This is a genomic window from Caloramator sp. mosi_1 (genome assembly GCF_028622835.1).
Classification (GTDB): domain Bacteria; phylum Bacillota; class Clostridia; order Clostridiales; family Caloramatoraceae; genus Thermobrachium.
The window spans coordinates 2,097,917-2,155,587 of record NZ_CP117677.1; the positions used below are offsets into that span (position 1 = coordinate 2,097,917).

The 57,671-nt window shown below is 29.7% G+C and carries 67 protein-coding genes and 23 pseudogenes (2 of these 90 running past the window's edge); 85 read left to right on the top strand and 5 right to left on the bottom strand.

Features of this window, described 5'->3' with window-relative positions:
• The 62 genes and pseudogenes from PL321_RS14785 to PL321_RS15070 all read left to right on the top strand — a co-directional run.
• Positions 1 to 11, top strand: partial view of a hypothetical protein gene (locus PL321_RS14785; protein WP_273962525.1) — the 3' portion only. 154 nt of this gene lie to the left of the window's left edge; 11 of the gene's 165 nt are visible here — the last part of the coding sequence; its start codon lies beyond the left edge, outside the window; it ends in the stop codon at positions 9 to 11.
• 19 nt (positions 12 to 30) lie between these two features.
• A pseudogene (locus tag PL321_RS21665) lies at positions 31 to 78 on the top strand (prepilin-type N-terminal cleavage/methylation domain-containing protein); the annotation flags it as partial.
• 43 nt (positions 79 to 121) lie between these two features.
• A complete protein-coding gene (locus PL321_RS14790) occupies positions 122 to 448 on the top strand; it encodes a hypothetical protein (protein ID WP_273962526.1) in 327 nt (108 codons plus the stop codon).
• Positions 438 to 797, top strand: a complete 360-nt coding sequence (locus tag PL321_RS14795) for a hypothetical protein (protein ID WP_273962527.1) — start codon at positions 438 to 440, stop codon at positions 795 to 797. The genes PL321_RS14790 and PL321_RS14795 overlap by 11 nt, the downstream gene beginning before the upstream one ends.
• A gap of 65 nt (positions 798 to 862) precedes the next feature.
• Positions 863 to 967, top strand: a complete 105-nt coding sequence (locus tag PL321_RS14800) for an AAA family ATPase (protein WP_273962528.1) — start codon at positions 863 to 865, stop codon at positions 965 to 967.
• Between the two features lie 170 nt (positions 968 to 1,137).
• Entirely contained in the window at positions 1,138 to 1,347 is a 210-nt protein-coding gene (locus tag PL321_RS14805) for a shikimate kinase (protein ID WP_273962529.1), read from the top strand.
• Between the two features lie 22 nt (positions 1,348 to 1,369).
• Positions 1,370 to 1,942, top strand: coding sequence for a TIM barrel protein (locus PL321_RS14810; RefSeq protein WP_337960861.1), 573 nt, complete (start codon positions 1,370 to 1,372; stop codon positions 1,940 to 1,942).
• A gap of 354 nt (positions 1,943 to 2,296) precedes the next feature.
• Positions 2,297 to 2,749 (top strand): type II 3-dehydroquinate dehydratase, encoded by a 453-nt coding sequence (gene aroQ / locus PL321_RS14815; protein ID WP_273964600.1) that lies wholly within the window; start codon positions 2,297 to 2,299, stop codon positions 2,747 to 2,749.
• Between the two features lie 32 nt (positions 2,750 to 2,781).
• Positions 2,782 to 3,801, top strand: a complete 1,020-nt coding sequence (locus PL321_RS14820; RefSeq protein ID WP_273964601.1) for a M24 family metallopeptidase — start codon at positions 2,782 to 2,784, stop codon at positions 3,799 to 3,801.
• A 48-nt stretch (positions 3,802 to 3,849) separates the two neighbouring features.
• Entirely contained in the window at positions 3,850 to 4,407 is a 558-nt protein-coding gene (gene efp, locus PL321_RS14825) for an elongation factor P (protein WP_273962530.1), read from the top strand.
• A 64-nt stretch (positions 4,408 to 4,471) separates the two neighbouring features.
• Entirely contained in the window at positions 4,472 to 4,927 is a 456-nt protein-coding gene (locus PL321_RS14830; RefSeq protein WP_273962531.1) for a CD1247 N-terminal domain-containing protein, read from the top strand.
• A gap of 76 nt (positions 4,928 to 5,003) precedes the next feature.
• A complete protein-coding gene (locus PL321_RS14835; protein WP_273962532.1) occupies positions 5,004 to 5,189 on the top strand; it encodes a hypothetical protein in 186 nt (61 codons plus the stop codon).
• A gap of 53 nt (positions 5,190 to 5,242) precedes the next feature.
• Positions 5,243 to 5,893 (top strand): stage III sporulation protein AA, encoded by a 651-nt coding sequence (gene spoIIIAA / locus PL321_RS14840; protein ID WP_273964602.1) that lies wholly within the window; start codon positions 5,243 to 5,245, stop codon positions 5,891 to 5,893.
• An 80-nt stretch (positions 5,894 to 5,973) separates the two neighbouring features.
• Positions 5,974 to 6,225 carry a hypothetical protein gene (locus PL321_RS21670; RefSeq protein WP_273962533.1) on the top strand — a complete coding sequence of 84 codons (252 nt, stop codon included), beginning with the start codon at positions 5,974 to 5,976 and terminating at the stop codon, positions 6,223 to 6,225.
• A gap of 23 nt (positions 6,226 to 6,248) precedes the next feature.
• Positions 6,249 to 6,491 carry a hypothetical protein gene (locus tag PL321_RS21675; protein ID WP_273962534.1) on the top strand — a complete coding sequence of 81 codons (243 nt, stop codon included), beginning with the start codon at positions 6,249 to 6,251 and terminating at the stop codon, positions 6,489 to 6,491.
• 140 nt (positions 6,492 to 6,631) lie between these two features.
• Entirely contained in the window at positions 6,632 to 6,703 is a 72-nt protein-coding gene (locus PL321_RS21680; RefSeq protein ID WP_443110801.1) for a hypothetical protein, read from the top strand.
• A gap of 11 nt (positions 6,704 to 6,714) precedes the next feature.
• Positions 6,715 to 6,849 carry a hypothetical protein gene (locus PL321_RS20350; protein ID WP_337960862.1) on the top strand — a complete coding sequence of 45 codons (135 nt, stop codon included), beginning with the start codon at positions 6,715 to 6,717 and terminating at the stop codon, positions 6,847 to 6,849.
• Complete coding sequence (gene spoIIIAD / locus PL321_RS14855; protein WP_337961188.1) at positions 6,827 to 7,099, top strand: stage III sporulation protein AD; 273 nt, start codon at positions 6,827 to 6,829, stop codon at positions 7,097 to 7,099. The genes PL321_RS20350 and spoIIIAD overlap by 23 nt, the downstream gene beginning before the upstream one ends.
• Before the next feature lie 311 nt (positions 7,100 to 7,410).
• The gene (spoIIIAE, locus tag PL321_RS14860; RefSeq protein ID WP_273964603.1) at positions 7,411 to 8,256 is read left to right on the top strand and encodes a stage III sporulation protein AE; all 846 of its coding nucleotides are present in this window, start codon (positions 7,411 to 7,413) and stop codon (positions 8,254 to 8,256) included.
• Positions 8,257 to 8,272: 16 nt separating this feature from the next.
• Complete coding sequence (gene spoIIIAF, locus PL321_RS14865; protein ID WP_273962535.1) at positions 8,273 to 8,488, top strand: stage III sporulation protein AF; 216 nt, start codon at positions 8,273 to 8,275, stop codon at positions 8,486 to 8,488.
• Positions 8,489 to 8,845: 357 nt separating this feature from the next.
• Positions 8,846 to 9,076: a hypothetical protein gene (locus PL321_RS14870; protein ID WP_273962536.1), complete on the top strand. Its 231-nt coding sequence runs from the start codon at positions 8,846 to 8,848 to the stop codon at positions 9,074 to 9,076.
• 41 nt (positions 9,077 to 9,117) lie between these two features.
• Positions 9,118 to 9,438, top strand: coding sequence for a hypothetical protein (locus tag PL321_RS14875; RefSeq protein WP_273962537.1), 321 nt, complete (start codon positions 9,118 to 9,120; stop codon positions 9,436 to 9,438).
• Positions 9,439 to 9,499: 61 nt separating this feature from the next.
• Positions 9,500 to 9,661, top strand: coding sequence for a hypothetical protein (locus PL321_RS14880; protein WP_273962538.1), 162 nt, complete (start codon positions 9,500 to 9,502; stop codon positions 9,659 to 9,661).
• Positions 9,613 to 9,996, top strand: coding sequence for a SpoIIIAH-like family protein (locus PL321_RS21685; protein WP_443110802.1), 384 nt, complete (start codon positions 9,613 to 9,615; stop codon positions 9,994 to 9,996). The genes PL321_RS14880 and PL321_RS21685 overlap by 49 nt, the downstream gene beginning before the upstream one ends.
• Positions 9,997 to 10,139: 143 nt before the next feature.
• Positions 10,140 to 10,433: an Asp23/Gls24 family envelope stress response protein gene (locus PL321_RS14885; RefSeq protein ID WP_443110667.1), complete on the top strand. Its 294-nt coding sequence runs from the start codon at positions 10,140 to 10,142 to the stop codon at positions 10,431 to 10,433.
• A gap of 704 nt (positions 10,434 to 11,137) precedes the next feature.
• A pseudogene (locus PL321_RS14890) lies at positions 11,138 to 11,244 on the top strand (DUF2273 domain-containing protein); the annotation flags it as partial.
• Positions 11,245 to 11,250: 6 nt separating this feature from the next.
• Positions 11,251 to 11,361, top strand: coding sequence for a DUF2273 domain-containing protein (locus PL321_RS21690; RefSeq protein WP_443110844.1), 111 nt, complete (start codon positions 11,251 to 11,253; stop codon positions 11,359 to 11,361).
• Positions 11,362 to 11,374: 13 nt separating this feature from the next.
• Complete coding sequence (gene nusB, locus PL321_RS14895; protein ID WP_273962539.1) at positions 11,375 to 11,788, top strand: transcription antitermination factor NusB; 414 nt, start codon at positions 11,375 to 11,377, stop codon at positions 11,786 to 11,788.
• Positions 11,781 to 12,218: a hypothetical protein gene (locus PL321_RS14900; RefSeq protein ID WP_273962540.1), complete on the top strand. Its 438-nt coding sequence runs from the start codon at positions 11,781 to 11,783 to the stop codon at positions 12,216 to 12,218. The genes nusB and PL321_RS14900 overlap by 8 nt, the downstream gene beginning before the upstream one ends.
• Before the next feature lie 256 nt (positions 12,219 to 12,474).
• Positions 12,475 to 12,684 (top strand): hypothetical protein, encoded by a 210-nt coding sequence (locus tag PL321_RS14905; RefSeq protein WP_273962541.1) that lies wholly within the window; start codon positions 12,475 to 12,477, stop codon positions 12,682 to 12,684.
• Between the two features lie 21 nt (positions 12,685 to 12,705).
• Positions 12,706 to 13,919: pseudogene (xseA, locus tag PL321_RS14910) on the top strand (exodeoxyribonuclease VII large subunit).
• A complete protein-coding gene (gene xseB / locus PL321_RS14915; RefSeq protein WP_273962542.1) occupies positions 13,907 to 14,164 on the top strand; it encodes an exodeoxyribonuclease VII small subunit in 258 nt (85 codons plus the stop codon). Before xseA ends, xseB begins: the two are co-directional and overlap by 13 nt.
• 91 nt (positions 14,165 to 14,255) lie before the next feature.
• A pseudogene (locus PL321_RS14920) lies at positions 14,256 to 14,962 on the top strand (polyprenyl synthetase family protein).
• An 882-nt stretch (positions 14,963 to 15,844) separates the two neighbouring features.
• Positions 15,845 to 16,150 (top strand): hypothetical protein, encoded by a 306-nt coding sequence (locus PL321_RS14925; RefSeq protein WP_273962543.1) that lies wholly within the window; start codon positions 15,845 to 15,847, stop codon positions 16,148 to 16,150.
• 136 nt (positions 16,151 to 16,286) lie between these two features.
• A pseudogene (dxs, locus tag PL321_RS14930) lies at positions 16,287 to 18,140 on the top strand (1-deoxy-D-xylulose-5-phosphate synthase).
• A 12-nt stretch (positions 18,141 to 18,152) separates the two neighbouring features.
• Positions 18,153 to 18,961 (top strand): annotated as a pseudogene (locus tag PL321_RS14935) (TlyA family RNA methyltransferase).
• Between the two features lie 48 nt (positions 18,962 to 19,009).
• Positions 19,010 to 19,861, top strand: a complete 852-nt coding sequence (locus tag PL321_RS14940; protein WP_273962544.1) for an NAD(+)/NADH kinase — start codon at positions 19,010 to 19,012, stop codon at positions 19,859 to 19,861.
• A gap of 19 nt (positions 19,862 to 19,880) precedes the next feature.
• The gene (locus tag PL321_RS14945; RefSeq protein ID WP_273962545.1) at positions 19,881 to 20,333 is read left to right on the top strand and encodes an arginine repressor; all 453 of its coding nucleotides are present in this window, start codon (positions 19,881 to 19,883) and stop codon (positions 20,331 to 20,333) included.
• 11 nt (positions 20,334 to 20,344) lie between these two features.
• Complete coding sequence (locus PL321_RS14950; protein ID WP_273962546.1) at positions 20,345 to 20,653, top strand: AAA family ATPase; 309 nt, start codon at positions 20,345 to 20,347, stop codon at positions 20,651 to 20,653.
• A 175-nt stretch (positions 20,654 to 20,828) separates the two neighbouring features.
• Positions 20,829 to 21,086 (top strand): hypothetical protein, encoded by a 258-nt coding sequence (locus tag PL321_RS14955; RefSeq protein ID WP_273962547.1) that lies wholly within the window; start codon positions 20,829 to 20,831, stop codon positions 21,084 to 21,086.
• Positions 21,087 to 21,094: 8 nt separating this feature from the next.
• A complete protein-coding gene (locus PL321_RS14960) occupies positions 21,095 to 21,811 on the top strand; it encodes a hypothetical protein (RefSeq protein WP_273962548.1) in 717 nt (238 codons plus the stop codon).
• A gap of 23 nt (positions 21,812 to 21,834) precedes the next feature.
• Entirely contained in the window at positions 21,835 to 22,035 is a 201-nt protein-coding gene (locus PL321_RS14965) for a hypothetical protein (protein ID WP_273962549.1), read from the top strand.
• Between the two features lie 210 nt (positions 22,036 to 22,245).
• The gene (locus PL321_RS14970; RefSeq protein WP_273962550.1) at positions 22,246 to 22,479 is read left to right on the top strand and encodes a hypothetical protein; all 234 of its coding nucleotides are present in this window, start codon (positions 22,246 to 22,248) and stop codon (positions 22,477 to 22,479) included.
• 346 nt (positions 22,480 to 22,825) lie between these two features.
• A pseudogene (locus PL321_RS14975) lies at positions 22,826 to 23,457 on the top strand (SpoIVB peptidase S55 domain-containing protein).
• Between the two features lie 127 nt (positions 23,458 to 23,584).
• Positions 23,585 to 24,389, top strand: a pseudogene (gene spo0A, locus PL321_RS14980) (sporulation transcription factor Spo0A).
• Between the two features lie 44 nt (positions 24,390 to 24,433).
• Positions 24,434 to 24,964 (top strand): NUDIX hydrolase, encoded by a 531-nt coding sequence (locus PL321_RS14985; protein ID WP_273962551.1) that lies wholly within the window; start codon positions 24,434 to 24,436, stop codon positions 24,962 to 24,964.
• Between the two features lie 77 nt (positions 24,965 to 25,041).
• Positions 25,042 to 25,548 (top strand): stage II sporulation protein M, encoded by a 507-nt coding sequence (spoIIM, locus tag PL321_RS14990; RefSeq protein ID WP_273964604.1) that lies wholly within the window; start codon positions 25,042 to 25,044, stop codon positions 25,546 to 25,548.
• Positions 25,549 to 25,944: 396 nt separating this feature from the next.
• A pseudogene (xerD, locus tag PL321_RS14995) lies at positions 25,945 to 26,821 on the top strand (site-specific tyrosine recombinase XerD).
• A 184-nt stretch (positions 26,822 to 27,005) separates the two neighbouring features.
• A pseudogene (locus PL321_RS15000) lies at positions 27,006 to 28,176 on the top strand (phosphopentomutase).
• 14 nt (positions 28,177 to 28,190) lie between these two features.
• A pseudogene (locus tag PL321_RS15005) lies at positions 28,191 to 29,009 on the top strand (purine-nucleoside phosphorylase).
• Positions 29,010 to 29,023: 14 nt separating this feature from the next.
• A pseudogene (locus PL321_RS15010) lies at positions 29,024 to 30,346 on the top strand (pyrimidine-nucleoside phosphorylase).
• 111 nt (positions 30,347 to 30,457) lie between these two features.
• Positions 30,458 to 31,601: pseudogene (locus tag PL321_RS15015) on the top strand (D-alanyl-D-alanine carboxypeptidase family protein).
• Between the two features lie 87 nt (positions 31,602 to 31,688).
• Positions 31,689 to 32,180 (top strand): hypothetical protein, encoded by a 492-nt coding sequence (locus PL321_RS15025; RefSeq protein ID WP_273962552.1) that lies wholly within the window; start codon positions 31,689 to 31,691, stop codon positions 32,178 to 32,180.
• 50 nt (positions 32,181 to 32,230) lie between these two features.
• Positions 32,231 to 32,392: a hypothetical protein gene (locus PL321_RS15030; RefSeq protein WP_273962553.1), complete on the top strand. Its 162-nt coding sequence runs from the start codon at positions 32,231 to 32,233 to the stop codon at positions 32,390 to 32,392.
• 140 nt (positions 32,393 to 32,532) lie between these two features.
• Positions 32,533 to 32,787 (top strand): hypothetical protein, encoded by a 255-nt coding sequence (locus tag PL321_RS15035; protein WP_273962554.1) that lies wholly within the window; start codon positions 32,533 to 32,535, stop codon positions 32,785 to 32,787.
• On the top strand, positions 32,780 to 33,097 hold the full coding sequence (locus PL321_RS15040) for a site-2 protease family protein (RefSeq protein ID WP_273962555.1): 318 nt from the start codon (positions 32,780 to 32,782) through the stop codon (positions 33,095 to 33,097). The genes PL321_RS15035 and PL321_RS15040 overlap by 8 nt, the downstream gene beginning before the upstream one ends.
• Before the next feature lie 32 nt (positions 33,098 to 33,129).
• Positions 33,130 to 33,399 (top strand): site-2 protease family protein, encoded by a 270-nt coding sequence (locus PL321_RS15045; protein ID WP_337961189.1) that lies wholly within the window; start codon positions 33,130 to 33,132, stop codon positions 33,397 to 33,399.
• 11 nt (positions 33,400 to 33,410) lie between these two features.
• Positions 33,411 to 34,177: pseudogene (locus tag PL321_RS15050) on the top strand (segregation/condensation protein A).
• Positions 34,146 to 34,709 (top strand): SMC-Scp complex subunit ScpB, encoded by a 564-nt coding sequence (scpB, locus tag PL321_RS15055; RefSeq protein WP_337961190.1) that lies wholly within the window; start codon positions 34,146 to 34,148, stop codon positions 34,707 to 34,709. Before PL321_RS15050 ends, scpB begins: the two are co-directional and overlap by 32 nt.
• Positions 34,710 to 35,013: 304 nt before the next feature.
• Positions 35,014 to 35,316 carry a DUF2953 domain-containing protein gene (locus PL321_RS15060; RefSeq protein WP_273964608.1) on the top strand — a complete coding sequence of 101 codons (303 nt, stop codon included), beginning with the start codon at positions 35,014 to 35,016 and terminating at the stop codon, positions 35,314 to 35,316.
• Positions 35,270 to 35,678 (top strand): annotated as a pseudogene (gene ytfJ, locus PL321_RS15065) (GerW family sporulation protein). The gene PL321_RS15060 and the pseudogene ytfJ overlap by 47 nt, the downstream one beginning before the upstream one ends.
• Positions 35,679 to 35,860: 182 nt before the next feature.
• On the top strand, positions 35,861 to 36,850 hold the full coding sequence (locus PL321_RS15070) for a D-alanyl-D-alanine carboxypeptidase family protein (RefSeq protein WP_273962556.1): 990 nt from the start codon (positions 35,861 to 35,863) through the stop codon (positions 36,848 to 36,850).
• Between the two features lie 469 nt (positions 36,851 to 37,319).
• Here PL321_RS15070 and PL321_RS15075 read toward each other — a convergent pair whose 3' ends face one another.
• Positions 37,320 to 38,393, bottom strand: coding sequence for an ISL3 family transposase (locus PL321_RS15075; RefSeq protein ID WP_273964333.1), 1,074 nt, complete (start codon positions 38,391 to 38,393; stop codon positions 37,320 to 37,322).
• 396 nt (positions 38,394 to 38,789) lie between these two features.
• On the opposite strand from PL321_RS15075, the gene PL321_RS15080 reads away from it, so the two are divergent.
• The 3 genes and pseudogenes from PL321_RS15080 to PL321_RS15090 all read left to right on the top strand — a co-directional run bounded on the left by PL321_RS15080 (position 38,790) and on the right by PL321_RS15090 (position 40,976).
• Positions 38,790 to 39,143, top strand: a complete 354-nt coding sequence (locus PL321_RS15080; RefSeq protein ID WP_273962557.1) for a hypothetical protein — start codon at positions 38,790 to 38,792, stop codon at positions 39,141 to 39,143.
• Positions 39,144 to 39,163: 20 nt separating this feature from the next.
• Complete coding sequence (locus tag PL321_RS15085; protein WP_273962558.1) at positions 39,164 to 39,442, top strand: hypothetical protein; 279 nt, start codon at positions 39,164 to 39,166, stop codon at positions 39,440 to 39,442.
• Between the two features lie 259 nt (positions 39,443 to 39,701).
• Positions 39,702 to 40,976 (top strand): annotated as a pseudogene (locus tag PL321_RS15090) (FAD-dependent oxidoreductase).
• Here PL321_RS15090 and PL321_RS15095 read toward each other — a convergent pair.
• Positions 40,941 to 41,474 (bottom strand): 3'-5' exonuclease, encoded by a 534-nt coding sequence (locus PL321_RS15095; RefSeq protein ID WP_273964609.1) that lies wholly within the window; start codon positions 41,472 to 41,474, stop codon positions 40,941 to 40,943. The pseudogene PL321_RS15090 and the gene PL321_RS15095 sit on opposite strands and share 36 nt — an antisense overlap.
• 228 nt (positions 41,475 to 41,702) lie before the next feature.
• On the opposite strand from PL321_RS15095, the pseudogene PL321_RS15100 reads away from it, so the two are divergent.
• The 7 genes and pseudogenes from PL321_RS15100 (at position 41,703) to PL321_RS21695 (ending at position 44,432) form a co-directional block, all read left to right on the top strand.
• Positions 41,703 to 42,408: pseudogene (locus PL321_RS15100) on the top strand (pseudouridine synthase).
• A 255-nt stretch (positions 42,409 to 42,663) separates the two neighbouring features.
• Positions 42,664 to 43,062 (top strand): LytS/YhcK type 5TM receptor domain-containing protein, encoded by a 399-nt coding sequence (locus PL321_RS15105; RefSeq protein WP_273964611.1) that lies wholly within the window; start codon positions 42,664 to 42,666, stop codon positions 43,060 to 43,062.
• Between the two features lie 158 nt (positions 43,063 to 43,220).
• A complete protein-coding gene (locus PL321_RS15110) occupies positions 43,221 to 43,454 on the top strand; it encodes a hypothetical protein (RefSeq protein ID WP_273962559.1) in 234 nt (77 codons plus the stop codon).
• Positions 43,455 to 43,497: 43 nt separating this feature from the next.
• Positions 43,498 to 43,728 (top strand): histidine kinase, encoded by a 231-nt coding sequence (locus PL321_RS15115; protein ID WP_273964612.1) that lies wholly within the window; start codon positions 43,498 to 43,500, stop codon positions 43,726 to 43,728.
• A 76-nt stretch (positions 43,729 to 43,804) separates the two neighbouring features.
• Positions 43,805 to 44,023 (top strand): sensor histidine kinase, encoded by a 219-nt coding sequence (locus PL321_RS15120; RefSeq protein WP_273962560.1) that lies wholly within the window; start codon positions 43,805 to 43,807, stop codon positions 44,021 to 44,023.
• A gap of 1 nt (position 44,024) precedes the next feature.
• On the top strand, positions 44,025 to 44,195 hold the full coding sequence (locus PL321_RS15125) for a hypothetical protein (protein WP_273962561.1): 171 nt from the start codon (positions 44,025 to 44,027) through the stop codon (positions 44,193 to 44,195).
• A gap of 18 nt (positions 44,196 to 44,213) precedes the next feature.
• Positions 44,214 to 44,432 carry a response regulator gene (locus PL321_RS21695; protein WP_443110803.1) on the top strand — a complete coding sequence of 73 codons (219 nt, stop codon included), beginning with the start codon at positions 44,214 to 44,216 and terminating at the stop codon, positions 44,430 to 44,432.
• A 135-nt stretch (positions 44,433 to 44,567) separates the two neighbouring features.
• Here PL321_RS21695 and PL321_RS15130 read toward each other — a convergent pair whose 3' ends face one another.
• A complete protein-coding gene (locus PL321_RS15130) occupies positions 44,568 to 45,692 on the bottom strand; it encodes an ISL3 family transposase (RefSeq protein WP_337961191.1) in 1,125 nt (374 codons plus the stop codon).
• Positions 45,693 to 45,924: 232 nt separating this feature from the next.
• Here PL321_RS15130 and PL321_RS21700 point away from each other — a divergent pair.
• From PL321_RS21700 to PL321_RS15145, 3 genes and pseudogenes are all read left to right on the top strand, one after another.
• Positions 45,925 to 46,271, top strand: a pseudogene (locus PL321_RS21700) (LytTR family DNA-binding domain-containing protein).
• Between the two features lie 149 nt (positions 46,272 to 46,420).
• Positions 46,421 to 47,863 (top strand): carbon starvation CstA family protein, encoded by a 1,443-nt coding sequence (locus tag PL321_RS15140; protein WP_273962563.1) that lies wholly within the window; start codon positions 46,421 to 46,423, stop codon positions 47,861 to 47,863.
• Between the two features lie 202 nt (positions 47,864 to 48,065).
• Positions 48,066 to 48,461, top strand: a complete 396-nt coding sequence (locus PL321_RS15145) for a tRNA (mnm(5)s(2)U34)-methyltransferase (protein ID WP_273964614.1) — start codon at positions 48,066 to 48,068, stop codon at positions 48,459 to 48,461.
• A gap of 469 nt (positions 48,462 to 48,930) precedes the next feature.
• Here PL321_RS15145 and PL321_RS15150 read toward each other — a convergent pair whose 3' ends face one another.
• On the bottom strand, positions 48,931 to 49,110 hold the full coding sequence (locus tag PL321_RS15150) for a hypothetical protein (RefSeq protein ID WP_273962564.1): 180 nt from the start codon (positions 49,108 to 49,110) through the stop codon (positions 48,931 to 48,933).
• Between the two features lie 76 nt (positions 49,111 to 49,186).
• Here PL321_RS15150 and surE point away from each other — a divergent pair, with 76 nt between their 5' ends.
• The 9 genes and pseudogenes from surE (at position 49,187) to PL321_RS15195 (ending at position 55,835) form a co-directional block, all read left to right on the top strand.
• Entirely contained in the window at positions 49,187 to 49,960 is a 774-nt protein-coding gene (surE, locus tag PL321_RS15155; protein ID WP_273962565.1) for a 5'/3'-nucleotidase SurE, read from the top strand.
• A gap of 117 nt (positions 49,961 to 50,077) precedes the next feature.
• On the top strand, positions 50,078 to 50,959 hold the full coding sequence (locus PL321_RS15160; RefSeq protein WP_273962566.1) for a MurR/RpiR family transcriptional regulator: 882 nt from the start codon (positions 50,078 to 50,080) through the stop codon (positions 50,957 to 50,959).
• Positions 50,960 to 51,062: 103 nt separating this feature from the next.
• Positions 51,063 to 52,283 (top strand): annotated as a pseudogene (locus PL321_RS15165) (NAD(P)/FAD-dependent oxidoreductase).
• Between the two features lie 10 nt (positions 52,284 to 52,293).
• Positions 52,294 to 52,635: a chorismate mutase gene (gene aroH / locus PL321_RS15170; RefSeq protein WP_273962567.1), complete on the top strand. Its 342-nt coding sequence runs from the start codon at positions 52,294 to 52,296 to the stop codon at positions 52,633 to 52,635.
• Between the two features lie 57 nt (positions 52,636 to 52,692).
• Positions 52,693 to 53,353: pseudogene (gene cmk / locus PL321_RS15175) on the top strand ((d)CMP kinase).
• Positions 53,350 to 53,720, top strand: a pseudogene (locus PL321_RS15180) (lysophospholipid acyltransferase family protein); the annotation flags it as partial. The pseudogenes cmk and PL321_RS15180, both read left to right, overlap by 4 nt.
• Positions 53,721 to 53,735: 15 nt before the next feature.
• Positions 53,736 to 53,864, top strand: a complete 129-nt coding sequence (locus PL321_RS15185) for a hypothetical protein (protein ID WP_273962569.1) — start codon at positions 53,736 to 53,738, stop codon at positions 53,862 to 53,864.
• A gap of 71 nt (positions 53,865 to 53,935) precedes the next feature.
• A complete protein-coding gene (gene ispH, locus PL321_RS15190; RefSeq protein ID WP_273962570.1) occupies positions 53,936 to 54,898 on the top strand; it encodes a 4-hydroxy-3-methylbut-2-enyl diphosphate reductase in 963 nt (320 codons plus the stop codon).
• A gap of 457 nt (positions 54,899 to 55,355) precedes the next feature.
• A complete protein-coding gene (locus PL321_RS15195) occupies positions 55,356 to 55,835 on the top strand; it encodes a S1 RNA-binding domain-containing protein (RefSeq protein ID WP_273962571.1) in 480 nt (159 codons plus the stop codon).
• Between the two features lie 45 nt (positions 55,836 to 55,880).
• Here PL321_RS15195 and PL321_RS15200 read toward each other — a convergent pair.
• Positions 55,881 to 57,510 (bottom strand): annotated as a pseudogene (locus tag PL321_RS15200) (putative manganese-dependent inorganic diphosphatase).
• Positions 57,511 to 57,670: 160 nt separating this feature from the next.
• Between PL321_RS15200 and PL321_RS15205 the strand changes: the two are divergent.
• Position 57,671, top strand: a pseudogene (locus PL321_RS15205) (calcium-translocating P-type ATPase, SERCA-type); it runs 2,610 nt beyond the window's last position.

The window sequence follows — 57,671 nt, forward strand, 5'->3', positions numbered from 1 at the left end:
GCTATAAATAGGTGATTGTATAATGAATAAAAAGGATTTACATTGATAGAATCAGTTGTAGCTCTTTTTATTTTTTAATAATAGTACTTATATCATTAGACTTTTTAGTTTTTCCTTAGGTGTGAACAAAGAACTAAATAAAAGTAATTCAGATGTAATAAATGTTAATATTGCCCTTGATTTTATATCAGATAAAATAAGAACCGATAGGATACAATTAATAAATTCTTATAAAAATAATAGGATAGAGATTTTTAAGACTTCTGATGGAAGTGTTTTATATATTAAAAATGGGATATTAAGATTTAAAGTAGATTCACAACAGATTGTTCCAGATATAGAGTATGCTTATATTGAGAAAATTACGGATAGATTATATAAAGTAACAATAAAATCAAATATTGATAACATATATACTTGTTTTGTTGGTGAAGGTTATGAAAAGTAAAGGAAATATAGTAATATATTATATTTTAATTGCATTTTTACTAATTACATTAATATTTATGACGACATCTATATTGATAAGTTCTAATAGGATACAATATAGCACACTTTTATCAGAGCAGGCCCATAATAATGCTGAAGCGGGCTTAATTTATGCGTATAGAAATATTATTGAAATGGAAGGCGAAAAAGCAATAGATAGATATTTGGTATTAAATTTTGATAATAACAACAGTGTCGAACTTATTTTTAAAAATAAAAAATATGAAAAGAAGTATACTATATCTGTTAAGGGCAAATGCGGTACATATATAAAATCAATATATAGAGAGATAAGTTATAAAAATTAATTAGCAGTTATAAATATAGAAAACTTTTGTGTTAAAAATATAAATTAAAATAAAGGAGATGAAGTATGAATATTGTTCTAATTGGTATGCCAGGATGTGGTAAAACAACTTTAGGCAGAATATTGGCTCAAAAACTTGGTATACCTTTTTTGATACGGATAATATTTTAATTGAAACCTATGGAGAAACTATAGAGGAAATGTTTAAAAAGGTGAACAATACTTTAGGGACAAAGAATCAAAGGTTATTGAAAATATATCAAAAAAGAAAGATGTATTATTTCAACTGGAGGAGGCGTTGTTTTAAACTATAACAATATATTAAATTTAAGAAAAAAGGTGTGATAATATTTATAAATAGAAATTTAGATGATATAAGTAAAACCTTAAATATTGAAGGTAGACCTCTTTTAACAAATAAAGATAAATTATATGAACTTTATAGCCAAAGAATCGATTTATATAAAAAATACTGTGATTATGAAGTAGAAAACAAGGTATTAGAAGAAACGATTGATAAAATAATAGAAATATGCAAACCATATATTTAAACACATATAGAGGGAGGATAATATGACAGCAAAATTTGGACCATCAGGTAATTCAAAAAGTTTCTACGATGAGGGGTATAAATCTTCTGTAGATATGCCAAAGTGGTTAAAACAAAAGGGACTTGATGCGTATGAGTATTCCTTTGGAAGAGGTATAAACATAAGCTTTGAAACTGCTGAAAAGATAGGTAAAGAAGCTTTAGAAAATGGTATACTTCTTTCTATTCATAGCCCATACTATATAAATTTTGGTAGTTCTGATATAGAAATACAAGCTAAATCACAGGAATACTTAAGAAAAACATTAATACTTGCAGATAAAATGAAGGCAGACCGTGTAGTTTTGCATCCAGGTTCTGTTGGCAAAAATACAAGAAGAGAAGCCTTTAATAATTTTGCATCAGCAATAAAAATATCTATAGGTGTATTAAAGGAGTTAAATCTTTACGGAAAGATATTTATTTGTCCTGAAACAATGGGTAAAAGGAATCAATTAGGTACACTTGATGAAATTTTAGAAATATGCCAATTAGATGAAACATTAATACCGACAGTTGATTTTGGACACATACACGCACTTGAAGAGGTGCAATAAATTCAATAGAAGATTATGAATTTATATTTGACAGAATAGAAAAAGCATTAGGAAGCTATAGATTAGATAATTTACACTGCCACTTTAGTAGAATAGAATTTACAGAGGCCGGTGAAAAAAGCACTGGACTTTTAAGGATACTCAATATGGACCAGAATTTGACCCTTTAGCTAAAGTACTTATTAAAAGAAAAATATCACCAAGGATAATATGCGAATCCAGAGAAAATATGGCTGAAGACTCACTGGAAATGAAAAAATTTATATAGAATATCTTACTAAATTAAACTATAGTTTGCATTCTGAGCAATAATCTGCTAAAATACTATTGTTATTGTATATTAAGGGTGATATTATGAAGGTTTTAGTTGTAAATGGTCCTAATTTAAATTTATTAGGTATTAGGGAAAAGGATATTTACGGCAGTTTAAGTTATAATGATCTGTGTTCCTACATTAAAAAATGTGCAGAACAATTTAATATTGAGGTTGATATTTATCAGAGTAATGTAGAAGGGGAACTAATTAATTACATACAGGATAATTATAAACAGGCAGATGGATTGATAATAAATCCAGGTGCATATACCCACTATAGCTATGCATTGTATGACTGTATAAGATCAATAGATAAACCGACAATTGAGGTACATCTTACAAACATTTATGCAAGAGAAGAGTTTAGACAAAAATCAGTTACTGCTCCTGCTTGTATTGGAGTAATAACAGGTTTAAAAGAAGTAGGTTATAAAATAGCCTTATTGGCAATAAAAGATATAGGGGTAGCAAAAATGACTGAAAAAGATTAAAACTATTTTTAAACAAATTTGATGAATTAAATATTGATGCAGCTTTAGTTTATAAGGATGAAAATAGAAATTATTTAAGTGGCTTTACAGGAGATGATAGTTTCCTATTCATTACAAAGGAAAAGTCATACTTCATAACTGATTCAAGATATACAGAACAAGCTCAAAACGAAGTTAATTGTTTTGAAGTTTTAGAGTATAAGCCACCAATTCACGATTTTATAAAAACATTAGCTGATAAACATAATATTAAAAGACTTGGTGTAGAAGAAGACAGAATGTCTTTTTCAGATTATATTACATATAAGGAAAAACTTGAAGGAGTAGAAATAGTAAAACTTGAACAAACTATAGAAAAGATAAGAATGATAAAGGATGAAGAAGAAATAAAATTAATAGAAAAGGCGGCTAATATAGCAGATAAAGCCTTTGAACACATTTTAAATTTTATAAAACCTGGAATGACTGAAATTGAAGTTGCTTTAGAATTAGAATTTTTTATGAAAAAGATGGGTGCATCAGCTTTATCATTCCCAACTATAGTTGCATCAGGAACAAGGTCTTCATTGCCTCACGGTACAGCTTCAGAGAAAGTAATAAAAGAAGGAGAATTTATTACTCTTGATTTTGGATGCGTGTACAAAGGTTACTGTTCAGATATGACAAGAACTATAGTGCTTGGAAAAGCTAATGAAAAACAAAAAGAAATATATAACATTGTCTTAGAGGCAAATGAAGCTGCACTTAAGGCTGTAAAACCTGGAATTAGTTGTTTTGACCTTGACAAAATTGCCAGAGATATTATAGTAGAAAGAGGATATGGCGAAAGATTTGGTCACGGTTTGGGCCACGGTGTAGGAAGAGAAGTACACGAGTTACCTTTTGTTAACTATAGAAGTAAGTTTAATTTAGAAGCTGGAATGGTTATAACCGATGAACCAGGCATATATATACCTGGCTTTGGTGGAGTAAGAATAGAAGAATTAGTTCTTGTTACTGAAGATGGATATAGAGTTCTCTCAAAATCACCAAAGCATCTAATAGAACTATAGTTTATAATATAATTTAACTATAAATTTACTATGGAGGGATAATATACAATGATTACAGCAGGAGATTTCAAAAAAGGTTCAACTTTTGAGATGGATGGACAAGTTTATACTGTTATTGAATTTATGCACGTAAAACCAGGAAAGGGTGCTGCTTTTGTTAGAACAAAGCTTAAGAATGTTGTTACAGGAGCAGTTATAGAAAAATCCTTCAGCCCAACAGAAAAGTTCCCAGAAGCAGTTATAGAAAGAAAAGAAATGCAATACCTATATAACGATGGTACTCTTTACTACTTTATGGATACTCAAACTTATGATCAAGTTCCACTTAACTATGAAAAGGTTGAGGATGCAATTAAGTATTTAAAGGAAAATATGAATGCTATAATCAAGTTCTATAAGGGTGAAGCATTCTCAGTTGAACCACCAACATTTGTTGAACTTGAAGTTGTTGAAACAGAACCAGGAGTTAGAGGAGATACAGCAACTAATGCAATGAAACCTGCAACTGTAGAAACAGGTGCAACATTTATGGTTCCTCTATTCATAAATCAAGGTGATGTTATTAGAATAGATACAAGAACTGGTGAATATATGTCAAGAGTATAATGCATAATAATAATATAACAGTGGCTTCGGCCACTGTTAATTAATATATGAAGGAGGAAAAAATATGCAAAATATTAAGGAGAGGGTGGCATATCTCAAAGGATTGTCAGATGGCTTAGGTATAACTCACGAAACTAAAGAAGGAAGATTACTTATTGCTATTATTGATGTTTTAGATGATATAGCAGAATCTATCGAAATGCTTGAGGAAAATCAAAATGAGTTGGATGAGTATGTAGACGCAATTGATCAGGATTTAGCTGATGTTGAAGATGAAATTTTTGAAGACTATGATGAAGAGGACTATGATGAAGATTTTGAAGATTATGACGAATTTGATGAAAATGGCTTTGTAGAGGTAGAATGTCCAAATTGCCACGAAAAGGTTTATTTAGATAAGGATATGTTTGAAGAGGAAGATGAAGATGGAGAAATAGTGTGTCCAAACTGTGATAAACCAATATATTTTGTTGAACACTGTCATTGTGATTCTGATGAATGTGATTGTCATAAAGAATGAGGGCTATAGCCCTCTTTTTTGTGTAATAAATTCGATTATAGAAAAATATAATTTTTATTAAGAAAGGGGAGGGTAAATGAATACATATGAAAAAGAAAAAGTTGTACAGGCGTTTAAAAAAGATATATTACCAATACTAACAGAAAGAATTAGAGATGCAATATTAAAAATCAAAAACTTTGGTTATTGGGAGATTGAGGAAATAAGGCTAAGAGCAAATAAACCATTAATGATATATAAAAACAATCAGGGATATTTTTAGATGAAAATGGAGAAATAAAAGGTGAAAGAGGTCTTATAGTTACTAAGGAGGAGATAGATAAAATTTATCTGTTAATGTGTGACTATTCACTCTATACAATGGAGGAGGATATAAAACAAGGGTTTTTGACTATAAAGGGAGGACATAGAGTAGGAATTGCAGGTAAAGTTGTAAATGAAGGTGGTAAGATTAAAACTTTAAAAAATATATCCTGCCTAAATATTAGAATCGCAAAGGAAGTCAAGGGTTGTGCTATGAATTTAGCAAAATCGATTTATAGAGATGGTATTAAACATACACTTATTATTTCCCCACCTGGATGTGGTAAAACAACGATTCTAAGGGATTTAATTAGACTTTTGAGTAACGGTATAAACGAAATAGATTTATCTGGTAAAAAGGTTACAGTTATTGATGAAAGAAGTGAAATTGCATCCTGTTATTTAGGAATACCTCAAAATGATGTAGGAGTAAGAACAGATGTGCTTGATGGATGTCCTAAGGTTGAAGGACTTATGATGGCGGTTAGAACTATGTCCCCAGATGTCATTGCAGTTGATGAAATAGGAAGCATAAAGGATGCAGAAGCTATTATGGATGCAATAAATACAGGTGTGAAGGTTGTTGCAACTGCACACGGCAAAGATTTAGATGAGGTATTAAAACGTAGGGGTATCAAACTTCTTTTGAAAATGAATGTGTAGACATAGTTGTTTTTTAAGTAATAGAAATGGACCAGGTACTATAGAAAACATAATAAAAATAAACTAAGGGGGATGATAAGATGCTCAAGATTTTAGGTGGTTTAATGATTATTCTTTCAACATCAGCTATGGGATATCTGTATTCCTTTGGCTATAAGGAAAGGGTGCGACAGCTTAGGGAACTTCAATTTTGTATAAATAGTCTATCAAGTGAAATATTGTATTCTTCTAATCCCTTGTGGGTTGCACTTAATAATGTATCTAAAAATAACTCTTCGCCTTTTAAAGAGCTATTTGGTAAGATGTCTTATTATTTAAAGGAAAAAAGTTAGAGTCTATAGGTGAATGTTTTAATTTGGCCTTAAATGAGTGCAAGCATAATTTATATTTTGAAAAGGAGGATTTGGAAATATTAAATACATTTATACAAGGGCTTGGAAATAGTGACTTTGAAGGGCATAAAAAGAACTTCAATATTGTATTGAAGAAGCTTGAAGGTATTGAAAAAGAGGCAGAAGATATAAGAGAAAAGAATGAAAAGTTATATAGATATTTAGGTGTTTTAGGAGGTCTTTTGATTGTTATTATTTTAGTTTAGGAGGTGTAGAGTATGCAGATAGATTTAATTGGTATTTTAAAGATAGCTGTATTTGGAATAATATTAGCTATATTAGATAAGGTCTTAGAAAGTGTCAATAAAAAGAAATTGCAACTTTAGTTTCTATAATTGGTTTGATTATGATTTTATTAATGACAGTTACTTATATGTCCAACTTATTTAAAAGCTTGGTTGCAATGTTTCATTTATAGAGGGTGGTTAAATGGAGATCGTTCAAATTGTGCTTATGGCTTTAATAGTAGCAGTAATACTTACACTTCTTAGTAAAGAAAAAAGAAATTGCAATACAGGTAAGTATTTTATTTGGCATTGTAATCTTCTTTATGATGCTTACTAAATTTACTGTTGTAATTCAAGCAATGCAGGAAATAGCCTTAAAGGCAAATATAGATTATACCTATATAAATATAGTATTAAAAATTATAGCCATTTCTTATATTGCCTCCTTTGGAATCGAGATATGTAAAGACATTGGACAATCTTCCTTAGCATCTAAAATTGAGTTTGCTGGTAAGGTTTTGATATTAATTATGGCGATACCTATTATAATGGCGGTTATGGAAATGGTACTAAAATTATTACCGTAGGTGATTAAAATGAAATATAAATACATATTATTTTTTTAATTATATTAATGTGTATACCTATAAAAACATTGGCAATTAGTAAAGGATTTGATACTCCTGTTGTTGATTTTAAACATCTGGAGGAAACATCAAAAAATACAGCAGAGAAGCGACTATATACCTAACTTCAGTTTTAGTGAACTTGTAGAGGAATACAAAAATACGCATTCGTTAAAAGGGGTTATAAAAAGTCTTCTGGATGGATCAAAGAAATACATATTTAAAGAGATTTTAGCAAATTCAAGGCTTATGATTGAGCTTCTTTTTTAGGTATATTTTGTGCCCTCTTGAAAAATCTACAGTCATCTTTTTCAAACTCTTCAGTTTCAAAAATAGCTTTTTATGTATGTTATTTGCTTATAGTTGTTATTATAATAAAATCTTTTACACTAATTGTTGCATTGAGTAGGGACACTATAGAACAGATGATAAATTTTGTGAACTCCCTTATTCCTTCACTGATGATATTAGTTGCATCGGTAGGTGGATTTGCAACAGCTACAATGCTTGATCCAGTTATAATGCTTGTAAGTAAATTGTTTAGTGACGTAATTAAAGATTTTATACTACCATTGACTATTTTGATTGTAGCATTAAATATAGTTAACAATTTAAGTGATGACATAAAAATATCGAAACTTGTAAGGTTGCTTGAACAGACAACCCTTTGGGTACTGGGTTTTATAATGACAATTTTTGTAGCGTTTATAACAATTAGAAGTAGTACATCTGCATCAATTGATCAAGTTACTTTAAAAACAACAAAATTTATGGTGGATAGTTTTATACCTATAGTAGGCAAATCTTTATCTGATGCTGTAACCACAGTAGCAGGTTATTCTATGATTTTAAAGGATGCTATAAGTGTTGTAGGGCTTGTTGTTATGCTCAGCATATGTATCTTTCCTCTTATAAAACTAATTATATTGGCTTTTATATTTAAATTTGTTGGTGCAATAATGGGACCAATAGTAGATGGAAAGATTGTTGATTGCTTATCTTCAGTTGGAGGTGCAATAACTATATTATTCTCAAGTATATTATCTGTTGCGATTATGTTTTTTATAATTATAACAATAATCGCTTCAACTGGTAGACTTTTAATTACGGTAGGGTGATGCAGATGATTAATTTTTGAAGAGCTGGATAACTACGATTGCTACTTTAGTAATATTTCTAACAATTGTAGAATTGATACTTCCTGAGAATTCAATGAAAAAATATTCAAAGTTTGTAATAGGAGTAATTGTGATATTAAATATACTTATACCTGTGTTTAAATTGTTTGATAAAGGTTTTAATTTAGAAGCAAATATTTCTACATTTGAAAAAAGTATGAACCAATTTTAAACAATAAAGAAAATTCTTTTAAATTACAGAATGAAATGCAGCAAGCAACTATAAATGAATTTAAAGAAAAGCTTAAAGATAATATTGAAAAAGATGTATATAAAAATACTGGCAAAAAATATTAGTAGTAAGGCTTGATGTCAATATCAACTTTGGTTCAAATGAATTTGGAAATATACAATATATCGAACTAAGAAAGGAATATACTTCAGAAATAAAACCTGTTGAAAAGGTTGTTATAGGAAACAATAACAGTAATACTCGTTATGATAATAAGGATAAGGAAATTGTAAGTTACATTACGAAGTCCTATAAAATTTCTGAAGAAAATATAGTTTTGTAAAGTGAGGGATGGATATGGGTTTTAAGTTTGATTTCAAATTGAATGGAGAAAATGTTAAAAAATATATGATAAATTGTTTGATAGTTTGTTTAATAGGAATATTAATCATATTGGCAGCAAATATTTTTTCATCGGGCTATAGAAGAAATAAAAATGAAGATATAGATGCAAAACAGACTAACGGAAGTAATGTAGAGGTAACATTAGCTTCAAGTTATGAAGATAAAATAAAAGAGAGCTTATAGATATACTATCGCAGATAAAAGGTGTAGGAAGAGTAAATGTTATGGTATATTTTGAAGGGAGTACAGAATCACAACCAGCCTATAACATAAATGAAAATATTAAAACTATACAAGAGAAGGACAGTCAAGGTGGAACAAGAACGACAAACGAAACTAACAAGAGTATAAATGTTGTTATGATGAATGAAGGAAGTAGTCAAAAACCTTTTATATTAAAACAAATAAATCCATCTATTGGAGGAGTTATTGTTGTAGCAGAGAGAGCAAATGATCCAATAATTAAAGAAACTATTAAAAATGCTGTAAAAACAGTTTTGAATTTACCAGCTAATAAAGTAACAGTTGAACCAATGAAAAAATAGAGAATATAAGTGCCAGTTATTACATATAAATTATTTAGAAATAATAATTTGGGGGAGTTGAATGGAACAATTTAGAAAACAAACTGCAATAATTGCTGTGTTAGTTGTACTTATTGCCTGCTCTGCTTGGTATGCTAAAAAGTTTAATGATCAATCAAAGGGTGTTTCAAACTTATCAGAAAAACAACTCAAACTTCAAAAAGTAATTCAAATTACTTTGTAGAAGCAAGAACTGGAAGAGATAATCAATTAAGTATTCATAAGCAGGAGTTAGAAAGCATTATAAATAATAAGAATTCTTCCAAGGAAGCAATACAACAGGCTCAAGCAAAATTAATATTACTTGCTGATTGGGCAGATAAGCAAGCAAGAGTAGAACAATTAGCAAAGCAGAGAGGTTTTGAGGATGCTGTTTGTTTTATTAATGAAAATGGTGTTGAACTTTGTGTAAAGAGTGCAGAAGATTTAACAAGTGAACAGGCAGCACAGCTAATGGATGATGTTGTAAGAACAACAAGTATATCACCAACAAAAATAATAATTAAAAATCAAAAATAATAAGATTTACTAATAAAACTATTGATTTTATTTTATATTAGTTGTACACTAATATTTGAGGTAATTTGTAAATATTTAGTTTTTATATATTCGGGCTTTTAGCCCGAAAATTATTACTTTTGAAATAAACGGAGGTGGATTTAATGGGTGAAAACACAATTTATACAAATGGTATAGGAGAAGTTGTTATAGCACCTGAAGTGGTAAGTATTATAGCATCAATTGCAGCAACAGAGGTTAAGGGTGTTGTTGGAATGTATGGTGGTTTTACAGAGGAGTTTGTTGAAAAATTTGGAGTTAAGTCATCAAATAAAGGGATTAAAGTTCAAATAAATGAAGAAGGAGAAGTAGTAATTGATTTAAATTTAATAATAGAATATGGCGTGAGAATACCAGATATTGCGTTTGAAGTACAACAAAATGTAAAAGGTCAGTAGAGACTATGACAGGTCTAAAGGTTTTAGATGTTAATATTCATATACAGGCAATTAATATGCCAAAAGAAAATAAAGAAGATGAAAAGAGAAAATAAATAATACGATTGGGGGCTCATATAAATGCAATATTTTCAGCATTGTATGAGCTTCAAGTATGAAATAGGGGTGAGCAAATGAATAAATTAATAGGGAGTATTTATATATTAGTTGTTACAGCTGTTTTGTTTTTCTTATCTCAATTTCAATTGGAGTATATGATTACAACCATTTTATAAACATATTGGACAAAAATTATAATTCTGTATATACTATACTTGTACTTAGTATATTAATTTTAGTAAATTTATTTATACTATTTGAATTACTAAAATCAAATAAAAATGGCCTTCATTTAATTAAATATACTCAGAAGGAGAGATTACAATTACCTTTGAAACTATAAAATCAATTGTTTATAAAGCCGTATATCAAGTTAGGGGATTTAAGGAAATAAAAGTATTTATTAAACCGCAGGGAGAAAAAGTAAGTATACTTATTAAGGGAGTTATACTTCCAGAATTGAATATACCTCAAACGGTAGTAGAAGTTCAAAAATTGTCAAGGAGAAGGTAGAAGCTTTTGTAGAAATACCTGTTGAGGAAGTTAAGGTGGTTGTTGAGAATTTATCAACAACTGCGAGGCTTCGCTAAAGGAGCGATTAAATTATGAACAAAGAACAAATAATTAAATATATATTAGAAAACAAGGGTAAGATAATTGGTGTGTCTATAGGTTTGGTATTTTCTATACTTGTTCTATTGATAGGTTTTTTAAAACAGTGTTTATTGTATTTTGTGTACTTTTAGGTTATTATATTGGAAATAAGGTAGATAGAAAAGAAGATATTATAGAAACAATTGAAAAAATAATACCAAACGAATGGAAGTAATGGAGGAGTGTATATGAGCAGAAAAGCAGCAAGAGAACTGGCTATGAAATTGTTATTTCAGATGGAATTAACTAAGGAGTCAGCAGTAGAAACAATAAATAAAATCAATGAATTAGATGAGTATAAAAATCTACAGGATCAATTAGAATATATTGAAGATTGTGTTAAAGGAATAGAAAATAATAGAGAAAAAATAGATGAGTACATAGAAAAATATTCAAAGGGCTGGAAAATAAACAGAATTGCAAAGGTAGACTTGGCTATTATGAGACTTGCGGTATATGAAATGCTTCATAGACAAGATGTACCTAATCCATCTGCAATAGATGAGGCAGTTGAATTAGCTAAGAAATATGGTGGTGACAATTCGCCAGCCTTTGTAAACGGTATTTTAGGAAGCGTTATTAAGGAGCTTAGAGATGAGTAGAGTGCTTGGAATAGATACCAGTAATTATACTACTTCAATATGTGTGGTTGAAAATAATAAAGTTGTTTTTGATAAACGAAAAATTTTATATGTAGAAAAGGGAAAAAGGGGCTTAAGACAATCAGAAGCCCTTTTTCAACACATAAAAAATATTCCAGATTTACTTGATGAAGGATATGTTTCAAATATTGATGCAATATGTGTAAGTACAAGGCCAAGACCCTATGAGAGTTCATATATGCCTGTATTTAAGGCTGGTGAATCAATTGCAAAATCAATATCAAATGTATTAAAAATTCCTTGTTATGAAACAACACATCAAGAAGGGCATATTGAAGCTGCAAAATATTCAATAGGGTTTGATGAAGATGAGTTCATTGCAATTCATATTTCAGGGGAACGTCTGAAATATTATTATGTGATAGTATAAAAACTCCTTCAATTAAACTAATTGGAGGGACAAAGGATATTAGCATTGGGCAATTTATAGATAGAGTAGGTGTAGCCCTCGGTTTTGATTTTCCAGCAGGTAAATATATCGATGATTTGGCTGTTAGTACAGAATATAGCGATTTAATTATTCCTTCAAAGGTAGAAGGTTTTTGTTTTAACCTCTCAGGACAGGAAACTAAGGCATTAGGCTTTATAGAGAAAGGCTATTCAAAAATGAGATAGCATTGGCTGCAATGAAATGTGCTCTTAAAACATTGGAGAAGGTTATAAATAATATCATTAAATCTTATAATAGAAAAATATTACTATTTGGAGGAGTTGCCTCCAGTAAATTTATAAGCAAATTTTTAATGGAAAAGTATAAGGGATTGGTTTATATATCTAAACCTGAATATGCGTTAGACAATGCTATTGGTGTGGCTTTAATAGGACAAAAAGGTTAAATTTCAATAGGAGAGATAAGGATGAGTAATAATACCTTAACTGTAACAGAATTAAATTTATATATAAAGGATATTATTGAAAACAATATCCAGCTTTCTAACATAGTGGTTAAAGGTGAAATATCAAATTTTAAACACCATAGTTCAGGACATATGTACTTTACCTTAAAGGACAACGATAGCAAAATAAAATGTGTAATGTTTAAGGGGTATAATTCATACTTAAAAATAAAATTAGAAGATGGTATGAAGGTTTTAGCTAAGGGATACGTGTCTGTCTATGAAAGGGATGGAGTATATCAGTTGTATTGTACAGACATAAAAAGGATGGATTAGGTGATTTGTATTTAGCCTACGAAGAACTTAAGAAGAAATTAGAAAAAGAGGGTCTGTTTGATGAGGAACACAAAAACCTCTTCCATTATTACCAAAAAGAATAGGAGTAGCAACTTCCAGTACGGGAGCTGTTATAAGAGATATTATTAATGTTGCAACCCGTAGATTTTGTAATGTCGATATACTTTTGTATCCTGTAAAGGTTCAGGGGAAGGAGCTGCTAGAACAATCGTAGAAGCAATTGAATATTTTAACATAAGAGATGATGTAGATGTTATAATAATTGGAAGAGGCGGAGGTTCTATTGAGGAGCTTTGGGCATTTAATGAAGAGGTTGTTGCAAGAGCTATTTATAATAGTAAAATACCGATAGTTTCGGCTGTAGGTCACGAAACAGATTTTACAATAGCGGATTTTGTTGCAGACATAAGGGCATCAACTCCCTCTCACGCAGCAGAAATTGTGGTTCCTTCCTATTCAGAATTAGTGTATAAAATAACAAGTTTAAAAACAAATTTATATAATTGTGTAAATAGTAGAATAAAAAAGAAAAGATATTATTAGAAAATCTTACATCTAAAATAAAATTAAATTCACCACAAAATAAAATAAATATTAACTATCAATATTTAGACAATTTAAGAGATAAATTAATTAATACTACAGGTACGAATATATTAAAGAAAAAACATAAACTGATGCTTACTGTTCAAAAATTAGATGGTTTAAGCCCTTTAAAGTCAATCAGTAGAGGTTTTGCTGCTGTTGTTAAAGAAGAAAAGTTAATAAAAAGTATAGAGCAGGTTAAAAAAGATGATATAATAGAAGTATATTTAGAGGATGGAAAATTAGATTGTATAATTAAGGAAAAGTCGGAGGTTAGACTATGGCAAGAGTAAAGAAGGATGAGTTAACTTTTGAAGAAGCAATAAAGAGGCTTGAAGAAATTGTTTATGAAATTGAGGATAAAGATTTAAGTTTAGAAGATACGATTGTAAAATTTAAGGAAGGAATGGAGTTAGCAAATTTGTGTAATAAAAAATTAGATGAAGCAGAAAGAAAAATTAATGTTCTTCTAAAGGGTGAAAATCAGGAACTTATAGAACAGAACTTTACCGTTGAGGTGGAAAATGATGCATTTTAAAGAGCAGTTAAAAGCAAAACAGCAATTGATTAATGCAAGATTGACTGAGTTATTAGATAGTTCAAACATACCTAAAGTAATTTATGAACCAATGAAATATAGTGTTGATGCTGGTGGAAAAAGGATAAGGCCCATTTTAACAATGGTAATTACAGAGGCTTTAGGTGGAAACGTAAAGGATGCTATAGATTTTGGATGTGCAATTGAGTTTATACATACTTATTCCTTAATACACGATGATTTACCAGCGATGGATAATGATGATTACAGGCGGGAAAACCAACAAATCACAGAGTTTTTGGTGATGCTATTGCTATACTTGCAGGAGATGCTCTGTTAAATTTTGCATTTGAAGTACTTTCGCAAAAGTTACAAGAAAATAATAATATGTTATATATAAAGGCTGTTAATGAAATAGTTAAAGCTTCGGGATCAAGAGGAATGGTTGCAGGGCAAGCGATTGATATAAAAAGTGAAAATAAGCAGTTAAATCTTGAAGAACTCTATACTATGCATAAATTAAAAACTGGTGCTTTAATAGAGGCAGCGTGTGTAGCTGCAACGTATATTTCAAATAGAGAAGACAGAATTTTAGATATAAGAGAATTTAGCAAACATTTAGGTGTAGCATTTCAAATTGTTGATGACATTTTGGATTTTATAGGAGATGAAAAGAAACTTGGTAAAACTGTAGGAAAAGATAAAGAAGCAAATAAGGCTACATATGTAACAATATTAGGCCTTGAGGAAGCAAAAAAGAGCACAAGAGCATACACAAAAGGCAATAGCATTAGCTAATAATATAGATAAAAGCGGTTTTTAACAAAGTTAACAGAATACCTATTAATAAGAGAAAATTAACCTGTTTAACTTAATTCCAAACTTGTATAAAAATTATATTGTATGTATGATATAATTATGATACAATAACATTCTGCTTAGGGTGGTGCAGTATTCTAGTCAGCTTAGTCCATTCTGAAGGCGGGGCTAAAAATCCGCCAAAGGGCACATCGATGAAGTTCCTTGTGCTGGCTCGCTACGCCCAGTAGTGGGTTGGTACTGGGAGTAAGGGGGATGGGGCGACCGCAATGGCATGCGTAATCGACCCTACCTCCGCGGAGACCCTAACTTGTGGAATCCTGAGGTTCTATGATTAGGGATTAAACCTGCATCGTGGTTGAAGCTGCGTGCAGTGTAGCCTGCCTTGAGCGAGTGTGGTGGAGGGTAGATCAGACTTAATGGTGAAGGGCCCTCACTATTAAGTTATTGCTACAGGAAACCACATTTGCAAAAGAGGCTAGGAATGGATGATGCTGTTGAGGAAAACTCCTAGACTGTTCCATTGGAGGCAATTGTGGGATTGCAGTGTGGACTAAGTGGTAATCCAGCCCCATATACGGCAACGATATGGGTTTTTGGTTAAAGGGAAACCGCCAAAATGGCGACGTTTTGGCCCAAAAACGGGAAATCCTGCTGGACCTAAGCCGCAAACTTAACCTCAATTGCTACCACCCTAATACATAAAAGGTGGTAATTATGGGTAAAAAAATAAACAAATTAAATTGCATAAAAAGAAAACGAGCGACAAAAATGCAAATATTAAATGGATAGTTTTAATCATTATTTGGACATTTGTTATATCAGCAAGTATAAGCTTTGTATCAAATTCTCTACTTAGCGGTGTGGGAATTTTTTTGCTTTTTCGTATTAATATCAATCATATTTGTAGGTATTATTTTTGATATAATAGGTGTTGCAGTAACTGCAGCAGAAGAAGCTCCATTTCACTCACTTGCGTCAAGGAAGGTAAAAGGAGCTAAGACAGCAGTGAAACTTATAAGAAATGCGGATAAAGTATCAAACTTTTGTAACGATGTTATAGGTGATATCTGTGGAGTTGTTAGCGGTGCTGCAGGTGCAATTATTATATCAAAATTAATATCTAAGGGCTTTTTAATAATCAAACAATTTTGGGACTGCTTGTGAGTGCATCAATTGCTTCGCTGACTGTCGGAGGAAAGGCTTTAGGAAAAACTTTGCAATGACACAAAGTAACAACATTGTATACAAAACAGCTTGGATTATAGAAACTATAAAATTAAATAGAAAATAGGGTGAAAATATGAGGTATTTAGAAAGAATAAATGAACCGAGCGATATAAAAAAGTTATCTGTAAATGAACTTAATTTATTGTCGGACGAATTAAGGCAATTTTTAATAGATACAGTATCTAAGACGGGTGGACATTTAGCTTCAAACTTAGGAGTGATTGAGCTTACATTAGCTTTATTTTATGTGTTTAATTTTGATAAAGATAGAATAGTTTGGGATGTAGGGCATCAAACCTATGTACATAAAATAATAACAGGTAGAAAGAATAGATTTCACACTCTTAGAAAATATGAAGGAATTAGCGGATTTCCAAAGCCGACTGAGAGTGTTTACGACCATTTTGTAACGGGGCATAGTAGTACTTCAATTTCAGCAGCCCTTGGAATGGCAAGAGCAAGAGATTTAAAGGGCGAAAAACATAATGTCATTGCAGTTATAGGTGATGGTGCATTGACAGGTGGTATGGCCTTTGAGGCTTTAAATGATGCTGGAAGCTCAAAACCAATTTGATTGTTGTATTAAATGATAATGAAATGTCTATATCTCAAAATGTTGGCAGTCTTTCTTGCTATTTAAGTAAGTTAAGAACAGCTCCAGCCTATATAAATTTTAGAGATGAAATAGAACAACTAATTAAAAAATACCAGCATTAGGAAATAATTTATATAAGTCGGCGGAGAAATTTAAGGATGGTTTAAAACATCTTGTAGTCCAAGGTATGCTATTTGAAGAATTAGGTTTTAAATATTTAGGACCTATTGATGGGCATAATATAGAGGTTTTAACAGATGTATTAAAAAGAGCACAGATGATAAAAGGACCTGTTATAGTTCACGTAATAACAAAAAAGGTAAGGGTTATCAATATGCTGAAGAAAATCCAGAAATTTTTCACGGTATTGATGCCTTTGAAATAGAAACAGGTGAAAGATTAGCTAATAAAAAGTGACTTATTCAAAAGTATTTGGAGAAGAAATAATAAAGGAAGCACAAAATAACGATAGATTGATTGCTATAACTGCTGCAATGCCCGATGGAACAGGTTTATCGGAATTTTCTAATATGTTTCCTAAACGTTTTTTGATGTTGGCATTGCAGAACAACACGCTGCAACAATGGCGGCAGGACTTGCAAAAGAAGGATTTAAGCCAGTTTTTGCTGTTTATTCCACATTTCTACAAAGAGCCTTTGATCAAGTAATACACGATATATGTATTCAGAAGCTTCCAGTAATTCTTGCTATAGATAGAGCAGGAATTGTTGGAGAAGATGGAGAGACCCATCAGGGTGTATTTGATTTATCGTATTTAAGATTTATTCCAAATTTAACTATACTATCGCCAAAGGATTTAAATGAATTTAGATATATGCTGCGATGGTGTTTTAAACAAAATCATCCTGTAGCAATTAGATATCCTCGTGGAGGAGATTTGGATATAAAATTTGATAAATATGATGATATAATTCAAGGTAAATGGGAAAGATTATTAGTAGGTAATAAAGTTGCAATACTTGCTACAGGTAAGATGGTTCAGCATTCAATGAAGGCTTCTATAAAATTAAGAAACAGTGGAATTGATGTTGAACTTATAAACTGTAGATTTATAAAACCACTTGATAAATCAATGATAGATAGTCTAATCGATAAAACAAAGTTTATATTTACAGTTGAAGACAATGTTTTATATGGTGGTTTTGGTTCGGCTGTTAATGAATATTTAATTAATAAAAATTATAAAGGTAAAGTTGTTAATATAGCTTTTCCAGATGAGTTTATACCTCACGGTAGTGTTGATATACTTTACAAAAATATGGTTTAGATTCTGAAGGAATCTATAATACAATAATAAAAAACATTGACTAAGAGGAGAGAAAGATGGCGGATAAGGAAAGAATTGATGTCTTGTTAGTTGAAAAAGGTTTTTTCGATTCAAGGGAAAAGGCAAGAAAAAATATTATGGCTGGTCTTGTTTTTGTAAATAATCAAAGAGTTGACAAACCAGGTGAAAAAATCAATGTTGATTCGCAGATAATAGTAAAAGGACAAGCAATTCCTTATGTAAGTAGAGGAGGATTAAAACTTGAAAAGGCTATAAAGGGCTTCAATATTGATCTTAATAATAAAGTAGCAATGGATGTTGGAGCTTCAACAGGTGGATTTACTGATTGTATGTTGAAAAATGGTGCAGTAAGAGTTTATGCAATTGATGTTGGTTATGGACAAATGGCTTGGGAATTAAGAAATGACAAAAGGGTAGTATGTATGGAGAGGACTAATATTAGATATGTTAAAAAAGAGGATATAGGAGAGCCAGTTGATTTTACATCAATAGACGTGTCCTTTATTTCTTTAAAACTTGTATTGCCTGTGGTAAAAGAACTTTCAAAGGAAGAAGCAGAAGTTGTATGCTTAATAAAACCACAGTTTGAAGCAGGAAGAGAAAAAGTAGGTAAAAAGGTGTGGTGAGAGACAAAGAGGTCCACATTGAAGTTATAAAATCCGTATTAGAATTTGCTGCTACTTTAGGTTATTCAATAAAAGGCTTGACTTTTTCGCCAATAAAGGGGCCAGAAGGTAATATAGAATATTTAGCGTATTTAATTAATAAAAAAGATGAAGGTTTAATAGAAGATAAAATAATTCAAGATGTTGTAGAAGAAGCACATAAATCCTTAAATGCTTAGAAGGAAAAGAGTATTATGTGTTGAATTTTATTAAATAGGGAGAGAATTATGTTAAAGGTTGGGATTTTTGTTAATAGAGAAAAGGATGAGGGTTTTGCAATTACTAAAGAGATAATTAATTGGCTTTTAATTAATGAATTTATTGTTTATATACCGTATGATTTAAAAATAAGACATTCTAATCTTAATATAGTTACAAAAGATTTGATGTATAGTGAGTCGGACTTTATTATTGTTTTAGGTGGAGATGGAACAATATTAGGAATAGCAAGAGGTTTGACAAAATATGATACACCTATTTTGGGGGTAAACCTTGGAAATTTAGGATTTATAACTGAAGTTGAAATTAAAGATATTTATACTTCATTAGAAAGTATTAAAAATGGAAACTACAGTATTGAAGAGAGAATGATGATTCAGGCAGATGTTTATAGAGATAAAACTATTATAAACACGCTTTACGCATTAAATGATGTATGCATTACAAGGGGACACTTATTAAAACTTGTTAAGCTAAATGCCTATGTTGGAAAAAATTTCATAGATAAATATAATGCCGATGGATTACTTATATCGACACCTACAGGTTCGACTGCTTATTCACTCTCTGCTGGTGGTCCAATAGTGAGTCCTACTATGAGTTTAATGTTAATTACACCAATTTGCCCTCATTCATTAAAATCAAGAACTATTGTTGTATCAGATAAGGATGATATAATAATAGAGGTAAGTGAGCATCAAAACGGAGAAGTTTATTTAACTGCTGATGGTCAAGAAGTATTTAAATTATTACCAAAAGACAAGATTCATTTAATTAAAGCTCAATGTTCTTTGAAATTAATAAAAACTACAAATAGGTCATTTTATGACATATTAAGAAGTAAATTAAAAGATAGATAATTGGGAAGAGAGGGAACATATGAAGATTTCAAGACACGCAAAAATTCTTGAAATAATTAATAATAAGGAAATTGAAACGCAAGAGGAATTAGTTGATGAATTACGTAAAATAGGAATGGATGTTACTCAAGCTACAGTTTCAAGGGATATCAAGGAGTTAAAGCTAATAAAGGTTTTAACTAAGGATGGAAAATATAAATATGCATCTATGGCACAGGGAGATAATTACTTAACTGAAAAGCTTGTTAGCATTTTTTCACAAACAGTTTTAACAATTGATTATGTAAACAATATGATTGTTTTAAAGACATTATCAGGTTCAACCTCTGCAGCTGCTGAAGCTATAGATACGTTAAGATGGGATGGAATAGTTGGTACTATTGCAGGAGATAATACTATTTTTGTAATGGCAAGGTCAAATGAAAAGGCAGAAGAATTAGTTGCTAAATTTAGAAGACTAATAAATGAATAAGGGGGCATAATATGCTTCTTAAACTAAGGATAAAAAATTTTGCTTTAATAGACGAGTTAGAATTGGATTTTTCTAATGGATTTAATGTCTTAACAGGAGAAACAGGTGCTGGAAAATCAATTTTAATAGATTCTGTGAGCTTTTTAGTGGGTGAAAAATTTAACAAAGAGATAATTCGTACAGGTTGTGATTATGCATATGTTGAGGGAATTTTTGAGATCAAAAATGATAATATAAGTAGTTTATTGTTTGAGAATGGCATAGATAGTGACGATTATTTGGTACTTGCCAGGAGATTAATCAAAATAATAAAAGCATAATAAGAGTTAACGGCAGAACAACAAGTTTATCTTTTATAAGAGAAATTAGTAAGTATTTAATAGATATACACGGTCAGCACGAACATCAATCCCTTTTAGATGAAACTAAGCACATAGATATATTAGATTCGTTTTGTGGAGAAGATTTTAAAAAATCAAATTTACCTATAAAGAAATGTTCGATAAATTAAAATCAATAGAGAAGGAAATAGAAAAATTAACCCAAGATGAACAATTAAGGCTTAGAAAGATTGATTTATTAAAATTTCAAGTCCAGGAAATAAGTGATGCTCAACTTAAAGAAGGAGAAGAAGAGGATTTAATTCAAAGAAGAGACATTTTAAAAAATGCTGAAAAAATATTTGCTTGTTTAAATACAGCTTACCAAAAATTTATAGTAGTGAAGATTATGAGAGTGCATTTGATTCTATAGGTTCTGCAATGGTGAGTTTAGAACAGGTTGCACATTATGATGAGAAATTAAATAGCATAAAAGTTTCATTAGAAGAAGTGTATTATAAATTAGAAGATGCAGTAGAGTCTATAAGAGATTTTAAAGATAAAATAGAATACAACGATGACGAACTTAATGAAATAGAAAATAGATTAGATTTAATAGGCAAGCTTAAAAGAAAATATGGCAAGGATATTAAAGAAATTTTGCATTATTATGAAGCTATTAAAGCTGAATTAGAAATTTTAGAAAAGAGTGATGAAACTTTAGAAGAATTAAAAGTTGAGCATAATAAAATAATAGATGAATTACAAATTTTAGCTAATAAAATTTCGTCTATTAGAAAAGAGACAGCCATTAAGCTTAAGGAAAAAATAGAATCTGAATTAAAATATTTGGGAATGGAAAAGGCTGTTTTTGCTGTTGAGGTAATAGAAAAAGAAAAGTTTGACAACAATGGTAGAGATGAAGTAAAATTTATGATATCTTCTAATATAGGAGAGCCTTTAAAACCTTTACATAAAGTTGCTTCGGGTGGAGAAATATCAAGAATTATGTTGGCTATAAAAAGTGTTGTGGCAGATGTTGACAGTATTCCAATATTAATATTTGATGAAATAGACACAGGTATAAGTGGCAGAACTGCACAGAGTGTAGCTGAAAAAATGGTGCTTATATCAAAAAACACCAAATTCTATGTGTAACTCATCTTCCACAAATTGCATCAATGGGAGACAAGCATTTTAAAATTCAAAAGATAGTAGATAATAATAAAACTATTACGTTAGTTAATGACTTACAAAATCACGAAAGAATTGATGAACTTGCAAGAATGCTTGGAGGAGCAATTGTAACAGAACTTACAAAGACAAATGCAAAGGAAATATTAGATTTAGCAGAACAACTTAAAAATCAAATAAGGCATTAAAGGACTTTTCAAGTCCTTTTTACTTTTGAATTTAATTTTGTAAATTATTTAATTTAAAATGTAATACTTTTTAATTAAACATAACCTTACAAATAAAGTGTATGATGTATAAGTTTCATTCTTTATTATAGTATATATGGACATAAAAAGGTTAACTTAGAATTAAAGAAAGGAAGGTGGAGTTATAAAGAATGGCAGAGGAGTGATAAAATGAAAAATAGAGTATTTAAACCAGCAAAATTAATGCTGTTTATTATATTAATATTATTTACATTTTTAATAAATTATATAAATAAAATTCCTTCTTCAATTAATGTTACAAGAGATATAAATGATATTGAATTGTCAAAAGGCAAAATAATTAAACTTACCTCGAAGGATTTTGAATACGTAAGTACTCAAAACAAAAGTACTATTAGAGGTTACATTAAACTTTTGGAGTAGTACCAATAAAAGAAGTAACTATTAATTTTAACAAAGATAGAAGGGTTTATGCTGGAGGTCATTCTATAGGAGTTAAACTTTATACTGAAGGCATATTAGTTGTTGGCTTTTCTGATATAGAAACAAATAGCGGTAAAAAACAAAGTCCAGCAGTTTTATCTAATATCCAAATAGGAGATATGATTACTGAAATAAATGGTAAAAAGTTTACAATATCAAGGATATGTCTGAAGAAATATCAAAATCTAATGGAAACTCTTTAGATTTAAAAATTAAAAGAAAAGATAAATATATTAATGTTTCTGTAAATCCAGTGTTGAATAAAAATAATCAATATAAATTAGGTATGTGGGTAAGAGATTCCACATCAGGAATAGGAACATTAACTTTTATTGACCCTAAACTTAAAAAGTATGCGGCATTAGGTCATCCTATCAATGATATAGATACAGGCCAGCTTCTTGTAGTTAGAGAAGGAAATATATATAAATCTAAAATTATTGATATAACAAAGGGTGAAAAGGGAAAACCAGGTGAGCTTAGAGGAGCTTTCAATGAAGAAGATAAATTAGGAGACTTAACAAAAACACTATCTGTGGTATATATGGTAGTATAAAAAATTTAAATGACTTTATAAAACCTGATACTAAACAATATACTATAGCAAGTCAAAATGAAATTAAAGAAGGCCCTGCAAAAATTTTAGTAGAAGTTGACGATGCTGTCAGAGAATATAGTATTAATATTGAAAAGGTTAATAAACAAAATTCTCCAAATTCAAAAAGTATGGTAATAAGGATTACTGACAAAAATTTAATAGAAAAGACAGGAGGAATTGTTCAGGGTATGAGTGGTAGCCCAGTTATACAGGATGATAAGTTAGTTGGAGCAGTGACTCACGTTTTTATAAATAGACCTGATATGGGATATGCAATTTATGCTGAATGGATGTATGAAGAGTTAAAAGATGACTTTTAATGAAGAAAGCTGCAATCTGCAGCTTTCTTCATTAAAAATTTATTTTCTTAGAAGGAAATCTAATATATTTGTCGAATAACATTAATAGAATATTAATTTGGATAAGGCGGGTAGGGGAGGTTCAAATATGAATGGTGAAAAAATTAAAATTGTAATTGCAGATGATAATAAGGAGTTTTCAACAATTTTACACGAGTATTTAAAGACACAAGAAGACTTTGAGGTTTTAGGTGTTGCAAAGGATGGTATAGAAGCTGTAGACTTGGTACAAAAACAAACCCAGATGTTTTGGTATTAGATATAATAATGCCTCATTTAGATGGTCTTGGTGTTTTAGAAAAAATTAATTCTTTTGAAGATAGCAAGATTCCAAAGGTAATAGTTTTATCAGCTGTTGGACAGGATAAAATAACACAAAGAGCAATAAATTTAGGTGCAGAATATTATGTAGTTAAACCCTTTGATATGGAAATATTCTCAAAGAGAATTAGACAAATGTTCAATCAAGGTGTAGTAGAAACAAGCAAAAAGTTACTTTTGTTAGAACTGAACCAACTATAACAAAAATTAATACTTCAAATAATTTAGAAGCTGAGATAACAAATATAATACACGAAATAGGTGTACCAGCACATATAAAGGGATATATGTACTTAAGAGATGCAATCCAAATGGTAGTTAATGATATTGAACTTTTAAGTGCAATAACAAAGGAGTTGTATCCATCAATAGCCAGAAAATACAATACTACACCAAGTAGAGTAGAAAGAGCAATAAGACACGCTATAGAGGTTGCTTGGGCAAGAGGACAAGTAGAGACTATAAATAAAATATTTGGATATACTATTCATAATGATAAAGGAAAGCCAACTAATAGTGAATTTATTGCTATGATTGCGGACAAATTAAGACTTAAACAAAAATTAGGTTAAAAATAATCCATTTAAATGGATTATTTTTTTAAAGGAGTGATTTAATGTTTAAAGAAAAGACTTTAAAAAGTAACTATTTATTTAATGGAAAAGTGATAAATTTAAGAATTGATGAGGTTAAGACCTGCTCTAATAGAATATCAACCAGAGAAATAGTTGAACATAATGGTGGAGTAGGAATAGTGGCAGTTCAAGAAGATAATGTACTTCTTGTTAGACAATATAGAAGACCCTTTGATGAAATAATTTATGAAATTCCTGCTGGTAAGCTTGAAAAGGGTGAAGAACCATTAAATTGTGCTTTTAGAGAGTTAGAAGAGGAAACAGGCTTTAAAGCTTTAGATATGAAGTTGATGACATCAATATATACGTCACCTGGATTTTGTACAGAGAAGCTATACATCTATTTTTGCGATAAAATGATAAAGACAAAAACCAATTTCGATGAAGATGAATACTTAGAACTAATTAAAGTTCCAATTTCAGAAGCAAAAAGGATGATATTAGATGGCACAATAAAGGATGCAAAATCAATAATAGGTATATTATTGTTAGATGATTTTATTAATAAGTAAAGAATATTTTATAGTACCTCCTCATATATTTAAATTAGACAAAAGAGGAGGTGTATTTTTATGCCAACAATTAATAAATCAAGTTTTTTTCTAAGCATTTAAAGGAAAATTTTTTATTATATTTTTGTAACATTATTTTTGCTATAGGTTTATCAGTTGGAGCTTTTATGGCTAAGGCATTAGATTCAAACAGTAAACAAAGTGTATTAGTCTATATAAACAATTTTTTTCAAATAATATCAAATGAAAATATTGATAATGTATCTATTTTCTTAAGGTCAATAAAAAATAATGGACAAACTCTATTATTAATATTACTACTTTGCATTACTTATATAGGTGTGCCTTTAATTTTTATTTTTGATTCCTTTAAGGGGTTTATTTTAGGATTTACGATAGCCTTTATTTTACAAACTATGGGGGCTAAAGGGTTATTATTCTTATTTACAGCAGTCATTCCTCAAAATATTATATATGTCCCTTGTTTAATTATTGCTTCTGCTATAGCAATTGAACACGGATTTTGGACATTTAAGAAAAGTCTACAGAAAAATAGTTTTTTAGGTAAAAAAATGGATTATTAGATATATTTTTAATATTTATGTTTTTATTTTTGATAATGTTTATAGGAAGTTTATATGAGTCATTTTTAGTGCCATTTATATTAAAAAGTCTGTCTGGTTATTTAATTATACAATAGGGTGAACTTTATGAATAGAATTGAAAAATTTGTGATAAATTTTACAATAGTTCTATTTTTAATTTTACTTTTTACATTTTTTTAGAACTCTAAACAGTATAATTGATTTAAAACCAGAGGGTGATGCAAAACTTGTAATGTATAATATTGATAAAAATTCAAATAAAATTTTTCATTTAAAGCTATTAATTAGAAGTATTTTTTTCGATAATATAATGAAGGAATTTTAAAAAAATGTAGAATTAATAAGATATAATATATATACAAAGGGGTACTGCAAATGAATGAGTTAGTTAAAGATTTTATTAATGAAATAGCATTAACTAAATCTTTAAGCCAAAATACAATTGAAAGTTATAGTAGAGATCTACAACAATTTTTAGAATATCTTAAAAATGAAGGATTAGATTATAAGAATGTAAAGAGAACAAATATTATAGCTTATATATTGTACCTACAAAAACAAGGGAAAGCTACTTCCTCAATTTTAAGGAGTTTGGCAACACTTCGTTCCTTTTATAAACAAAACATTTTAAAAGGAGTAATAGATCAAGATCCAACTATCGATATAGAAGCACCTAAGGTTGAAAAAAACTTCCAGAAATATTAACCATAGATGAGGTTGAGACGCTTCTTGCGATGCCAAATGAAGGTGAGCCTAAGGGTGCAAGAGATAAGGCAATGCTTGAAATTCTATATGCAACAGGTATTAGAGTAACAGAACTTATAAATTTAAATGTAGATGATGTAAATATGCTTTTAGGATATGTTAAGTGTAATGGTTCAAAGGAGAGAATAGTTCCAATTGGAAAACTTGCAATTGAAGCATTGACAAATTATATAGAAAAATATAGATACACTTTCATTAAAAATAATGAAGAGAATGCTTTGTTTTTAAATCACAGAGGAGAAAGATTGACCAGACAAGGATTTTGGAAAGTTATAAAATATTATGCAAAATTAGCAAACATAAATAAAGAAATAACCCCTCATACATTAAGGCATTCATTTGCAGCTCACTTGATTGAAAATGGAGCAGATTTGCGTTCTGTTCAACAAATGTTAGGACACTCAGATATTTCAACAACACAGATGTATGCTGAACTATTAAAAAACAAAATTAGTGATGTGTATAAAAATCACATCCAAGAGCATAAAGTATAAAGTGAAATGAGAAAAATACACCTTATGAAAGATTTCTTGCAAATAATCTTTCTTTAAGGTGTATTTTTATTAAGTTTTAGTAAACTTAAGTGTTTAAAGTCTTTTCTTTTTGAAAAAATAAGTTATAATAAAAATCCCAAGATTATTAAGAAAATTATTAAAACAAGAGGTGATTTTATGGTTAATAGGGTTACATTAGTTGTACTTGATAGTGTAGGAATTGGGGAGTTACCAGATGCACACGAATACAATGATGAAGGAAGTAATACACTTGGTAATATTGCAAAAGAGATAAAAGGTTTTGAACTACCTAATTTGCAAAAGCTTGGCTTGGGTTATATAGATGGGGTTAGTGAATACAAAGAGAAGAGAATGTAATTGGTTGCTATGGTAGATCACTTGAGATGTCAAAGGGTAAAGACACCACTACAGGACACTGGGAAATATCTGGATTAATTTTGGAAAAAGCATTTCCAACCTATCCAAATGGTTTTCCAAAAGAGATAATTGAGGAATTTGAAAGTAAAATAGGAAGAAAGGTAATAGGTAATAAGCCTGCATCAGGAACTGCTATTATTCAAGAATTAGGAGATGAACACGTTAAAACTGGTTATCCAATAGTTTATACATCAGCAGATAGTGTTTTCCAAATTGCAGCTCACGAAGAGGTAATACCATTAGAAGAACTATATAGAATGTGCCAAATTGCAAGAGATATGCTAAAGGATGAGCACGGAGTAGGAAGAGTAATAGCAAGACCATTCATTGGAACAAGTGGAAATTACAAAAGAACGCCAAACAGAAGAGATTTTTCAATGAAGCCTTTTAAGAAGACATTACTAAACTATATAGCTGAAAATGGTATGGATGTTTGTGCAGTAGGCAAAATTGAAGATATATTTGGTGGATATGGTATAACTAAGGCTGTACATACAAAAATAATATGGATGGGGTAGATAAAACTATTGACTATTTAAAGGATGATAGTAAGGGTTTAATTTTTACAAATTTAGTTGACTTCGATATGGTTTATGGACATAGAAATGACGTAGAGGGTTATGCAAAAGCATTAAAGGAGTTTGATGCAAGAATACCTGAATTAATAAATAATTTAAGAGATGATGATGTTCTTATAATTACAGCTGATCACGGATGTGATCCAACAACTCCAAGTACAGACCATTCACGTGAATATATACCAATTTTTGTATATGGAAAGGCTATTAAGCAAAACGTAAATATAGGTACAAGAAAATCCTTTGCAGATATTGGTAAGACAATTGCAGATCTTCTTAATGTAAAAGCTGATATAGCAGGAGAGAGCTTTGCAAAGGAAATCTTAAAATAACAGGAGGAATATATATGACATATATGCAAAAATTAAACGCAGCTTGTCAATATATAAAAGATAAGATAAAGGATGAACCTAAAGTTGCAATAATTTTAGGTTCAGGTCTTGGTAGTTTAGCAGATGAAGTTACAAACAGAATAGAGTTAAATTACAACGAAATACCAAACTTCCCTATATCAACAGTAGAGGGGCACGCGGGTAAGTTTATATATGGAGATCTTAAAGGCAAAAAGTAATTATGATGCAGGGAAGATTTCATTTTTATGAAGGATATGATATGAATACAGTAACATTCCCAATAAGGGTTCTAAAGTTATTAGGTGTGGAGAAATTAATAGTTACAAATGCAGCAGGTGGAGTAAATACAGGATTTAAGCCTGGAGATTTAATGATAATAAATGACCATATTAATTTTTCTGGAACAAACCCATTAATAGGGCCTAACCTTAAGGATTTTGGACCAAGATTTCCTGATATGTCAAGTGCATATTGTAAAGAATTAATAAATACAGCAAAGGATGTTGCAAAGGATTTAGGAATTGAATTAAAAGAAGGTGTTTATTTTATGATGACAGGGCCATCCTATGAAACACCTGCAGAAATTAGGATGATTAGAATATTAGGCGGAGATGCAGTAGGTATGTCTACAGTTCCAGAGGTAATTGTTGCAAACCATAGCGGAATGAGTGTGCTTGGTATCTCCTGCATAACAAATATGGCTGCTGGTATATTAGAAGTGCCATTAAGCCACAGAAGAAGTTATAGAAACCTCCAATTTAGTTAAGGATAAATTTAAAAATTTAGTTAGCGAGATTGTAAAGAGAATATAAGGGGGCAAATACATATGAGAATGTATGATATTATTTTAAAGAAGAGAAATGGGCAAGAATTAACAACAGAAGAAATAAACTTCTTTGTTGATGGATATACAAAGGGAATATACCTGATTATCAAGTTTCTGCACTTTTAATGGCAATATTTCTAAACAAGATGTCAAAGAGAGAAACAGCTGATCTAACAATGGCAATGGTTAATTCAGGTGAAACTATTGATTTGTCTGAAATAGAAGGAATAAAGGTTGATAAGCATAGTACTGGCGGTGTAGGTGATAAAACTACTCTTGTGCTTGCACCTATGGTAGCAGCTTGTTGTGTTCCTGTAGCTAAAATGTCAGGTAGAGGACTAGGACATACAGGTGGTACAATTGATAAATTAGAGTCTATAAAAGGTTTTTCTGTTGAAATGACTAAAAAGCAATTTATAGATAATGTAAACAGAATTAAAATGGCAGTTGGAGGACAGACAGCTGATTTAGCTCCAGCTGATAAAAAGCTTTATGCTTTAAGAGATGTTACTGCAACTGTAGATAATGTATCATTAATAGCTTCAAGTATAATGAGTAAAAAAATAGCAGCAGGTGCAGATGCAATTGTACTTGATGTAAAGACAGGTACAGGTGCATTTATGAAAACATTAGAGGATTCCTTTGAACTTGCTCAAGAAATGGTGGATATAGGTACTAATGTAGGAAGAAATACTATAGCTGTTATTTCAGATATGGATCAACCTTTAGGATATGCTGTAGGCAATGCTTTGGAAGTAAAAGAAGCAGTTGAAACTTTAAAGGGTAATGGACCAGAAGACTTATTAGAATTATGTATCGTTTTAGGAACACAAATGTTACTTCTTGCTGGTAAAGCTAAAACTGAAGAGGAAGCAAGAAAAATGTTAACAGAAACAATAACTTCAGGTGCTGCTTATGAAAAATTTAAAGAGTTTGTTATGGCACAAGGTGGAGATGTTTCAGTAATTGAGAATCTGGAACTTCTTCCAAAGGCACAACATATAATTGAAGTTAAGGCAGATAGAGAAGGATATATAACAAGAATTATTGCTGATCAAATTGGTATAGCAGCATTAATTTTAGGTGCTGGTAGAGAAACAAAGGAAAGTCCAATTGATCCTGCAGTAGGTATTATAATTAAAGAAAAGGTAGGTAGCTATGTTAAAAGGGAGATGTTATAGCATACTTATATGTAAATGATTTAAATAAGGCAAAAACTTCAGAAGAAAAACTATTAGAAGCATATCATATAGAAGGAAAAAACCAGAAGATAGGCCATTAATATTTGGAATTGTTACTAAGGATGGTATAAGAAGAATATAAATATAAAGAGTCGTTAACAAGAAAAGTTAACGACTCTTGCCTTTTGTTAATACAATTTGAAAAACAGGGAAAACTAACAATAAATAAAAAACATTAGGGAGGGAATTAAAAATGAATAAAAGGTTAAAGGTTATTTTTCTTACAATACTATTTATTTTTATGTTTACATATCAATCTAAAGCAAAAGTGATTGTAGAGCCAAATTTTAATTGTAAATCAGCAATTCTAATGGAGTTTTCAACAGGTAAAATACTGTATGAATATAAATCCCACGAAAAGCTTGCTCCAGCAAGTGTTACAAAAATAATGACAATGCTTTTAGTTATGGAAGCTGTAGATAGTGGCAAAATAAAACTTACAGATAAAGTTGTAGTTAGTGAAAATGCTAAAAGATTAGGTGGCAGTACTATGTATCTTGAGACTGGCGAAGTTAGAACCGTAGAGGAACTTTTAAAGGGAGCAGCAATAGAATCAGCAAATGATGCCTGTGTAGCCTTAGCAGAATTTCTATATGGAACAGAAGAAGAATTTGTAAAAAAATGAACGAAAGAGCTAAAAGTTTAGGAATGAATGATACAAATTTTGTTAACTGCTATGGATTTTATGACCCAAATCATTATACATCAGCCTATGATGTAGCAATAATGTCCAGAGAATTATTGAAGCATACAAAAATATTAGATTATACAACAATTTGGATGGAAACAATTTCAGAGGGAAGAAAAACTCCCTTTACGCTTGTAAATAGAAACAAAATGATAAAAGCGTATAAAGGGTGTGATGGTTTGAAAACAGGATATACCAAGGAGGCAATGTACTGTATTTCTTCAACTGCAAAAAGAGGAAATGTAAGACTTATAGCAGTTATTATGGGAGCACCAAGTGCTAAGGAAAGAAATGCAATGGCAGCACAGCTATTAGATGTAGGATTTGCAAAATATGATAGTTTTGATGTAGTAAAAAGGGTGAAGTTGTAGGAGAAGTTAGGATACCAAAGGCAAAACCAGAAATAGTAAAGGTTATAGCAAAGGAAAACTTAAATATTGTAGTAGAAAAGGGAAATAAACCAAATATAGAAAAGAAAATAGAAATTTTTAAAGATCTAAAACTACCTATTAACAAAGGAGAAACTGTTGGAATAGTAAAAGCAGTAGAAGGTGAAAATGTATACGGCCAAGTTGAGGCTATTGCAGATAGTAAAATTGAAAAAATGAAGTTTATAGATACCTTAAATAAAGTAATTAAAAGTTTTTGAACGCTGATTAAGGAGTTGATAATTCAACTCCTTTTGATTTTATTTTAATTTATTTTATGTTATACTAATGAATGGTGGGTGGTACATATGTTTAATGACACAATAAAAAGTTTTATAGAAGTATTAATGCAATATGATATTAACTTTTATTTAGTTGGTGGTGCTGTTAGGGATATAATAATAGGCATAAAACCTATTGACTATGATTTTGTAGCACAAATTAATAGAGACAAACATTTTGAAATAAGTAAAAGCATTTCTCAAAAATTAAATTGTGAATTTATATATAATAAGCATTATTGTACTTCAAAGTTTATTTTAGAGGGAGAAGATATTGACTTTGTAATGGCAAGAAAAGAAACATATAAAGAAATAGCTTCAATTCCTTTAATAGAAGAAGGTACACTCTATGATGATCTAAAACGAAGAGATTTTACCATAAATACTATAGCTTATAATATAACGGAAAAAATTTTTATTGATAACTTTGATGGCATAAAGGATATAAAAAATAAAACAATTACAGTGTTGCATAGTAAAAGTTTTAGAGATGATCCTACGCGTTTTTTAGAGGTATAAAATATGCAGGCAGATTAAATTTCAATTTCTGTAATTACACATATAAGTTAATGAAGGATTGTATACAAAATAGATATATGGATTATTTACCTTCAAGTAGAATAAGAAGAGAACTTGATGAATTGTTTAAGATTAATGATTATAAAAGGGTTATTATGCTTCTTTGTGATTTTAATTTTTTGATAACTATTTTAACTCCTCAATTGATATAAATATACCTTTAAAGAATATCAATTTACTTGAACTTGAAGATAAATATGTTTGCCTATTTTTCAAAAATAGTGAAAATAACTTGGAAATAATAAAAAATAAGTTGGGCTTATCAAAAAATTTTAATCAAAAATGTTTGAAATTGAGGCAATTAAATGATATTCTAAAGTATGATGATTATGAAGTATATAAATTTTTAGTTTCAAATAAAAATACCTTCAGTATACAGTTGCTTTTAAATACATTTAAAGATAAAAGAATTGATAACTTCATAAAAAATATTAATTATAAGATACATAATGATAAAATTTTAAATTTAGATGCTAATGAAAGAAAGGATTTTATTATAAACGAAACTGTAAAATATTTGATTAGTATGGGAGGTAAAAATGTTTGATCGTTCATTAAGTGAATTAATATTCGTTAGTATAGCTGTTATAGTATCATTAACTATACACGAATATTCCCACGCATTAGCTGCAACTTTGCTTGGAGATGATACACCAAAAGTATACGACAGATTAACATTAAATCCATTTGCACATATTGATATTGCAGGTTTAATTGCACTTTTAATAGTTCGTTTTGGATGGGCAAAACCAGTACCCGTAAATCCATACAATTTTAAGAATAGAAGTTTAGGTATTATTATTACTTCAATTGCTGGTCCATTGTCTAATATTATTCTTGCATTTTTTCTGTTTTAATTTTATTTAAGACAAACTTTACACAGCAAACTATCGGGGTTGCAGAATTTTTGAAAATTTTATTTTTTATAAATACAGGACTGGCTGTTTTTAATATATTGCCATTTCCTCCGTTAGATGGCTCAAAAATATTTGCAGAACTTTTTAAAGGAAAGGTATCCTACTATATATATTCAATGGAAAGATATTCTACAATTCTTTTATTTATGTTGCTTTGGTTTGCTCCTTTTAGGAATATATTAATCTTTTTAAATCAAAGATTAGGGATTTTAATAATAAAATTAGTTGAAATTTTTGTTTAAGGTGAGGTTAAATGTCAATAAATATAAAGATAGAAGTATTTGAGGGACCATTAGATTTATTATTACATCTTATAAAAAAGCAGAAGTAGATATATATGACATACCAATAGCTGAAATAACTGAACAATATATTGATTATCTTAAAACTATGGAGGAACTAAATTTAGATATAGCAAGTGAATTTTTGGTTATGGCAGCAACTTTACTTGAGATTAAGTCAAAAATGCTTCTTCCGAGAAAAAAACACAGGAGGAAGAACAGGTTGAGGAGGATCCAAGAAAAGAAATTGTTCAAAAACTAATTGAGTATAAAAAATATAAAGAGTTTGCAGAACAATTAAAGATGATTGAAGAACAAAGTACAATTTATTTTAAACCACCAGAAATAATTGATGATATTGAAAGTAAAGATGTATTTTTTAAAAATATAACATTGGAAAATCTAATGTTTGCATTTAAAAAGGTAATGGAAGCGTATGAAAGAAGAACTAATAATAAAACCATAATAAATGAAAATATAAGTCACGATGAATATAAAATAGAAGATAAAATGAATTATATAGTTGGCTTAGTTGAAATTTATAAAAGAATTAGGTTTGCACGTTTTTTGAGGAAGCGAATTGTAAACTTGAACTTATTGTGACATTTCTTGCAATGTTGGAATTAATAAAACTAAAAAGATAAGGGTCTATCAAAGAGAAAACTTTGAAGATATATATATAGAAGGGCAGGAGGAAGAATGGCAGAATCAGATTTTTAAGAGAGTTTGGGCTATCTGAAAATACTGAAAGAATTAAAGGAATTATTGAATCGATCCTCTTTGCAGTTGGAGATGGAATAGAAATTAAAGAGTTGGCATCAATAGTTGATATTGATTTAAAAGAGCTAAAAGGTATAATAAAGGACTTATCATTGGATTATGAAAAAGATAATAGAGGCTTAGTTTTGGTTGAGTATAACAATAAAATACAGTTGGCAACAAAACCTGAATATTCTACTTACATTAAGAAAATTTTAAAACCTGAATCAAAACAAAATTTATCACAGGCTGCAATCGAAACCCTGGCGATTATTGCATACAAGCAGCCTATAACAAAAGTTGAAATAGATGAAATAAGAGGGGTAAGAAGCGATAGAGCGATAAGTACTCTTCTTGAAAGAGGCTTAATAAAGGAAAGTGGAAGACTCGATACTACAGGCAGGCCAATACTGTACTGTACAACTGATGAGTTTTTAAAATACTTTGGATTTAAAAATATTAATGAGTTACCAGAATTAATTGAATTAAAGTTGGAAAATGAGGAAGAATAATATAATAGATTATTCTTCCTCATTTTATATTTTAGGTGATTAATTATGTTGTATTTAATAGTGTCAGTATTATTTTTATTACTTTTTATTCCAATAAAAATTTCCTTTACCTATAACGGAAAACTTTTTTATTTAAAAATTTATGATTTAATCGTTATAAATTTAATAAAAAAAGAAAACTAATAGAGTAAAGGGAAAAGAAAAAGTAAAATTTGATTACAAAACTATTTATAGCTATAAAAAGCAAATTATTAAAAACATAAATTATTTATTAAAAAGAATAGATATAAGTTTAAATTATAGTATAACGGTAGCAAGTAATGATGCTTTTAATACGGCAATGATTTTTGGTTTATTAAACTCTATATTACCTACTGTTTTTTCATTTATTGAAGGTTACTATAAATTTAAATTTAAAGGTAATATATATTGCGATTTTAATTTAACTAAGACAAAAGGTAACTTTACACTTATTATTAAATTTAATATGATGACAATTTTATTATTCATTATAAAATCATTTTCAACTATAATAAAAATTTATAAGGGTGGTGTATCATATGGCAGAACATCCAATAGAAGGGTTAATGAGAACTACAATGGATAATTTAAAAAGATGATTGATGTTAACACAATTGTTGGTGAGCCTGTAGAAACAAAGGATGGAAAGGTTATTATACCTATTTCTAAAGTATCAATGGGATTTGTATCAGGTGGTAGTGAATTTAAACAATCTGATTCGGATAAGAATAATTCTTCTTATCCCTTCGGAGGAGGAAGTGGTGCAGGAGTTTCTGTTCAACCAATAGCTTTTTAGTTGTAGGAGATGATGTTAGGTTATTACCTGCAACTGAAATGAACTATGTTGAAAGATTGCTTGATAATGTACCAGATTTGTTAAAAGAATTTATAAAAAATTTTAAAAAGAAAAAGGAAAATAAAGAAGAAGAAAATTTTAATCCATCATAAAAGCAAATATTAATTGCTTTTATATAGGAGTGTTATAAAATGAAGAAATATACAAGCATTACTATTATATTATTAATAACTATAGTATTTTCAAGTTTTAAAACATATACAGAACCTAATAATAAAAAATTCCTTTAAACTGCTATTCAGCTGTTGTAATTGATCAAAATTCAGGAAGAGTTTTGTATAGTAAAAATAGTGATATTAGATTGCCTATGGCAAGTACTACAAAGATAATGACAACAATTGTTGCACTTGAAAAAGGAAACTTAAATGATAAAGTAATTGTGAGTAAAAAAGCATCATCAATAGGTGGTTCAAGTGCAGGTCTTGTTGCAGGTGAAAAAATTTCATTGGAAGAACTTTTATATGGTTTAATGCTTCGTTCTGGGAATGATGCAGCAATAGCAATAGCAGAGCATATAGGTGGAAGTGTAGATAACTTTTTAAAAATGATGAATGATAAGGCTATTGAAATAGGTGCATTTAATACATCCTTTAGAACACCTCACGGACTTGATGCAGATGGTCACTATACAACTGCAGAAGATTTAGCTAAAATAACTGCTTATGCAATGAAAAATGATGTATTTAATAAAATAGTCTCCACTAAAGAGATATCTTCTGGTATAAGTGGTAAATTTAATAGAAGTTATTCAAATATAAATAAGTTTTTGTATAGGGTTGAAAATGCTGATGGAGTTAAAACAGGATATACTGGTGGAGCAGGAAAATGTTTAGTTGCATCAGTAAAACATAACTATGGAAGGTTTATATGTGTTGTTTTAAATAGTTCTGATCGATGGAAAGATGCAGAAGAATTAATAAAATATGCAAAGGAAAACTATAAATTTATAAAATTATTTGATAAGGATTATGAGGTAAAAAGCTTGAGGGTATTTGGAGGAAAAACAAAATACATTGTCTCACAGACCCAAAACGATGTTTATGTTCCTCTAAAATCTGAAGAAATTCAATATATTAGAACAGATATATTTGTTCCATCAGTTGTTTTTTCACCCATTAAAAAGGGAGATGTTCTTGGTAATTTGGTTGTTTATTATGATGGAAATATAATAGCGAAATATCCAGTAGTTAGTGATAGAGATGTTGATAGAAAAAATTTAATAAAATCAATAGTAGATACCTTTAAAACCTTTTCAGTAAAATAACCTTAATCTGAGCTGCCCATATAGGCAGCTCAGATTGTTGACAAACATAAAAGATGCTATGGTTATGAAATTGCCCCTTGAAAGGATTTCAAAATGGCATATTTCATAAGCTTTAGCAAGTCGTATCTTTAGACTTTGAAAAAGTCCGTAATTTGGCACACGATGTGCCGAGCCGAGCGGCCCTCACGGATGAGGGCATCGCGAGGGTAGGACTTTTTAAACAAAGAAAAGCTTAGACTTGCTTAGCAAAATGAAGGAATGCCAAAGAAATCCTTCAAGGGGCCAAGTGTATTATAGCTTTTGGCTCTTTGTCAATAGTTGGGGCGGGCATTAGATTAGAATGCCTGTCCTTTCTTATTTGATAATGATTTTAGCAAGATAGATAGGATGAGGGGAGTTTACCCTTAAAAAATTGCACGACAAAAAGACCAACGATAGTTGGATTTCCTAAAATACAATATTTAACAGATTATTTATTACAACAATGAAGAATTCTATTCCTGAATCTATCAAAATTTCTATAGCCGAAGGCTATTCTTTTAATAACTTTGATTTTATTATTAAATCCTTCTATACAAGCATTTGTATAAGGAATATCAAAAGAATTACAAATCTCATTAAAATATCTGATATAGGTATTTGCACATCTTTTCAATTCATTGATACCACTATTTTGTGCAAGTTTAATCCAATCTTTTAAGAGGACACGAGCTTCGTTAGAAGAAGGTGAAGCATCAATAATACTCAATAACTTTTCCTTTAAAGTGTGGGCAATTGCTAATTCACTATTATAAGAAAACATAACTTGTAAAGCTAACTTTGAATCTGTATCAAGTAAGCCATATCTTTTTAAAATAAGCTTTTTACTTCTTTTAAAGTATTTTCTTAATTTAATTGATAGTTCTCTTTGGATACGTTTTCTTACCGCTTCTACTGCCCATATGACTTGTCTAATATAGTGAAATTTATCTATAACAATTACAGCATTTTTGAAATAAGTTTTAGCTAAATCAATATAGGGTTGCCACATATCACAAATAAAGTGTGTAACGCTATCGCGATTTTTAATTTTTCTAAAATAATCTATAAGAATATGCTCTTTTCTATCTTTAATAATGTCTAGTATTTTATGATTAACAGGATCGACTATTGCACAATGATATTTAGAACCACCAGAGTTACCTTTAAATTCATCTATAGATATTATTTTAGGTAAATTAGTAGGAGAAGAGTAAGATACATTATCAAAAATACGTTTTATAGTATCGATAGATAGATTAGTTTTTCTAGCAACTGATGTCATACTATATTCATTAGATAATTCATAAATTACAAACATAGCTAATCTATTAGTTATTCTATGATAACGAGGTAAAAATTCTATATGTTCATAAAATTTTTTGCCGCAGGCATTACAACGATATCTACGTTTTTTAAGAATGATAAAAGTATGTTTAAAGAATAAGGGTATGTCTTTAATACGCTGAATTCTATAATCGTGAACTCTTGTAACTTTGGAATTACAATTAGGGCAAGTACAAATTTTTTCTTAGTTTCTAAGTATATCTCAATGTACGTGTCATTATGAATAATCTTTTTATAATAACATCTTTAAAACCTAATAAATTTTTGATAGAATTATTAGTGTGCACTTGATGGATGCCTCCTTTCAGGTAAGGTTTTTGTTTGGTTATTTTAATTTTACCAGGTGTCTAATCAGGTGCACATATTTTTTGTAAAAAATATGCTGGGTCTACGCCCCAACATTTATTATAGAACCAGCTTTTTAACAACCTCAGCTGCCTATATAGGCAGCTTTTGTAACACATTTTTAAATCGTGAATAATCTATAAAAGAAGGGGGTTTAGGTGTATAGATATGTTGAGTGTATAGATGCGGGTTCTGATTTTTGTCCTTGTCATTTAGCTGAAAAGGGAGAGTGCATAATCTGCAGTCAACTTCAAAACAAGGTTTTTGTGATTGCCTATATTGGAAAGGAACGTGTATATATCAAGAACTATTAAACAATGGAAATAAAGCTAAAGAAGGTAGAGAGTATAAAAACTGTGATATTATCTCTATCAATAAATTAAGAGATGATTTATATTTATATGAAGTAAAAGTAACAAATTATTTAGTTAGAGAACTTGATAATTTAGGAGCCTTTGTATTTATTAAAAAACCTAATAGTGAGGATTGCTTTGGAACACCTATTTCAATTATGGATATTAATTATGATAAATCTTCTATTTTACTGTTATTAAAGATACACGGTATTAAAACAAAAATATAATTGATTGTACCGACAAAATTATGGTTAAGGGTCCTTATTGGAATGGTATACAAGGACAAAGATTTTTAAGAAATCTGAAGGACAACAATGTATTGATTATAGGACGCGGTGTGGCAGCGTCGCCCGGAGTATTAGCTACAAGAAGATTAAGAATAAACGGGAATAAAATACGTGTTTTACTTGATAGAGGAAGAAGTCAAGAAAATGCTTGCACTTCATACTATAAAAAATATGATGCCTTTGTTGAAAACATTGATATTATTAATTATAAAACAAAAATTTATCTGATGTTTTTATAGATAAAATAGATAATATAATAGATGAAAACGAAACACCAGTTATAATAATAGCAGGTGATGATGATTTTAATAAAATTATAATTAACTATATTTATAAAAGAAATAATAAAATATATTTTGCAAGTGTAAACAACAACATTATGTGTTGTGGAGAAGGAATATGTGGAAGTTGCCAAGTTAAATTATCAGGAAAGTATATACGTTCCTGTAAGCAACAATACAATCCGATTGAGTATTATTTAATGGAGGATGGTATTAGATGAAGGTTGTTGTAATTGGTGGTGGCTGGTCAGGTTGTGCCGCTGCATTACAGGCAAAAAATGCGGTGCAGATGTGGTTTTAATAGAAAGAACAGATATGTTATTAGGGTTAGGAAATGTTGGAGGAATAATGAGAAACAATGGAAGATACACTGCAACAGAGGAGTTAATTGCATTGGGTGCAGATGAATTATTTAATGTTATAGAAAAATGCACAAGACATAAGAATATAGAGTTTCCAGGACATAAACACGCAGATCTATATGACGTAACAATAATAGAGGCAAATGTTAGACGCTATTTATTAAGCTTAGGAATAGATATAAAATTTGAAACAAGAGCAGTAGATGTTGATGTAGAGAAAAACCATATTAATGCTATATATCTTCAAGATGGTGAAAGAATTGAAGCAGATGTATATGTTGAAACTACAGGCTCGACAGGACCTATGGGTAATTGTATAAGATATGGTAAGGGATGTTCAATGTGTATTTTAAGATGTCCCTCTTATGGTCCAAGAGTTAGCTTAAGTCAAAGAGCTGGAGTAGAAGATATACTTGGGATGAGGGATGACGGTGTTTTTGGAGCAATGAGTGGCTCGTGTAAATTAGATAAAAATTCGCTTTCGGAAGAAATAAGAAATGAATTGGATACAAAGGGTGTTTATATAACAGATGTACCTAAAGAGGATATTCATCCTGAGAAATTAAAGATGAAGGTATGTCAGCAATATGCACTTAAGGAATTTGCTGAAAAAGTTATTTTATTAGATACAGGTCACGCAAAGCTTATGACAAGTTTCTATCCGCTTGAAAATTTAAGAAAATTAAAGGGATTTGAAAATGTGAGGTTTATTGACCCATATGCCGGAGGTAGAGCAAACTCCATAAGATATTTATCAATGGCACCAAGGGATAATACAATGAAGGTAGTTGGAATAGATAATCTTTTTGTTGGCGGTGAAAAGAGTGGGTTATTTGTAGGCCACACTGAAGCAATAGTTACAGGTACATTAGCAGGTTATAATGCTGTAAGAGATGTTTTAGGCTTAAAATTAATAGAATTACCATCATCCTTAGCTGTTGGAGATATAATAAAATATGAAAATGAAGGTAAAAAAATAAATATGGATTAACAAAAGATACACCTTTGCGGGGTCTGAATACTTTGAAAGGATGAAAAACTTAGGTTTATATACTATCGATGCTGAAGAAATTAAAAAGAAGGTTAATAAATTGCTACTTTATGGAATGTTTAAAGAGAAACTTGTTTAGGGGCAAATTATGCCCCTTGTTTTTGCAATATTCTATATATATGTTTGCAGCAACTAATGTATCGTCATAGGCTCTATGGCTTTTTAAATTTAGACCATAAAAGTTTTTAATTGTTTCTAACTTGTGATTTGGAAGTTGAGGATATAACTTCTTTGCTATTTTTACTGTGTCAATAAAAGAGTTATCTATTATATCTTCATTATACAAATATATTGATGAAAATTTTATAAATTTGCCATCAAAACCGGCATTATGTGCAACAATAGGTAAATCCCCAATAAAATCAATTAGTTTCGGAAATACTTCATCAATAATAGGTTTTGATTTTACCATATCATTTGAAATACCGTTTATTGATGTTATATAACTTGGTATTTCAATTTTAGGATTGATCAATGTATGAATAGAACCAACCAAGTTAAAATTTTTATATTTAATGGCAGCTATTTCAATTATTTTATCTTTTTCTGGATTAAGTCCAGTCGTCTCTAAATCAATGCAACAAAAGAATCAAAAAATTTCTCAGTGTAAATTAGTTTCTTAATTGTCATTCTTTCAGCTCCTTTTAATATTTTACAATTTATTATAACATTTTTAGGGAGCTAATAATAGATTTCGTAAATATAATAATTTTATTGCAATGAAGAATACAACAAGTTTTTGGTCAATGATGTTGTTTATAAAATTTTTTACTATTATAATTAATTACAAGAAGGGAGTGAAAAAATGAAGGAGCGAATTCAAAAATACATAGCAAAGTGTGGCATAGCCTCAAGAAGAAAGGCGGAGGAATTAGTATTACAGGGTAAAGTTAAAGTTAATGGTAGATTGATAAAGGAGATAGTATCTGTTGATACTGAATCTGATATTGTAGAAGTAGATGGAAAAGTAATTAAACCAGAGGAGAAAAAAGTTTATATTATGTTAAACAAACCAACTGGTTATATTACATCAGTAATGGACCAGTTTGGGAGAAAAACAGTTATAGATTTAGTTGATGTAAAGGAGAGAATTTTCCCAATTGGTAGGTTAGATTATGATACGTCAGGTCTACTTTTACTAACAAATGATGGGGATATTGCTAATAAATTGATGCATCCCTCAAGGGAGGTAGATAAAGTATATATAGCAGAAGTAGAAGGAGTTCCAACAAAAGAAGAGATGAACCAATTTAAAAGGGGTTAAAGATAGATGATTATATAACTGCACCAGCAGGAATAAGATTATTAAAGCAAATGGGTAAGACAAGTGTTGTTGAGATTATTATACACGAAGGTAAAAATAGACAAGTTAGAAAATGTGTAGTGCAATAGGACATAATGTAATAAAGCTCAAGAGGATTAGAATTGGTAATATTGAGTTAGGAAATTTAAGAGAGGGCGAATGGAGACCATTAAATGATAGAGAGATAGAATATTTAAAATCTTTATAGTGAGGGGATTATATGTTATATCTTCAATTACTTGAGAGAATGTCGATTATTGCATTGGCAGCATATGTTTTTTCACAAACTATAATGTTTAAAAGGCTTTTAATAAAAAGATAACAAGTGTTGAAAAACTTGTATTAATATCGTTTTTTCTGTACTTTCAATATTAGGTACATATTTAGGAGTTAAAGTTCAGGGGGAGCTATAGCAAATATAAGGCCTATAGGTGCGATTGTTGCTGGAATTATAGGGGGACCTATTGTAGGAATTGCAGTAGGTGCTATTGCAGGACTTCATAGATACACTTTAGGTGGTTTTACAGCTTTATCCTGTGCAATTTCAACTGTAGTAGAAGGACTGATAGGTGGAATATTTAAAAATTTTATACGAAAAGGAAAAAGAGATATTTTAATAAGTTTTATTGCTGGATTTATAGCAGAGGTACTACAAGTTATTATTATTTTGATTGTAGCTAAACCCTTTGAAGCAGCTTTAGAATTAGAAAAAAATATAGCGATGCCAATGATTTTAATAAATTCTTTTGGAGTTGCTCTATTTATTAATATTATAAATAATATTAAGGACGATTTAAATAAAATTGCAGCCTTCAATGCATATAGAGCACTAAATATAACTAAAAAGCATCAGGTTATTTAAAAATTGGTTTAAATAAGGACAGTGCTGAAAAAATATGTAAAATTATATCATCTGAAACAGGAGCAAAATGTGTTTTTATATGTAGTACTAATGAAGTATTATATACAACAAAATATGAAGATTCATATATTATTGATATATTAAATGGTTTAAACATAATGGAAAAATCAAAGCTTATTGTACATAACAAAAATAGTTTTTATATAGCAAGACTCTATTCAGAAAATTACTTTGAAGGTTATTTGGGTGTTAGTATAAAAAGTATTGATGCAGTTGATAAATACTATATTGAATTTCTTGATGAATTAGCAGAACTTTTATCAACTCAAATTGAAATAATTAGGTTAAATACAATAGCAAAAATATATATAAAGCAGAACTTAAAGCACTGAAGGCACAAATACACCCACACTTTTTTTCAATGCATTAAACACAATTGCGTCGTTTTGTAGAACAAATCCTTTAAAGGCAAGGGAATTGATTTTGAGTTTATCAAATTATTTTAGAGGTACATTAAAAAGAAATGATGATTTCATAAAAGTAAAGGAGGAAATAGATTTAATTAATTCATATATTACGATTGAAAAGGCAAGGTTTGGAGAAAGATTGAGCTTTTATTGTGATATAGAAGATAGAATTAAAGATTATAAAATACCTTCTTTTTAATACAACCGATTGTGGAAAATTCAATAAAACACGGAATTTCTCCAAAAGCAGTGGGAGGAAGTGTTTTTTAAAGGGTATGGAAAGTGATAATTACTTAATTTTTATTATTGAAGATACCGGTGTTGGATTCAATCCCGAGTATTGTGATTCAATTAATAAAGGAGAGGGGATAGGAATTATAAATATTAAAGAAAGGCTAAAATTATACTATGGTACGGATTATTTATTTGATATTCAAAGTTCAATAGAGGAAGGAACAAAAACAATAATAAAGATTCCTATCTTGGAGGGATAAAATGAGAAAAATTAAATGTTTAATTGTAGAAGATGAGATGCCTGCAATTGAAGAACTAAGATTTCATCTTTCAAAGTATAGTGATTTTGTTATAGAGGATTATGCTACAAGTTATAACGATGCAGTAGCAAAAATAGAAGATACAACTTTTGATGTAGTTTTTGGATATTAATATACCAGGGGAAGTGGCATAGAATTAAGTAAATTAATTAAAAATAAGACTAATAAAACAGATATTGTTTTTATAACTGCCTACGATGAATATGCAATTAAAGCCTTTGAATACAATGCATTAGACTACATCTTGAAACCTATTGATGAAAAAAGATTTGATGAAACAATAAACAGATTGATAATATCCTTTAATAGAAAAAATAGGCTCTTTGTCAATAGTTGGGGCGGGCATTAGATTAGAATGCCTGTCCTTTCTTATTTGATAATGATTTTAGCAAGATAGATAGGATGAGGGGAGTTTACCCTTAAAAAATTGCACGACAAAAAGACCAACGATAGTTGGATTTCCTAAAATACAATATTTAACAGATTATTTATTACAACAATGAAGAATTCTATTCCTGAATCTATCAAAATTTCTATAGCCGAAGGCTATTCTTTTAATAACTTTGATTTTATTATTAAATCCTTCTATACAAGCATTTGTATAAGGAATATCAAAAGAATTACAAATCTCATTAAAATATCTGATATAGGTATTTGCACATCTTTTCAATTCATTGATACCACTATTTTGTGCAAGTTTAATCCAATCTTTTAAGAGGACACGAGCTTCGTTAGAAGAAGGTGAAGCATCAATAATACTCAATAACTTTTCCTTTAAAGTGTGGGCAATTGCTAATTCACTATTATAAGAAAACATAACTTGTAAAGCTAACTTTGAATCTGTATCAAGTAAGCCATATCTTTTTAAAATAAGCTTTTTACTTCTTTTAAAGTATTTTCTTAATTTAATTGATAGTTCTCTTTGGATACGTTTTCTTACCGCTTCTACTGCCCATATGACTTGTCTAATATAGTGAAATTTATCTATAACAATTACAGCATTTTTGAAATAAGTTTTAGCTAAATCAATATAGGGTTGCCACATATCACAAATAAAGTGTGTAACGCTATCGCGATTTTTAATTTTTCTAAAATAATCTATAAGAATATGCTCTTTTCTATCTTTAATAATGTCTAGTATTTTATGATTAACAGGATCGACTATTGCACAATGATATTTAGAACCACCAGAGTTACCTTTAAATTCATCTATAGATATTATTTTAGGTAAATTAGTAGGAGAAGAGTAAGATACATTATCAAAAATACGTTTTATAGTATCGATAGATAGATTAGTTTTTCTAGCAACTGATGTCATACTATATTCATTAGATAATTCATAAATTACAAACATAGCTAATCTATTAGTTATTCTATGATAACGAGGTAAAAATTCTATATGTTCATAAAATTTTTTGCCGCAGGCATTACAACGATATCTACGTTTTTTAAGAATGATAAAAGTATGTTTAAAGAATAAGGGTATGTCTTTAATACGCTGAATTCTATAATCGTGAACTCTTGTAACTTTGGAATTACAATTAGGGCAAGTACAAATTTTTTTCTTAGTTTCTAAGTATATCTCAATGTACGTGTCATTATGAATAATCTTTTTATAATAACATCTTTAAAACCTAATAAATTTTTGATAGAATTATTAGTGTGCACTTGATGGATGCCTCCTTTCAGGTAAGGTTTTTGTTTGGTTATTTTAATTTTACCAGGTGTCTAATCAGGTGCACATATTTTTTGTAAAAAATATGCTGGGTCTACGCCCCAACATTTATTATAGAACCAAAAATAATGATATTTATAGTTTAAATGAAAAAATAGATGAATTAATGAAAAAAGTATCAAAGGCAAAAGAAAATGTTATTCCTTGTGAACAAAATGGTAAGATAATTTTAATTAATACAGATGAAGTTATTTATTTTTGCATTGAGCAAGATAAAACAATTATAAAAACTTTAAATAACAAGTATGAAACTAAATTTACTCTTAATGAACTTGAAGAAATGACAGGTTTTTAAGAACCCATAGAAGTTTTTTAGTTAATCCGTATAAAGTAAAGGAAATTCATCCTTGGTTTAACGGTACTTATAAAATGATTATGAAGGATAATAATAGTTCTGAAATACCAGTCAGCAGGAGTAAATCAAGATTGGTTAGAGAATTTTATAATTTATAATTTTTATTATAATGCAAATCAAACTTCAAAAATTGCATTTTAAGATAAAAAGATGCATTTTACCCTCAAATAAATGATAAAAATATATTTTAGTGCTATCATAAAGATACAAATTGTACAAACATTCAAAAAATAGGAGGAGGGTTAAAATGTACTCATTTATCTTTGGAATTATATTATTACTTCTTGGGTATTATGTCTATGGTTCTTATGTAGAAAAACAATTTGGTGTTAACGAAAAAAGGATAACGCCTGCATATGCACTACAAGACGGAGTTGACTACGTTCCAATGGCAACTTGGAAGGTTTATCTTATACAGCTACTTAATATAGCAGGGCTTGGACCGATATTTGGTGCTATTCAAGGTGCACTTTTTGGACCAGCAGCCTTCTTATGGATTGTTTTTGGAAGTATTTTTGCAGGAGCAGTTCACGATTATCTTTCAGGTATGATTTCTATTAGACACAAAGGAGCAAGCCTTTCAGAAATACAAGGAATTTATTTAGGTAAGAAGATACAAAACGTAATGAGAGTTTTTACAATAGTTCTTTTAGTACTTGTTGGAGTTGTATTTGTTACAGGACCTGCTAAGCTTTTGGCATCAATTACTCCATCATATATGACAGTAACATTTTGGGTTGTTGCAGTTTTTGCATATTACTTCTTAGCAACAATATTACCAATAGACGTATTGATAGGAAACCTATATCCTCTGTTTGGAATAGCATTAATTGTTATGGCCTTTGGAGTTGGTGGAGGTATAATATTAAAAGGTTATCATATACCAGAAATATCACTTGTAAATCTTCATCCTAAGGGTTTACCAATTTTCCCAATGATGTTTATTACAATTGCCTGTGGTGCAATATCAGGATTCCACGCTACACAATCACCACTTATGGCAAGATGTATGAAAAATGAAAAATACGGAAGAAGCGTATTTTATGGAGCAATGATAGCTGAAGGTGTCATTGCACTTGTTTGGGCTGCAGCTGGTATGGCATTTTACAAGGGAGTACCAGGTCTTGCGGCAGTTCTTGGAAAGGTTGGACCAAGTGGAGTTGTTCTTGAGATAACAAAGACGTTACTTGGACCAATAGGTGGAGTTCTTGCTATGCTTGGAGTTGTAGCTTGTCCTATAACTTCAGGAGATACAGCCTTTAGAGGTGCAAGATTAATGTTAGCTGATATGATCAAGTTCCCTCAAGATAAAGTTGTAAAAAGATTATTCTTAGCTGTTCCATTATTTGCGGTAGGTATTGGCTTAACATTTATTAATTTTGATATAGTATGGAGATATTTTGCTTGGGCAAATCAAACACTTGCTATGGTGACTCTTTGGGCAGCTGCAGTTTATCTATACAAATATAAAAAGAACTACTGGATAGCAGTAGTACCAGCAACATTTATGTCCTATGTATCAATAAGCTATATATTACAAGCAAAGGAAGGATTTAAACTTGCAGCAAGCATATCTAATATAATAGGATTGGTAGTTGCAGTAGGGCTATTAATGATTTTTATGAAAAATACTAAAGAGTATATAAAATCAATTAAGGATACAGAAGAAGAAGTAGCAATAACTGAATAAAAGGTGTAAAATAATTTGAGGATGCAATAGCATCCTCAAATTTCTTTGTAGGGAGTGATTCTATGTATAAAGTTGTTTTAAAGGCAACAAGCTTAGCACACGAGATAGTAAAAAGACAGTAGAAGATGGGGATATTGTAGTTGATGCAACATTAGGTAATGGGAATGATACACTATTTTTAAATTCGATAACTCCAAATGGTATAGTATATGCCTTTGAAGTACAAAAATCAGCAATAGAAAAATTCAATGCAATATTAGATGAAGAAGGAATTAAAAATATAAAGGTTATATATGATGGCCACGAAAATATGGATATATATATAGAAGAACAGGTTAAGGCAATTATGTTTAATTTGGGGTATTTACCAGGTTCAGATAAGACTATAACAACAAAAAGTGATACTACATTAATGGCTGTACAAAAGGGATTGAAGCTACTGATGCCAGGTGGAGTAATGACAATAGCAGCATATGTTGGACACGAGGAGGGGCAGAGGGAGGCAGAAGATCTATTAAAGTTTATATCAGAGATAGATTCAAAACAATTTTCAATAATGAAAATAGATTTTATTAATAGAAGGAATGCACCTTTTTAATTGTTATTGAAAAAATGACAGTTATCGTGAAGATAAATAAATTGTTTTTTATTTGTTGTAAATTCGATAACTTTAATTTTTGATGGAGTATTTATTTTTTACCACATTTTAAGCAAGTAAAGTTACCTGATACTATATAATCGTAATGAATATGTAATTGTGTATCCGAGTATTTTTTCCAACTATTCCAGGCGGTTTTACATAACTTAACTCTCTTTTTTATCCGCAAATACCCATCTAAGCATTTTATGAAAATGAAATGGATATTTAGTATATCGTAGATAATCATAGGGAATACCTATTTGAGTACAGTATTCGATAAATGATTTTTCTATTAATGTTTGTAAAGGTTCAGAAATTTTTGTGCTAAGCACGTTGTATTTACTATTGATAAGGTAGTCTCTTGTTTTATTGAAAATATATCCTTGACAAATTTCTATCCTTTCATTTTTATCAACATTTAAGTAGGTTAGATACTTTTTATAATCGAAAGGGCGTAATCTTCATAACGTTTATTTTCAAAATAAGGGGTTGTAAAGTATTTTATAGGAATAACATCCCACATATACTCATTTGTTTCAACCCTTACAATACCAATGGCTGTACCGCCAACTAAGCTTCCACTACCTGCATCGTCAATTTGTATCATTGTGTTACTCCTTTCATTGTATTTACTAATATTATGTATAAAAATTGGTGATTATATTTAAAAAGGAGGTTGATTTATGCGAATTATATTAACTAACGATGATGGAATAGAAGCAGAAGGTATAAGAATATTAGCAAATGTGTTGCAGAATGAACACGATATAACTGTTATTGCACCTGATACTCAAAAGAGTGCCTGTGGTCATTCGATTACTATATATAGACCTTTAACAGTAAAAGAATATAAAATTGATGGGTTAAATTCGAAATGTTTTTCTATTGATGGAACGCCTGCAGATTGTGTAAAAATGGGTATAAACAAGCTTGTTGATGGGAAGGTGGATTTAATAATTTCTGGAATTAATGATGGATTAAATGTTGGAACAGATGTCTTATATTCAGGTACAGTATCTGCTGCAATTGAAGGTGCTATATATAAAATTCCTTCAATTGCAGTTTCTATGGATAGAGATTGTGGAAAAATTAAATATGAAACTGCAGCGTTATTTATAAAAAAATTACTGAATAATTTTGATATAACAACTATAGGAGATGATGTTGTACTTAATATAAATGTTCCTAATATCGATTACTCAAAAATAAAAGGGTATAAAGTTTGCAATTTAGGTACAAGAATTTATTCAAATATATTTATTGAAAAATCCAGTAATGATGTAGAAAAGGTTTATGAAATACAAGGTAAACCTACAGATGATATAATCGAAAATACAGATGTATACTTTATAAATAATGGGTATATCACTATTACTCCTCTTCACTATGATTTAACTAATTTTAAACTATTAAAAAGTGTAGAAAATGAATTTAAAAATCAATTTTCACTTAAATGATTATATAAATGATGAAGTTGCAACGAAATTTTATTCAAATGCAAAATATATTGCAATTTAATGAAAAAGATGATAAAATATTCATAGACTAAAATGACAATGAAGAGGGATGGTATAATGCAGGAAAACAAACAGGATTTAATGAAACTTATTCAATTAAAGTTCCCAAGATTAAGTAAAGGGCAGAAGCTAATAGCAGAATATATATTAAAGCACTATGATAAGGCAGCATTTATGACAGCAGCAAAGCTGGGTACCACGGTTGGTGTAAGTGAATCAACAGTAGTTAGATTTGCAAATGAGTTGGGGTATAGTGGATATCCTAAATTGCAAAAAGCATTGCAGGAAATGATTAAGAACAAATTAACCAGTGTACAAAGAATTGAAATATCAAATGACTATTTTATTGAAGAAAATCCTCTTAAAAGTGTTCTTAAGGCAGATATGGAAAACCTTAGGGCAACATTAGAAAAAATAAACATTGATTCCTTTGATGCTGCAGTTGATGAAATTCTTAATGCAAAAAGAATATATATAGTTGGTTTTAGAAGCTCACAGGCATTAGTGGAGTTTTTAGGTTTTTATTTAAACTTAATTTTAGATAATGTTAGAATAGTATCAACAGGTATAAGTGATGTCTTTGAAAAACTTTTAAGAGTTGGACCAAACGATGTTGTAATTGGAATAGGTTTTCCAAGATATTCCACAAGAACTATTGATGCTATGAAATTTTCAAAAAGCAGAGGTGCAAAGGTAATAACAATAACAGATAGCCTATTATCACCACTTGCAACTTATTCAGATTATACATTAATTGCTCAAAGTAATATGGTATCATTTGTTGATTCATTGGTTGCTCCTTTAAGTGTAATTAATGCACTTGTTGTAGCAGTAGGATTAAAGGAAAAGGAGAAAACTCAAGAGACCTTTAGGACACTTGAGGAGATTTGGGAAGAACATAACGTTTATAGTTACAAAAATAAAATTAACAATGAATAAAAAGCCTAACAGGCTTTTTATTTATTTTTGCAAGATATGTGATATTGTATTGTAGGGCATATAGTTAGAAATAATAACAAAAAGAGAGTAAGGAGAGAAGTATATGAAAAAGGTTGTTGTTGTAGGTGGAGGAGCAGCTGGGATGATTGCAGCAATTAAAGCTGCACAAAGAGGAAATAAAGTAGTTTTAATAGAGAAGAATGAAAAATTAGGTAAAAAATTATTTATTACGGGTAAAGGAAGATGTAACGTTACCAGCAATAAAGATATAGAAGAAATAATTCAAAACATACCAGGTAATGGCGAATTTATGTATAGTTCTCTTTATACATTTACAAACTATGATTTAATGGAGATGATAGAAGCTAAAGGAGTAAAACTTAAAGTCGAAAGAGGAGATAGAGTCTTTCCACAATCGGACAAATCAAGTGATATTATAAAATGCTTTGAAGAATACTTGAAAGAAAATAATGTAGAAATATTGCTTAAAACTAAAGTAACTGATATTATAGCAAAGGATAATAAAATAATAGGCGTTGAAATAAATAATAAAGAAGTTATCAAGTGCGATTCTGTAATCCTTGCAACTGGTGGAAAATCATATCCAGGTACAGGTTCAACGGGTGATGGATATGTATTTGCCAAGAAATTAGGACATACTATTGTTGATATAAGACCCTCATTAGTTCCACTTGTGTGCAAAGAAGAATGGGTTAAAGATTTAATGGGTCTTTCTCTAAAAATGTAAGTATTAAGGTTAAATATAAAGGAAAAACACTTTATGAGGATTTTGGAGAAATGCTTTTACTCATTTTGGGGTATCAGGACCTATTATATTATCTGCAAGTAGAAGGATATCAGATATATTACCTAATGAAGTTGAAATTTTTATTGATTTAAAACCAGCATTGGACTACGATGAATTAGACAAAAGAATATTAAAGGACTTTCAAAAATATATAAACAAACAATTTAAAAACGCATTGGATGACTTATTACCACAGAAGTTAATTCCAGTTGTAGTAAGCTTGAGCGGAATCCCAAGTGATAAAGTTGTTAATTCTATTACAAAAAGGAAAGAAATCAACTTATTAATTTATTAAAGTCCTTTAAAGTTACAGTTATAGATACCAGGCCAATAGAAGAAGCGATAGTTACAAGGGGTGGAGTTAGTGTTAAGGAGGTTGATCCTTCTACAATGGAATCAAAATTAGTTAAGGGATTATTTATTGTAGGAGAACTTCTGGATGTAGATGCACTAACAGGAGGGTTTAATCTTCAAATAGCATTTAGCACAGGATACTGTGCAGGAATGAATTGTTAGGGAGGTTTATATGTTTGCAATTAGAGGTGCAACAACTGTTGAAAAAGATGAAAGAGATCAAATTATAGATGAAACAGAAATACTTTTGAAGGAGATGATTTTAAGAAACAACATCTCAATAGAAGATATAATATCAATAATATTTACAGCAACAAGGGATTTAAAATCAGCATATCCAGCAGAAGCAGCAAGAAATTTAGGAATTAAGTATGCTGGCCTCTTATGTTTTCAAGAAATGTACGTTGAAAATTCTTTGGAAAAGTGTATAAGGGTTTTAATGTATGTGAATGGTGAAAAACACAGAAAGAAGTTAGACATATTTTTCTTAAAAAGCAACTATATTAAGACCTGACTTATTGAAGGAGTTTTAATCTTTTTATAGAAATATATATATGACAGGAGGATTGTTATGAACAATATTGCAATTGCTATTGATGGACCTGCTGGAGCGGGAAAAAGTACAATATCAAAACTAATTGCACAAAAGATGGGTATAGAATATATTGATACTGGTGCAATGTATAGAGCAATAACATTAAAACTATTAAATAGGGGGTTGATATAAAGGATATTAGAGCTGTAAAGGAAATAGTAGACGAAACAAAAGTTGAATTAGTAAATGGCAGGGTTTATTTAGATGGTGTTGATGTCTCAGAAGAAATACGTATGCCCTATGTTAGTGGTAGAGTATCAGATGTTGCTGCAATTTCTTGTGTTAGAGAGAGATTAGTTTATCTGCAAAGAGAAATGGCAAAAAATCAAGTGTTATTATGGATGGTAGAGATATAGGTACAAATGTATTAAAGGATGCACAGGTAAAAATATTTTTAACAGCTTCGGTTGAAGAAAGAGCAAGAAGACGCTTTGAAGAACTAAAAAATAAAGGGATAGATATAACATTTGAAGAAATTTGTAATGATATAAGAAATAGAGATACAATTGATTCAAATAGAGAAATAAATCCATTAAGAAAGGCAGAAGACGCAATTTTAGTGGATACTACAGATAAGTCTATACAAGAGGTTGTGGAGGAAATTATTTCAATTATTAGAAAGGGTGCTAACCTATGAATTTTTATAAATTCTGTCAAATAGTAATAAGGGGTATTTTTAAAATAATTTATAAAGTTGATATTTATGGCAGTGAAAATATACCAAAAGACAAAGGTGCAATTATATGTCCAAATCATTTTCATTGGATGGATCCTATAATAGTTGGTGTCTATACGAAAAGACAAATAAGATTTATGGCAAAATATGAGTTATTTGAAAAGCCAGTATTAAGCAAGTTAATAAAGAAGTTTGGAGCATTTCCTGTAAAAGGGGAGAAGCAGATTTAAATGCTGTAAAAACTACTTTAAAGCTTTTAAAGGAAAATAATTTAGTAGGTCTTTTCCCAGAGGGAACACGTTCAAAAACAGGTGAACTTGGTCAGGCAAATGCAGGGGTTGCTATGTTTGCTATAAAGTCAGGTATGCCAGTAATACCAGTATGTATTGTTGGAAGTTATAAGCCCTTTACTTCTATAAAAATAAAGTATGGACAACCAATTGATTATGATAAATATAAAAAGAGAAAATGACTAATACTGATTATTTAGAATTAAGTCAAATAGTTATGCAAGAAATTAAAAACTAAAAGAGGGGATGTAATATGGAAATTCTGGTAGCAAAAACAGCTGGATTTTGTTTTGGTGTTAAGAAGGCAATTGAAAAGGCCTTTAATGAAAATGGAGAGAGAATTTTTACCTATGGTCCTATTATACATAATAAACAGGTAGTAGATGAATTAAAAAATAGAGGTATTGATGTTATAGAAAATTTAGACAATATACAGCCAAATGACAAAATTATAATAAGATCCCACGGAATATCAAAAAGTGAGTATGAGAAGATAGAACAAAGTGGTGCTATTATAGTTGATGCAACTTGTCCTTATGTAAAACATATACACAAAATAGTTGAACAAAAATATAATGATGGCTACAAAATTGTAATAGTCGGAGATGAAAATCACCCAGAAGTTAAGGGGATAAACGGGTGGTGTAAAAATACTGCAATTATCATTAATGATATTGAGGATTTAAATAAGGTAGATAAAAATATAGGGAAAATATGTATAGTTGCTCAAACAACCTTTAATCAAAATAAATGGTATAAAATATCAGCCGAATTAATTAAATATGCTAAAGAGATACTTATATACAATACGATTTGCAGTGCTACAGATGAAAGACAAAATGAGGCAATAGAGCTTTCTAAAAAGGTAGATATAATGATTGTAATAGGAGGAAAAAATAGTTCAAATTCAAGAAAATTATATGAAATATGTAGCGATAACTGTAAAAAAGCAATTTTTATAGAGGATGAAAATGAACTTGATTTAGAAGAAATAAAAAGTGCACAAAGGGTTGGTATTACAGCAGGTGCATCTACTCCTGAATATACAATAAAAGCGGTGATTGATAAGGTAGATACTTTAAATAAAGTTGTAGAAAATAAATATGAAATAAATAACAAAGAAGAAATAGATTATGGCTTTAAAAATCTTTCTGTTGGTGAAATAGTAGAAGGAAAGGTAATACATATTACAAATGATGAGGTATTTTTGATATAGGCTATAAATCTGATGGTATATTACCAAAAATTTAGCTTCAAATAAAATCATAAATTTAAAAGAGGTATTTAAAGTTGGAGATATTTATGATTTAGAGATAGTAAGGCTTTCAGATAAAGAAGGGAATGTTGTTCTAAGTAGATTAAATATAGAAAAATACGATATAATAGAAGAATTAGAGAAAATAAAAGAAGAAGGTTTATTAATTAAAGTAAGAGTCCTTAATGAGATTAAGGGTGGATATGAGTGTGCATTTAATAATATAAAAGCCTTCTTACCTGAGTCTTTATCAGGTTTAACACAGAAGGAGGATAATAAAAATATTTTAGGAAAAGATATAGAAGTAAATGTAATAGATGTTAAATTACAAAAGAATGATAATATAGAAATTATAGTTTCAAGAAAAAATGTTTTAAAGAAGAGACTGGAAGAAGAAAAGAGAAAATTTATAGAGGAATTGAATTTTGGACAGGAGTTAAGAGGTAAAATAAAATCTTTTATAGAATCAGGTATTTTTATAACTGTCGGTCCTATAGATGTATTTGTACCTAATTCTGAGGTATCCTGGGATAGAAAAGTAAAGCCTCAAAAGGAATTTAAAATTAACCAAGAGGTTAATATTGTAATAACTAAAATTAATAAAAATGAAAATAAAGTGTCAGGTAGTATAAAAAGAACAATGAAGGAGCCTTGGGATGAATTTATTTCTAAATATAAAGAAGGAGACGTAATAACAGGTAAAGTTGTTGCATTTACTGATTATGGGGCATTCGTTGAAATTATTGAGGGTGTAGATGGATTGATTCATATTTCACAGATAACTACGAGAAGAATCGATAAACCAAGCGATTATTTAAAAATTGGTCAGGTGGTAAAGCCTAAAATATTGAATATAGATTATGATAAGAAAAAGGTGTCATTATCTTTGATTGCTTAAAAATAAAAATATGCCAAGAGTGAAAACTTGGCATATTTTTTACTTTTATTCAACTACTGCAGAAAGAGGTGGAATTACTTGTTTCTTTCTTGACACTACTCCAGGTAAGTAAACACTGTTTTCACCAAGTTGAACATTGAAGGCCTTTGATATTAGCTCTTTATCTTCTCCAACAAAAAGAGCTTCTGAACCTTCCTTAATTATATCTGTTAATAGCAGCATAATTAAGTTGTAGTTTTTAGCCTTACATAGGTTATCCATAAAGCTAATTAAATCTTTCTTTAGATCCTTTAAGGCATCTGTATCCATTGTGTTCACTTGACCTACACCAATTTTGTATTTTCCAAGTGTAAATTCCTTAAAATCTTGATAGAATATTTCTTCTGGAGTTTTTCCGCTTAAGGATGTTCCAGCTTTAAACATTTCATCAGCAAACTTTTCGATATCAATTCCAGCAATTTCGGCAAGTTTTTCTGCTGTCATTTTGTCTATGTATGTGCAGGTTGGAGATTTAAATTTAAGTGTATCTGATAAAATAGCTGCACATAAGATACCTGCAATTTGTTTTGAAGGTCTTATACCGTTCTCAAAATAAATATTTGCAACTATTGTTGATGTACTTCCAACAATTTCATTTCTAAAGTAAATTGGTTTCCCTGTTTGAATATCAGCAATTCTGTGGTGGTCTATAATTTCGAGTAGTTCTGCTTCATCAATTCCGTGAACGGATTGAGCTCTTTCGTTATGGTCCATTAAAATAACCTTTTTCTTCTTTTGAGAAATAAGATGATATCTGGATATTGTTCCAATAAATTTATTGTTATCGTCTACAACTGGGTAGCTTCTAAATCTTGTCTGAAGCATTTTTCTTTAATTTCATCTACAAAATCATCAAGATTAAAACTAACAATGTTATCCTTTGTCATTACGTATTTTACAGGAATGCTTTGGTTTATTAATCTTGCTGTTGTGAAGGTATCATTTGGAGTTACTAATATAATACATTTAAATTCATCTGCTAACTTGATTATTTCTTCTTCTATTTCTGAACCACCTGTTACAATTAAAAGATTGGCTCCACTTTCTATTGCAACCTTTTGATTGTCACTTCTGTTTCCAACAATAACTATGTCACCCTTGTCAACAAATGGTTTCATTTGTTCTGGAGCCATAGCTGCAACAACTACTTTACCACTTGTGCGGAATATATCTTGGCTACCAGTTATTAGTTTTGCGTTTAGTGTTTCAATAATATTTGAAAGAGGAGTTTTACTTGTTGCAAGAATGTTTGTATCTAAAGTGCTCATATAGTTGTTTGTAATATCAGATAGAGTTACAATTCCAATAAGTTTCTCATTTTCATCTACTACAGGAAGTGATTTTATATTATTTTTTTCATTAAAGACCAAGCGGTTTTAATTGAAATTTCCTTTGAAACGGGTAAAACTTTATCCATACTTAAATCTGATACCTGTGGTTTCACAGTAGGTAAATATTCAGGTACAGGGATTCCAAAATAGTTTAAAATAAATTCAGTTTCCCTATTAATGTCACCTAATCTTTTTGGTTCAGCATTATAACCAAGCTTTCTTTTAAGTTCTGCATAGGCAATTGCAGAACATATTGAGTCTGAGTCAGGATTTCTGTGGCCAGTAACATATATAATATCCTTCAATTAATTCACCTCCTAAAGAAATTACATTAAATAATTATATACTATAATGTGGTAAATAGTAAATACAAATAAAAAATTATAGAATATTTAAACAAATAAAAAGTTATAGTATAAAGAACTTTTAAATATATATATACAAGATGTAAGTGGGGGTGGTATTT

Bases quoted from the DNA above. Each gene is read 5' to 3' on its own strand.
- xseB (WP_273962542.1), top strand. From the start codon at position 13,907: ATGGCAAGAGTAAAGAAGGATGAGTTAACTTTTGAAGAAGCAATAAAG.
- PL321_RS15125 (WP_273962561.1), top strand. From the start codon at position 44,025: ATGAGAAAAATTAAATGTTTAATTGTAGAAGATGAGATGCCTGCAATT.
- PL321_RS14900 (WP_273962540.1), top strand. From the start codon at position 11,781: ATGAGTAGAGTGCTTGGAATAGATACCAGTAATTATACTACTTCAATA.
- PL321_RS14985 (WP_273962551.1), top strand. From the start codon at position 24,434: ATGTTTAAAGAAAAGACTTTAAAAAGTAACTATTTATTTAATGGAAAA.
- PL321_RS15185 (WP_273962569.1), top strand. From the start codon at position 53,736: ATGTTTGCTATAAAGTCAGGTATGCCAGTAATACCAGTATGTATTGTT.
- PL321_RS14950 (WP_273962546.1), top strand. From the start codon at position 20,345: ATGCTTCTTAAACTAAGGATAAAAAATTTTGCTTTAATAGACGAGTTA.
- PL321_RS14940 (WP_273962544.1), top strand. From the start codon at position 19,010: ATGTTAAAGGTTGGGATTTTTGTTAATAGAGAAAAGGATGAGGGTTTT.
- surE (WP_273962565.1), top strand. From the start codon at position 49,187: ATGCGAATTATATTAACTAACGATGATGGAATAGAAGCAGAAGGTATA.
- PL321_RS14955 (WP_273962547.1), top strand. From the start codon at position 20,829: ATGTTCGATAAATTAAAATCAATAGAGAAGGAAATAGAAAAATTAACC.
- PL321_RS14945 (WP_273962545.1), top strand. From the start codon at position 19,881: ATGAAGATTTCAAGACACGCAAAAATTCTTGAAATAATTAATAATAAG.
- aroH (WP_273962567.1), top strand. From the start codon at position 52,294: ATGTTTGCAATTAGAGGTGCAACAACTGTTGAAAAAGATGAAAGAGAT.
- PL321_RS15040 (WP_273962555.1), top strand. From the start codon at position 32,780: ATGTTTGATCGTTCATTAAGTGAATTAATATTCGTTAGTATAGCTGTT.
- PL321_RS15030 (WP_273962553.1), top strand. From the start codon at position 32,231: ATGAAGGATTGTATACAAAATAGATATATGGATTATTTACCTTCAAGT.
- PL321_RS15120 (WP_273962560.1), top strand. From the start codon at position 43,805: ATGGAAAGTGATAATTACTTAATTTTTATTATTGAAGATACCGGTGTT.
- PL321_RS14870 (WP_273962536.1), top strand. From the start codon at position 8,846: ATGGGTTTTAAGTTTGATTTCAAATTGAATGGAGAAAATGTTAAAAAA.
- PL321_RS14970 (WP_273962550.1), top strand. From the start codon at position 22,246: ATGAAAAATAGAGTATTTAAACCAGCAAAATTAATGCTGTTTATTATA.
- PL321_RS14835 (WP_273962532.1), top strand. From the start codon at position 5,004: ATGAATACATATGAAAAAGAAAAAGTTGTACAGGCGTTTAAAAAAGAT.
- PL321_RS14905 (WP_273962541.1), top strand. From the start codon at position 12,475: ATGAAATGTGCTCTTAAAACATTGGAGAAGGTTATAAATAATATCATT.
- aroQ (WP_273964600.1), top strand. From the start codon at position 2,297: ATGAAGGTTTTAGTTGTAAATGGTCCTAATTTAAATTTATTAGGTATT.
- nusB (WP_273962539.1), top strand. From the start codon at position 11,375: ATGAGCAGAAAAGCAGCAAGAGAACTGGCTATGAAATTGTTATTTCAG.
- PL321_RS15085 (WP_273962558.1), top strand. From the start codon at position 39,164: ATGGTTAAGGGTCCTTATTGGAATGGTATACAAGGACAAAGATTTTTA.
- efp (WP_273962530.1), top strand. From the start codon at position 3,850: ATGATTACAGCAGGAGATTTCAAAAAAGGTTCAACTTTTGAGATGGAT.
- PL321_RS14830 (WP_273962531.1), top strand. From the start codon at position 4,472: ATGCAAAATATTAAGGAGAGGGTGGCATATCTCAAAGGATTGTCAGAT.
- PL321_RS14875 (WP_273962537.1), top strand. From the start codon at position 9,118: ATGGTATATTTTGAAGGGAGTACAGAATCACAACCAGCCTATAACATA.
- PL321_RS15140 (WP_273962563.1), top strand. From the start codon at position 46,421: ATGTACTCATTTATCTTTGGAATTATATTATTACTTCTTGGGTATTAT.
- PL321_RS14795 (WP_273962527.1), top strand. From the start codon at position 438: ATGAAAAGTAAAGGAAATATAGTAATATATTATATTTTAATTGCATTT.
- PL321_RS21670 (WP_273962533.1), top strand. From the start codon at position 5,974: ATGCTCAAGATTTTAGGTGGTTTAATGATTATTCTTTCAACATCAGCT.
- PL321_RS15160 (WP_273962566.1), top strand. From the start codon at position 50,078: ATGCAGGAAAACAAACAGGATTTAATGAAACTTATTCAATTAAAGTTC.
- PL321_RS14885 (WP_443110667.1), top strand. From the start codon at position 10,140: ATGGGTGAAAACACAATTTATACAAATGGTATAGGAGAAGTTGTTATA.
- PL321_RS14810 (WP_337960861.1), top strand. From the start codon at position 1,370: ATGACAGCAAAATTTGGACCATCAGGTAATTCAAAAAGTTTCTACGAT.
- PL321_RS15025 (WP_273962552.1), top strand. From the start codon at position 31,689: ATGTTTAATGACACAATAAAAAGTTTTATAGAAGTATTAATGCAATAT.
- PL321_RS20350 (WP_337960862.1), top strand. From the start codon at position 6,715: ATGGAGATCGTTCAAATTGTGCTTATGGCTTTAATAGTAGCAGTAATA.
- PL321_RS14800 (WP_273962528.1), top strand. From the start codon at position 863: ATGAATATTGTTCTAATTGGTATGCCAGGATGTGGTAAAACAACTTTA.
- PL321_RS15150 (WP_273962564.1), bottom strand. From the start codon at position 49,110: ATGATACAAATTGACGATGCAGGTAGTGGAAGCTTAGTTGGCGGTACA.
- ispH (WP_273962570.1), top strand. From the start codon at position 53,936: ATGGAAATTCTGGTAGCAAAAACAGCTGGATTTTGTTTTGGTGTTAAG.
- PL321_RS14880 (WP_273962538.1), top strand. From the start codon at position 9,500: ATGGAACAATTTAGAAAACAAACTGCAATAATTGCTGTGTTAGTTGTA.
- PL321_RS14960 (WP_273962548.1), top strand. From the start codon at position 21,095: ATGGTGAGTTTAGAACAGGTTGCACATTATGATGAGAAATTAAATAGC.
- PL321_RS15110 (WP_273962559.1), top strand. From the start codon at position 43,221: ATGGAAAAATCAAAGCTTATTGTACATAACAAAAATAGTTTTTATATA.
- PL321_RS14965 (WP_273962549.1), top strand. From the start codon at position 21,835: ATGGGAGACAAGCATTTTAAAATTCAAAAGATAGTAGATAATAATAAA.